The 57,028-nt window shown below is 62.6% G+C and carries 53 protein-coding genes, 3 tRNA genes and 2 pseudogenes (1 of these 58 cut by a window edge); 32 read left to right on the top strand and 26 right to left on the bottom strand.

Features of this window, described 5'->3' with window-relative positions; genetic code table 11:
* The 4 genes in view from JMY29_RS00290 to JMY29_RS00275 are tightly spaced (at most 43 nt apart) and all read right to left on the bottom strand, a layout consistent with a single transcriptional unit that may run on beyond the window.
* Nucleotides 1-245 carry the start of an acetyl/propionyl/methylcrotonyl-CoA carboxylase subunit alpha gene (locus tag JMY29_RS00290; RefSeq protein WP_189076483.1) on the bottom strand. The gene continues 1,516 nt to the left of window position 1, outside the view, so 245 of the gene's 1,761 nt are visible here — the first part of the coding sequence; the start codon lies at nucleotides 243-245; its stop codon lies off the left edge, out of view.
* A 7-nt stretch (nucleotides 246-252) separates the two neighbouring features.
* Nucleotides 253-1,896 (bottom strand): 5-oxoprolinase subunit B/C family protein, encoded by a 1,644-nt coding sequence (locus JMY29_RS00285; RefSeq protein ID WP_189076482.1) that lies wholly within the window; start codon nucleotides 1,894-1,896, stop codon nucleotides 253-255.
* Between the two features lie 6 nt (nucleotides 1,897-1,902).
* Nucleotides 1,903-3,252, bottom strand: coding sequence for an MFS transporter (locus JMY29_RS00280; RefSeq protein ID WP_110504825.1), 1,350 nt, complete (start codon nucleotides 3,250-3,252; stop codon nucleotides 1,903-1,905).
* A 43-nt stretch (nucleotides 3,253-3,295) separates the two neighbouring features.
* Complete coding sequence (locus JMY29_RS00275; protein ID WP_079582029.1) at nucleotides 3,296-4,063, bottom strand: LamB/YcsF family protein; 768 nt, start codon at nucleotides 4,061-4,063, stop codon at nucleotides 3,296-3,298.
* A gap of 109 nt (nucleotides 4,064-4,172) precedes the next feature.
* Here JMY29_RS00275 and JMY29_RS00270 point away from each other — a divergent pair, with 109 nt between their 5' ends.
* A complete protein-coding gene (locus tag JMY29_RS00270) occupies nucleotides 4,173-4,871 on the top strand; it encodes a GntR family transcriptional regulator (RefSeq protein ID WP_018778438.1) in 699 nt (232 codons plus the stop codon).
* On the opposite strand, the gene JMY29_RS00265 is transcribed toward JMY29_RS00270, so the two are convergent.
* Nucleotides 4,872-5,597, bottom strand: coding sequence for a LysR family transcriptional regulator substrate-binding protein (locus tag JMY29_RS00265; RefSeq protein WP_189076481.1), 726 nt, complete (start codon nucleotides 5,595-5,597; stop codon nucleotides 4,872-4,874).
* 33 nt (nucleotides 5,598-5,630) lie between these two features.
* Here JMY29_RS00265 and JMY29_RS00260 point away from each other — a divergent pair, with 33 nt between their 5' ends.
* Nucleotides 5,631-6,080, top strand: a complete 450-nt coding sequence (locus tag JMY29_RS00260; protein WP_018778440.1) for a DUF5997 family protein — start codon at nucleotides 5,631-5,633, stop codon at nucleotides 6,078-6,080.
* A 57-nt stretch (nucleotides 6,081-6,137) separates the two neighbouring features.
* Here the strand turns inward: JMY29_RS00260 and JMY29_RS00255 are convergent, their stop codons facing one another.
* Entirely contained in the window at nucleotides 6,138-6,518 is a 381-nt protein-coding gene (locus JMY29_RS00255) for a VOC family protein (protein WP_079582030.1), read from the bottom strand.
* Nucleotides 6,519-6,620: 102 nt separating this feature from the next.
* On the opposite strand from JMY29_RS00255, the gene JMY29_RS00250 reads away from it, so the two are divergent.
* Nucleotides 6,621-7,184 carry a hypothetical protein gene (locus tag JMY29_RS00250; RefSeq protein ID WP_189076480.1) on the top strand — a complete coding sequence of 188 codons (564 nt, stop codon included), beginning with the start codon at nucleotides 6,621-6,623 and terminating at the stop codon, nucleotides 7,182-7,184.
* 60 nt (nucleotides 7,185-7,244) lie between these two features.
* Here JMY29_RS00250 and JMY29_RS00245 read toward each other — a convergent pair whose 3' ends face one another.
* The 3 genes from JMY29_RS00245 to JMY29_RS00235 form a co-directional block, all read right to left on the bottom strand.
* Complete coding sequence (locus JMY29_RS00245; protein ID WP_018778443.1) at nucleotides 7,245-8,747, bottom strand: APC family permease; 1,503 nt, start codon at nucleotides 8,745-8,747, stop codon at nucleotides 7,245-7,247.
* Between the two features lie 23 nt (nucleotides 8,748-8,770).
* Nucleotides 8,771-9,637 carry a universal stress protein gene (locus JMY29_RS00240; RefSeq protein WP_189076479.1) on the bottom strand — a complete coding sequence of 289 codons (867 nt, stop codon included), beginning with the start codon at nucleotides 9,635-9,637 and terminating at the stop codon, nucleotides 8,771-8,773.
* Nucleotides 9,638-9,722: 85 nt separating this feature from the next.
* On the bottom strand, nucleotides 9,723-11,096 hold the full coding sequence (locus tag JMY29_RS00235; protein ID WP_018778445.1) for a flavin monoamine oxidase family protein: 1,374 nt from the start codon (nucleotides 11,094-11,096) through the stop codon (nucleotides 9,723-9,725).
* 107 nt (nucleotides 11,097-11,203) lie between these two features.
* Between JMY29_RS00235 and JMY29_RS00230 the strand changes: the two genes are divergently transcribed.
* The 13 genes and pseudogenes from JMY29_RS00230 (at nucleotide 11,204) to JMY29_RS00170 (ending at nucleotide 23,416) form a co-directional block, all read left to right on the top strand.
* Complete coding sequence (locus JMY29_RS00230) at nucleotides 11,204-11,908, top strand: TetR/AcrR family transcriptional regulator (RefSeq protein WP_189076478.1); 705 nt, start codon at nucleotides 11,204-11,206, stop codon at nucleotides 11,906-11,908.
* A 231-nt stretch (nucleotides 11,909-12,139) separates the two neighbouring features.
* Nucleotides 12,140-12,631 (top strand): MarR family winged helix-turn-helix transcriptional regulator, encoded by a 492-nt coding sequence (locus JMY29_RS00225; protein WP_189076477.1) that lies wholly within the window; start codon nucleotides 12,140-12,142, stop codon nucleotides 12,629-12,631.
* Between the two features lie 138 nt (nucleotides 12,632-12,769).
* Nucleotides 12,770-13,918 carry a TauD/TfdA family dioxygenase gene (locus JMY29_RS00220; protein ID WP_189076476.1) on the top strand — a complete coding sequence of 383 codons (1,149 nt, stop codon included), beginning with the start codon at nucleotides 12,770-12,772 and terminating at the stop codon, nucleotides 13,916-13,918.
* Complete coding sequence (locus JMY29_RS00215) at nucleotides 13,915-15,495, top strand: MFS transporter (RefSeq protein WP_189076475.1); 1,581 nt, start codon at nucleotides 13,915-13,917, stop codon at nucleotides 15,493-15,495. Before JMY29_RS00220 ends, JMY29_RS00215 begins: the two co-directional genes overlap by 4 nt.
* A complete protein-coding gene (locus JMY29_RS00210; protein ID WP_189076474.1) occupies nucleotides 15,492-16,442 on the top strand; it encodes a ThiF family adenylyltransferase in 951 nt (316 codons plus the stop codon). The genes JMY29_RS00215 and JMY29_RS00210 overlap by 4 nt, the downstream gene beginning before the upstream one ends.
* Before the next feature lie 46 nt (nucleotides 16,443-16,488).
* Nucleotides 16,489-16,923 carry a hypothetical protein gene (locus JMY29_RS00205; protein ID WP_189076473.1) on the top strand — a complete coding sequence of 145 codons (435 nt, stop codon included), beginning with the start codon at nucleotides 16,489-16,491 and terminating at the stop codon, nucleotides 16,921-16,923.
* Nucleotides 16,920-18,137 (top strand): acyl-CoA dehydrogenase family protein, encoded by a 1,218-nt coding sequence (locus tag JMY29_RS00200; protein ID WP_189076472.1) that lies wholly within the window; start codon nucleotides 16,920-16,922, stop codon nucleotides 18,135-18,137. The genes JMY29_RS00205 and JMY29_RS00200 overlap by 4 nt, the downstream gene beginning before the upstream one ends.
* 19 nt (nucleotides 18,138-18,156) lie before the next feature.
* Nucleotides 18,157-19,113, top strand: a complete 957-nt coding sequence (locus JMY29_RS00195) for a hypothetical protein (RefSeq protein WP_189076471.1) — start codon at nucleotides 18,157-18,159, stop codon at nucleotides 19,111-19,113.
* Nucleotides 19,097-20,482 (top strand): amidase, encoded by a 1,386-nt coding sequence (locus JMY29_RS00190; protein ID WP_189076470.1) that lies wholly within the window; start codon nucleotides 19,097-19,099, stop codon nucleotides 20,480-20,482. The genes JMY29_RS00195 and JMY29_RS00190 overlap by 17 nt, the downstream gene beginning before the upstream one ends.
* On the top strand, nucleotides 20,479-21,180 hold the full coding sequence (locus tag JMY29_RS00185) for an alpha/beta hydrolase (RefSeq protein ID WP_209783743.1): 702 nt from the start codon (nucleotides 20,479-20,481) through the stop codon (nucleotides 21,178-21,180). The genes JMY29_RS00190 and JMY29_RS00185 overlap by 4 nt, the downstream gene beginning before the upstream one ends.
* Before the next feature lie 26 nt (nucleotides 21,181-21,206).
* Nucleotides 21,207-21,517, top strand: a pseudogene (locus tag JMY29_RS20950) (MMPL family transporter); the annotation flags it as partial.
* 62 nt (nucleotides 21,518-21,579) lie between these two features.
* Complete coding sequence (locus tag JMY29_RS00175) at nucleotides 21,580-22,707, top strand: L-talarate/galactarate dehydratase (protein WP_189076468.1); 1,128 nt, start codon at nucleotides 21,580-21,582, stop codon at nucleotides 22,705-22,707.
* A 10-nt stretch (nucleotides 22,708-22,717) separates the two neighbouring features.
* Nucleotides 22,718-23,416, top strand: a complete 699-nt coding sequence (locus JMY29_RS00170; RefSeq protein ID WP_189076467.1) for a FadR/GntR family transcriptional regulator — start codon at nucleotides 22,718-22,720, stop codon at nucleotides 23,414-23,416.
* A 66-nt stretch (nucleotides 23,417-23,482) separates the two neighbouring features.
* On the opposite strand, the gene JMY29_RS00165 is transcribed toward JMY29_RS00170, so the two are convergent.
* Nucleotides 23,483-23,565, bottom strand: a tRNA-Leu gene (locus tag JMY29_RS00165).
* 372 nt (nucleotides 23,566-23,937) lie between these two features.
* Here JMY29_RS00165 and JMY29_RS00160 point away from each other — a divergent pair.
* The 7 genes from JMY29_RS00160 to pknB are packed head-to-tail and all read left to right on the top strand — an operon-like array spanning nucleotide 23,938 to nucleotide 33,530.
* Nucleotides 23,938-24,687 (top strand): FhaA domain-containing protein, encoded by a 750-nt coding sequence (locus tag JMY29_RS00160; RefSeq protein ID WP_018778451.1) that lies wholly within the window; start codon nucleotides 23,938-23,940, stop codon nucleotides 24,685-24,687.
* The gene (locus JMY29_RS00155; protein ID WP_018778452.1) at nucleotides 24,684-25,172 is read left to right on the top strand and encodes an FHA domain-containing protein FhaB/FipA; all 489 of its coding nucleotides are present in this window, start codon (nucleotides 24,684-24,686) and stop codon (nucleotides 25,170-25,172) included. Before JMY29_RS00160 ends, JMY29_RS00155 begins: the two co-directional genes overlap by 4 nt.
* Before the next feature lie 3 nt (nucleotides 25,173-25,175).
* Nucleotides 25,176-26,882: a PP2C family protein-serine/threonine phosphatase gene (locus tag JMY29_RS00150; protein WP_189076466.1), complete on the top strand. Its 1,707-nt coding sequence runs from the start codon at nucleotides 25,176-25,178 to the stop codon at nucleotides 26,880-26,882.
* Nucleotides 26,879-28,306, top strand: coding sequence for an FtsW/RodA/SpoVE family cell cycle protein (locus JMY29_RS00145; RefSeq protein WP_018778454.1), 1,428 nt, complete (start codon nucleotides 26,879-26,881; stop codon nucleotides 28,304-28,306). Before JMY29_RS00150 ends, JMY29_RS00145 begins: the two co-directional genes overlap by 4 nt.
* Nucleotides 28,303-29,760, top strand: a complete 1,458-nt coding sequence (locus tag JMY29_RS00140; protein WP_026267267.1) for a penicillin-binding transpeptidase domain-containing protein — start codon at nucleotides 28,303-28,305, stop codon at nucleotides 29,758-29,760. Before JMY29_RS00145 ends, JMY29_RS00140 begins: the two co-directional genes overlap by 4 nt.
* Nucleotides 29,757-31,613 (top strand): protein kinase domain-containing protein, encoded by a 1,857-nt coding sequence (locus JMY29_RS00135; protein ID WP_018778456.1) that lies wholly within the window; start codon nucleotides 29,757-29,759, stop codon nucleotides 31,611-31,613. The genes JMY29_RS00140 and JMY29_RS00135 overlap by 4 nt, the downstream gene beginning before the upstream one ends.
* A gap of 6 nt (nucleotides 31,614-31,619) precedes the next feature.
* Entirely contained in the window at nucleotides 31,620-33,530 is a 1,911-nt protein-coding gene (pknB, locus tag JMY29_RS00130; RefSeq protein ID WP_189076465.1) for a Stk1 family PASTA domain-containing Ser/Thr kinase, read from the top strand.
* Between the two features lie 51 nt (nucleotides 33,531-33,581).
* Here the strand turns inward: pknB and JMY29_RS00125 are convergent, their stop codons facing one another.
* On the bottom strand, nucleotides 33,582-34,223 hold the full coding sequence (locus tag JMY29_RS00125) for an aminodeoxychorismate/anthranilate synthase component II (RefSeq protein ID WP_039239007.1): 642 nt from the start codon (nucleotides 34,221-34,223) through the stop codon (nucleotides 33,582-33,584).
* Nucleotides 34,224-34,393: 170 nt separating this feature from the next.
* The gene (locus JMY29_RS00120) at nucleotides 34,394-35,206 is read right to left on the bottom strand and encodes a class E sortase (RefSeq protein WP_018778459.1); all 813 of its coding nucleotides are present in this window, start codon (nucleotides 35,204-35,206) and stop codon (nucleotides 34,394-34,396) included.
* Nucleotides 35,207-35,379: 173 nt separating this feature from the next.
* Between JMY29_RS00120 and JMY29_RS00115 the strand changes: the two genes are divergently transcribed.
* The 7 genes from JMY29_RS00115 (at nucleotide 35,380) to JMY29_RS00085 (ending at nucleotide 40,174) form a co-directional block, all read left to right on the top strand.
* A complete protein-coding gene (locus tag JMY29_RS00115; RefSeq protein WP_018778460.1) occupies nucleotides 35,380-35,634 on the top strand; it encodes a cell division protein CrgA in 255 nt (84 codons plus the stop codon).
* A gap of 45 nt (nucleotides 35,635-35,679) precedes the next feature.
* A complete protein-coding gene (locus tag JMY29_RS00110; RefSeq protein ID WP_039239004.1) occupies nucleotides 35,680-36,189 on the top strand; it encodes a methylated-DNA--[protein]-cysteine S-methyltransferase in 510 nt (169 codons plus the stop codon).
* Nucleotides 36,189-36,719 (top strand): RNA polymerase sigma factor, encoded by a 531-nt coding sequence (locus JMY29_RS00105; RefSeq protein WP_018778462.1) that lies wholly within the window; start codon nucleotides 36,189-36,191, stop codon nucleotides 36,717-36,719. Before JMY29_RS00110 ends, JMY29_RS00105 begins: the two co-directional genes overlap by 1 nt.
* Nucleotides 36,716-37,345 (top strand): methylated-DNA--[protein]-cysteine S-methyltransferase, encoded by a 630-nt coding sequence (locus JMY29_RS00100; RefSeq protein ID WP_018778463.1) that lies wholly within the window; start codon nucleotides 36,716-36,718, stop codon nucleotides 37,343-37,345. Before JMY29_RS00105 ends, JMY29_RS00100 begins: the two co-directional genes overlap by 4 nt.
* A complete protein-coding gene (locus JMY29_RS00095; protein ID WP_039238999.1) occupies nucleotides 37,342-38,058 on the top strand; it encodes an alpha-ketoglutarate-dependent dioxygenase AlkB family protein in 717 nt (238 codons plus the stop codon). The genes JMY29_RS00100 and JMY29_RS00095 overlap by 4 nt, the downstream gene beginning before the upstream one ends.
* Nucleotides 38,059-38,197: 139 nt before the next feature.
* Nucleotides 38,198-38,797 (top strand): DNA-3-methyladenine glycosylase I, encoded by a 600-nt coding sequence (locus tag JMY29_RS00090; protein ID WP_018778465.1) that lies wholly within the window; start codon nucleotides 38,198-38,200, stop codon nucleotides 38,795-38,797.
* 756 nt (nucleotides 38,798-39,553) lie between these two features.
* A complete protein-coding gene (locus JMY29_RS00085) occupies nucleotides 39,554-40,174 on the top strand; it encodes a GyrI-like domain-containing protein (RefSeq protein ID WP_189076464.1) in 621 nt (206 codons plus the stop codon).
* 51 nt (nucleotides 40,175-40,225) lie between these two features.
* Here the strand turns inward: JMY29_RS00085 and JMY29_RS00080 are convergent, their stop codons facing one another.
* Together JMY29_RS00080 and JMY29_RS00075 are read right to left on the bottom strand one after the other, a co-directional pair.
* Complete coding sequence (locus JMY29_RS00080) at nucleotides 40,226-41,080, bottom strand: rhomboid family intramembrane serine protease (protein WP_055976705.1); 855 nt, start codon at nucleotides 41,078-41,080, stop codon at nucleotides 40,226-40,228.
* A 20-nt stretch (nucleotides 41,081-41,100) separates the two neighbouring features.
* Nucleotides 41,101-41,643, bottom strand: coding sequence for a peptidylprolyl isomerase (locus JMY29_RS00075; protein WP_018778468.1), 543 nt, complete (start codon nucleotides 41,641-41,643; stop codon nucleotides 41,101-41,103).
* 153 nt (nucleotides 41,644-41,796) lie between these two features.
* Between JMY29_RS00075 and JMY29_RS00070 the strand changes: the two genes are divergently transcribed.
* Both JMY29_RS00070 and JMY29_RS00065 read left to right on the top strand, forming a co-directional pair.
* Entirely contained in the window at nucleotides 41,797-42,768 is a 972-nt protein-coding gene (locus JMY29_RS00070; protein WP_189076463.1) for a hypothetical protein, read from the top strand.
* Between the two features lie 129 nt (nucleotides 42,769-42,897).
* Nucleotides 42,898-43,773, top strand: a complete 876-nt coding sequence (locus JMY29_RS00065) for a glycosyltransferase (protein ID WP_018778470.1) — start codon at nucleotides 42,898-42,900, stop codon at nucleotides 43,771-43,773.
* Between the two features lie 34 nt (nucleotides 43,774-43,807).
* On the opposite strand, the gene JMY29_RS00060 is transcribed toward JMY29_RS00065, so the two are convergent.
* From JMY29_RS00060 to dnaA, 12 genes and pseudogenes are all read right to left on the bottom strand, one after another.
* A complete protein-coding gene (locus JMY29_RS00060; protein WP_018778471.1) occupies nucleotides 43,808-44,731 on the bottom strand; it encodes a DMT family transporter in 924 nt (307 codons plus the stop codon).
* Nucleotides 44,732-44,847: 116 nt separating this feature from the next.
* A tRNA-Ala gene (locus JMY29_RS00055) sits at nucleotides 44,848-44,923 on the bottom strand.
* A 71-nt stretch (nucleotides 44,924-44,994) separates the two neighbouring features.
* Nucleotides 44,995-45,093 (bottom strand): DLW-39 family protein, encoded by a 99-nt coding sequence (locus JMY29_RS00050; protein WP_229778667.1) that lies wholly within the window; start codon nucleotides 45,091-45,093, stop codon nucleotides 44,995-44,997.
* A gap of 68 nt (nucleotides 45,094-45,161) precedes the next feature.
* Nucleotides 45,162-45,235, bottom strand: a tRNA-Ile gene (locus JMY29_RS00045).
* A gap of 113 nt (nucleotides 45,236-45,348) precedes the next feature.
* A complete protein-coding gene (locus JMY29_RS00040; RefSeq protein WP_026267271.1) occupies nucleotides 45,349-46,074 on the bottom strand; it encodes a DUF3566 domain-containing protein in 726 nt (241 codons plus the stop codon).
* Nucleotides 46,071-48,743, bottom strand: coding sequence for a DNA gyrase subunit A (gene gyrA, locus JMY29_RS00035; RefSeq protein ID WP_079582045.1), 2,673 nt, complete (start codon nucleotides 48,741-48,743; stop codon nucleotides 46,071-46,073). The genes JMY29_RS00040 and gyrA overlap by 4 nt, the downstream gene beginning before the upstream one ends.
* A 63-nt stretch (nucleotides 48,744-48,806) precedes the next feature.
* Entirely contained in the window at nucleotides 48,807-50,885 is a 2,079-nt protein-coding gene (gyrB, locus tag JMY29_RS00030; protein ID WP_018778477.1) for a DNA topoisomerase (ATP-hydrolyzing) subunit B, read from the bottom strand.
* 338 nt (nucleotides 50,886-51,223) lie between these two features.
* Nucleotides 51,224-51,778, bottom strand: a complete 555-nt coding sequence (locus JMY29_RS00025; RefSeq protein ID WP_018778478.1) for a DUF721 domain-containing protein — start codon at nucleotides 51,776-51,778, stop codon at nucleotides 51,224-51,226.
* Nucleotides 51,765-52,958, bottom strand: a complete 1,194-nt coding sequence (gene recF, locus JMY29_RS00020; protein ID WP_018778479.1) for a DNA replication/repair protein RecF — start codon at nucleotides 52,956-52,958, stop codon at nucleotides 51,765-51,767. Before recF ends, JMY29_RS00025 begins: the two co-directional genes overlap by 14 nt.
* Before the next feature lie 23 nt (nucleotides 52,959-52,981).
* A pseudogene (gnd, locus tag JMY29_RS00015) lies at nucleotides 52,982-53,893 on the bottom strand (phosphogluconate dehydrogenase (NAD(+)-dependent, decarboxylating)); the annotation flags it as partial.
* A gap of 15 nt (nucleotides 53,894-53,908) precedes the next feature.
* Nucleotides 53,909-55,033, bottom strand: coding sequence for a DNA polymerase III subunit beta (gene dnaN, locus JMY29_RS00010; protein ID WP_018778481.1), 1,125 nt, complete (start codon nucleotides 55,031-55,033; stop codon nucleotides 53,909-53,911).
* A gap of 576 nt (nucleotides 55,034-55,609) precedes the next feature.
* Nucleotides 55,610-57,028 (bottom strand): chromosomal replication initiator protein DnaA, encoded by a 1,419-nt coding sequence (gene dnaA, locus JMY29_RS00005; RefSeq protein WP_018778482.1) that lies wholly within the window; start codon nucleotides 57,026-57,028, stop codon nucleotides 55,610-55,612.

Raw genomic sequence — 57,028 nt, 5'->3', positions numbered from 1 at the left:
CCGTATCCGGGGTGGACCGCGTCCGCGCGGGACTGCGCGGCGATGCCAAGCAGCTTCCCGATGTTCAGGTAGGTGTCAGCAGGGCTGTTTCCGCCCAGGCTATAGGCTTCATCGGCTGCGCCAACGTGCATGGCGTCGGCGTCGATATCCGCGTAGACGGCTACCGACGAGATGCCGGCATCGTCGCAGGCTCGGGCGACGCGGACTGCGATTTCGCCGCGGTTCGCGATCAGGACCTTACGCATCAAATACTCACTTCTCTGGGGTTGTGCTGAAGTCTGGGGAATCGTGGACGAACCGGAATCGGATACGGCCGCCGATGGGCACCTGCGCTGCGCGGTCCAGGTGCTCATCACGCACCACGCCGATCACGGGATAGCCACCGGTAATCGGATGGTCCGCCAGGAACAGGACCGGCAGTCCGGCAGGCGGGATCTGGAGCGCACCCGCCATGGTGCCCTCACTGGGAAGCTCGCCTTCGCGGGTCCGCTTCAACGGGGTGCCGTCCAGTCGCATGCCCACACGGTTGGACTGCGGCGTGACCAGCCAGTCCTGGCTCGTGAGGGAGTCGAGCGCAGCCTGGTCGAACCAATCGGCGCGAGGTCCGGGAACGACGTCCAACACCGTGACGCCCTCATCCGGGAACCCGGGTTGCAGCTCAGGGCTGCCCACCGCTGTTGATTCGGTGGCGTCACCGGCGGGAAGCTCCTGGCCGATGACCAGCGGGGCAGGCCCGATGCCGGACATCGTATCTGCCGAACGGCTCCCAAGAACCTCGGGCACATCAACACCGCCGCGGATTGCCACGTAGTTCCGGAATCCCGACTCGGGGGCGCCCAAGGTGAGGACTTCGCCGTCGAGCAGTGCGAAAGGTGCAGCCATGGGAACGGTCCGCTGGCCGCCGGGACTGACTTCGTCGCCGTCGTCGTCAAACCACGACGGCGACTGGACGGTCAGCGTTGTCGGCGCACCGGTGACGGCAAGGACTTGGTCTCCAACAGCTTCCACAGTCAGCCCGCCGTTGACGGACTCAATGGCCGCCGCAGAAGGGGCATTGCCCACCAGGCGGTTGGACCTGCGGAGGGAGGCCCGGTCCAGGGCACCGGCCGCGGAGACGCCGAGCGGGCCGAATCCGCGGCGGCCGAGGTCCTCTATGAGGCTCAGGGCACCTGGGTTGAGGATCCGCAGGCCCGGTCCCGTGTGGTGGTCTGAATCGGCGTCGGAATCATGGGCCGAGGCAGTGACAACCTCGCGGACGGCCCGGTATTGGACCCGGTCACCGGGCCTCACGAGTGCCGGTTGCGGACGGTTCAGGTCCCACATCCGTGCACCGGTCCGGCCGATCAGCTGCCAGCCGCCCGGGGAACGGCGGGGGTAGACGGCCGAGTACTGGCCACCGAGGGCGACGGAACCGGCCGGGACCGCTGTGCGCGGGGACGAACGTCGAGGCACGGTAAGGACCTCGTTTTCGCCCACCATGTACCCAAAACCCGGCGCGAAGCCCGCGAAGGCAACGGTCCAGACCTGACCTGTGTGGGCCGCAATGACGCCTTCGACGCTCAGGCCGGTCAACTCCGCGACGTCGGCGAGGTCGTCGCCGTCGTACACGGTGTCGATGACCACCAGCCCGGAGTCAGTAACCTCCGGAACGGTGAGGTCCAACTCGAGCAGCCGGGCGCCGATGGCGCGGGTAGCTGCGGCGGACTCACCCACCACCATCACTGTTTCAGCAGCGGCGAGAACGTCCACCTGTCCCGGGAGCGGGGACTTGTACAGCATGTCCTGGAGGGCAAGGACATCCTGCAGTCCGTCCAGTTCGGCCAGGACAGCACGGGTGCCAACCGGCCTGACGGAGAGTACCTTTTTTGCGGTGGTGGTGTGCATTGCGGTTTCCATGACTCGTTACACTGCCGGCTGGGACTGCGCCGCCTGCAACAAGCGCTCTTCCTCTTCAGGCTCCGGATCGCGACCCAGGAGCATGCCCACGATGGTGACAACGGATGCCACCAGAATGTAAACAGCAATCAGGTACCAGCCGTGATTCGCCGCACCGTAGAGCGCTGTGAAAATGATCGGTGCAACCGCTCCGCCGATCACGCCGGCCAGGGTGTATGCCAGCGAACTGCCCGCATAACGGAGCCTCGCCGGGAACTGTTCGGTGATGAAAGCCGCCTGCGGACCGTACATGAAGGCGTGCAATGCCAATCCGATGACCGTGCCGATGGTCAGCATGAGCACAGACCTGCCCTGGATCATCAGGAAGAACAGCGGGATGAACGCAGCGGTTGCGGCTGCAGCGATGCCGTAGACCCAACGACGGTTGAAGCGGTCAGTCAGTGAGCCGGCCAGAGGGATCAGGAAGAGCTGGAAAGCTGACCCGATCAGGATGGCGGACAGTACGTTGCCGGTGGTCATGCCCAGTTCCTTGGTGGCATAGACGGCCACGAAAACCGTGAATAGCGCGTAAAGGATGTCGGGGCAGACCCGGGAGAGGGCGGCTGCCACCAGGGCCTTGGGCTGTTGGGTGAAGACTTCCTTGATGGGGGCCTTCGGGCGGTCGCCTTGGGCCTGGATGGCTTTGAAGACCGGGGTTTCTTCGAGCTTGAGGCGGATGACCAGGCCAAACACCACGAGGAGTGCGGAGGCAAGGAAGGCTACGCGCCAACCCCAGGAGAGGAACGCTTCGTTGCTCAAGCTGGCGGCAAGAATGGCGAGGACGCCGTTGGCCATGAGGTTGCCTGCGGGCGGGCCGATCTGAGCTGCCGAGGACCAGAATCCGCGCTTGTTGGGATCGCCGAATTCACTGGACAGCAGTACCGCGCCTCCCCACTCACCACCTACGCCGATGCCCTGGGCGAGCCGCAGGAGGACAAGGATGGTGGGAGCCGCAACACCGATCACGGAGTAATCGGGCAGCGCACCGATGAGGACCGTGGCCACGCCAATCAGGACCAAAGTGAAGACCAGGACGTACTTGCGCCCGACCTTGTCGCCGAGGCGGCCGAAGATGATGCCACCGATCGGGCGTGCAAGATAACCAACTGCGAACGCTGAGAAGGAGAGGAGCAGCGCAACGAATTCGTCGTTGCCCGGGAAGAAGATCTTTGGGAACACGAGGGCCGAGGCCACCGAGTAGATGGCGAAGTCGTAGTACTCCAGCGAGGTGCCGGTCAGGCTTGCGACGTAGGCCTTGAGTGCGCCGGGCGGTGGCTTCCTTGTCACTGCCTTTGCTGCGTTGTTGGTGCTGGTCATGATGCCCTCCGGGGGGATGAGGTGTGTGGTGCGGAGCCCAGGTTCAAACGGATGGGAGGAACGAGCCGACGGCTACGCCGGCCTCGCCCAGTACGGACTTCACCGCGGTAGCCATAGCAACGGCTCCCGGTGAGTCACCATGCACGCAGATGCTCTCTGCGCGGATCTTGAGGATGGAACCGTCGATTGCCTTGACCGACTGTTCGGTGGCCATGCGCAGGACGTGTTCGGCCACTTCGGCCGGATCATGCAGGACGGCACCCGGCTGGGAACGGGAAACGAGGGTTCCGTCCGGGTTGTAGGCGCGGTCCGCGAAGGCTTCGGAAACGCCCCGCAGGCCGGCTTCCTCAGCGATACGCAGGACTTCGGAGCCGGGAAGGCCAAGAATCGGGAGGTTGGGGTCCACCGATTTCACAGCTTCCACTACTGCCCGCGCCTGGGCTGTGTGCTTCACGATTGCGTTGTACAGGCCACCATGGGGCTTGACGTATTCGACGCGCGCTCCCGTAGTGGCCGCCAGAGCCTGCAAGGCCCCGATCTGGTACACGACGTCGTCCGCCAACTCCTTGGGATCGATATCCATGAAGCGGCGGCCGAAACCCGCGAGGTCGCGGTAGCCGACATGGGCACCAATCACGACGCCGGCCTGGACCGCCTTCGCGCAGGTGCTGCGGATGACGCTGGGGTCGCCGGCGTGGAATCCGCATGCAACGTTGGCACTGGAAACGGACTGGAACATGGCAGCGTCGTCCCCGAGTGTCCAGCGCCCGAAGGACTCGCCGACGTCGCTGTTCAGGTCGATGGTTGCCATGGTGTGATCCCTGCCTCGTGATGTGCGTTACATCCAGCATGCACCAATCTGCTGGATTGTTCAACAATCCAGCGATCCGAATTTTCGGCAATCGTGTAATTTTGGAGTCATGGCCAGTGCAGATCAGGAATCAAGCGAACATGCTGGCTTCGACGGCGCGCGCGCCAGGATGCGCCTCAGGGTGCCGTCCGTGGCTGAGCGGGTCGCAGAGGAACTGCGCTATCAACTGGCCGAAGGCTTCCTTGTTCCGGGCGCCAAACTCACTGAAGCCACCATCGCAGAAGATCTGGGAGTCTCCAGGAACACCGTGCGCGAAGCGTTTGCCGAACTCGCCGGCGAGAGACTGCTCATCCGGCAGCCAAACAGGGGCGTATATGTGGCCACCCTTGAAGCCGGTGACATCCACGATGTCTACACCGTGCGCCGTGCCATCGAGGTCAGTTCCATTCGCGCAGGCGGCTCACCGGAGCGCGTCGCCGCCGTCAGGGCCGCCGTCGAAGAGGGAAAGCTGGCTGCGGCCGCCAATGACAATGAAGGTCTGGGCAGCGCCAACCAGCATTTCCACGGAGCGATCGTTGCCCTCGCGGAAAGCAACCGGCTGAACACGATCATGGCCCAGATCCTGGCCGAGATGCGGCTCTATTTCCACAAGGCCACCATGAACGCACATTTCTACAGTGACTGGCTCGCGGAAAACGAGCAGATCTGCGCTGCACTGGAGGCCGGCGAACTGGAACGTGCGGGCGACCTGCTCCTGGCCTATCTCAACCGTTCGGAACAGCAGCAGGCTGCCATCCACGGCGAGTAGTCAGCGCTTGCCCTTCTTGCGCGAACCCTTGCCCCGGCCCTTGTCAGGATTGGGAGCGTAGCGCTGTGCGACGGCAGGCTTTTTGGGGCCCCCGCCACGACGATCAGGCTTGGGTGCTTTCTTGGGCTTTTCCTGTTGGGCGGATGGTTGGCGCGAGCTCTGGGCCGTCCTGCCCCGCACGATTCCAATGAATTCCTCGATCACCGGCGAATCCGTTCCCACCGGCCACGCCAAGCCGATCTGCGTTCCGGGCGCACCCGTCAAACGCCGCATGACAGTGTCCTTGGCGTTCAAATGCCTGGCGACCGACATGGGCATGATCACCAGCCCGGCTCCGGAAGCAACCACCTGGAGGGCCATGTCCGGGCCACCCATTTCCCCTACGTCAAGGAAGTTTTCCTCGGCCAGGTCATCCAGCGCCACTTCCTCGAACACCGAGATTTCGTGGCCTTTGGGCGCCACGACCACCGGCTGCTCTTCATACAAAGGGATGACGTTCAGACCTTCGCGGTCCACGGGCAACCTGACAAAGCTGAGGTCCGCGGAACCGTCGCGCAGCACCGAAAGCTGCGCGTGGTCGTCGGACATGAACGCGTGCAGCGCGACATCCGGCATCCGTTCTTCCCACCTGCGGATCCACTTGCCGGGGGTAACGCCCGCTACGTAGGCGAAGCGAAGCCCGGGTTGGGACTCGGAGGTTTCGGCGGAATCTTCAGCATCTGGCACACACTCACAGTACCGGCCAGATACCCTTGAAGCATGACGTCCTCGAACTCCCAGTCCATGAAGCCGGCAACAGTCGCCAAGAAACTCGGCATCTACCTGCCCGCGACACCCCAGGAATTCCAGGATTCGTCCATCACCCGCGAGGAATTCGCCGAACTCCAGGCAAACCCGCCGGAGTGGCTCGCCGAACTCCGCCGCAACGGCCCGCACCCGCGTCCCGTCGTGGCACAGAAACTCAACGTCTCCATCAGCGGCCTGGCCCGCGGCGGCGTTGAAGATGCACTCACGACGGCGGAAATCACCGAGCTGCTGCAGGCTCCCCCGCAGTGGCTGGTCACCGAGCGCGCCACCCACGCCGCTGTCCGCTCCGAGGCACAGCGTGTGAAGGAAGAGGCTGCCAGGAAGGCCGCCACCAAGGAAGCCCGGGACAACGCCGCCGCAAAGCGCGACGCTCCCAAGACTTCCAAGCGCGACCACGCGTAAGTTTTCTGAAAGGTGCGGCCGGGGACCGGTGGTCTCCGGCCGCAACTCTTTTAAGCGCTAGTCCTGGTGGAGCTGGACGAAGTTGCCGCAACCGTCGTCGAAAACTGCGCTGATTCCTGACGGATCCTCGGCCGGCTCGCCCTTGAAAGTCACGCCTGCAGCCAGCAGGCGTTGGTACTCGGCCTGGACATCCGGAACGCCCAGGACAACAGCGGGCATCCCGGCTTCGTAGACGGCGTTCATGTAGTTCGCGCCGATCGGGTTGTCGCTGGGTTCCAGCAGCAGCCCGGTTGCATTGTTGTCCGCTCCGGGATTCTTGATAATGAAGAGGTTGTACTCGGGCATGGCCATCAGGGTCTCAAACCCCAGCGTCTCCGTGTAGAACGTGTGAGCTGCTGCCGGGTCCTTGACGTGGATGCTGCACATTTTCAGTCTCATGGTGCCAAGGCTACGCCGGGGGTAGGACAGATGACCCCTCGCGTCCACTCACGCGCTGGCGCATACTGAATCAATAGCAGCGAAGTCGCCTGGAGGTGTCCGATGCCCGCCATGATGCTCCTGTGGGGCGTTGCCCTGGTTCTTGCAACTGCGGCAACCACGTACGTCTTGCATAAGAAACTCACGCATGGACGTGGCTCGGAGCCGGACGGGCTTTTTTGGGACGTGTTCGCCGGGCTCGTGGTCATAATGCCCGCTGTTTTGGTGCCGTCAGTGCAGTGGCCGCCGGCCGGGGTCATCATGGTTTTCGTGTGCTTTGCAACCGCTGCGACCACCTTCGCCAGCGCCCGCAAAGTGGAACGGGCCCACGCAGCTGAGCCCCGCCGTCGTGCCGGGTTTGCTGACGATGCCGCCCTCCATGCCCACATCCTTGCCCAGTGGCGCCGCTACGAACTGGACCCCGCGCAGGCCATCGATTTTCCGGCCATGACGGACGTTCGGACTGCGGAAACGGCGGCACTCACCAGGGCCATGCGGGAAGCCGAGTACTGCCGGGTGACTGCCGGCACCGACTATCGCGCCGCCGTCGAGCGCCTGGCCGTGGCCCTTGCGGCAGCGGAGCGGGCAGCAGGTGTACCGACGTCCGCAATCCCTTCACCGAGGTGACACTTAGTGACAATCCCGGCGGGCAACATTGTCATTAGGAGCCAACTCGACGGGAGGAAACTAGAGGACCTTGCCCTTGAAGAACCCGGGCCGCAGCCGATACATCACCAGCATCACCACAACGCCCAGCAGGATCACACCCATCCCCAGCACAAACACCAGGCCTACCCCGCCAACGGACGAGCCCGAGCCATACGCGGGATCCATCGAGTCCATGGCCGTCTTCACGAACATCACCAGCAGGATCACCCCGCCCAGCAACGGTGCCAGGAACTTGAAGAAGAATGCCCGGACACCGCTGAAGGCTGAAGCGCGGAAGAACCAAACACAGGCCAGAGCTGTAATGCCGTAGTAGAAGCAGATCATCATGCCCAAGGCGGTGATGGTGTCCCACAGGGCATTCTCGGACACAGTCCGGGTGATCACGTAGAACGCGGCTGCCGCGATGGCCGCGGCGATGGTGGCAAAGCTCGGCGACTTGAACGTGGGACTGATCCGCCCAAAGCGGGGCGAAATGGCGCGGTAGTGGCCCATGGCCAGCATGGTGCGGGCCGGTGAGACGAAGGTCGACTGCAAGGACGCGGCGGAACTGCTCAGGATGGCCAAGGACATGAGGATCGCGAACGGACCCATCACCGGACCGGCCAGAACCGCGAAGATGCTGGACTGGTTCTCCGGGTTGCCGGCGCCCAGGCCGGTCTCGCCGACGCCCGCGAAGGACAAGGTAGCCAGTGCGACGGTCATGTAGATGATCACGATGACCAGCACGGTGATGGTTGCCGCACGGCCGGGCGTCTTTTCCGGATTCTTCGTCTCCTCATTCATGGTCAGAGTGACGTCCCAGCCCCAGTAAATGAAGATCGAGAGCGAGACACCTGCAGCGAATGACGAGAACGAATCGACGGCGAACGGGTTGAACCAGTCAGGCGAAATGGCAGTGGCATCGAAGGCCGTGCCGTTGGCTACATGCACGAACGCCGAGACCGCGAACCATCCCAGGACCAGCAACTGGAAGGCCACCAGCACGTACTGGACGCCTTTGGTGGTTTCCATGCCGCGGTACGAAATCCAACAAGCCAGCGCAATGAAAACCAGTGTGGTGGCAATGTTCAGCGGCAGGATTTTGCTGAGCTCGCCCAGCTCCGGGTTGCTGAAGATCTGCCCGAGCATCAGGTAGAAGAAGTCCACGGCAACGGCCGCCAGATTGGACAGCACAATGATGGTGGCCGCGATCAGTCCCCAGCCGCCCATCCATCCGATCCACGGACCAAACGCCCGCGTCGCCCACGTGAAGGAGGTGCCGGCGTCGGGCATGGCGTTGTTCAGTTCGCGGTAGCCGAGCGCCACCAGCAGCATGGGGATGAAGCCCACAAGGAAGATAGCCGGCAAGTGCACGCCCACCTCGGACACGGTGGGCCCCAGGGCCGCGGTCAGCGTGTACGCGGGAGCAATGCAGGAAACACCGATCACGACGGCGCCAATCAGGCCCACCGATCCGGCTTTCAGTCCCTTTTCACTCAGGGTTGATTCTTTCGACTGGACCGTCTTTGGTGCAGTAGACATGGGTATTGCCTCTCAGGCGATTGCTAGGAGCTTTGGCGCGTGTAATCGCGGGGAACCACGATCATGGGAACGGGAAGGGCGCGCAGGATCCGGTTGGCGGTGCTGCCAAGGAACGTGGCACGGTGCTGGGCGAGGCGGCTGGAGCCGATCAGCAGGATTTCGCCGTCTTCCCAGTCGAGACGGTCCACGGCTTCTTCTATGGTCCGGCCCTGCGCCACGACGATTTCGGGCTCAGGCAGCGGTGCGTCCGGGGTTGAATTTCCGACGGCGGCAAGCCGGTCGGCGGCGTGCATCCAGGCGGCGTCTGCCAGCGTCAGCGAGTTACCGCCGTCGAGCGCCAACAGGGAAACGAGCCGAAGCGGGAGTTGACGGTCGCGTGCGGACTCGACGGCGACGTCGAGCAGTTCGTCTGCGCCGGGGCGCGTACCGAAACCGCAGCTGAGCCGGGTGATGGCGTCAGTCCGCTGGTAGCCGTGGGGTGCCAGGGCCACCGGGACCGGCGACGAATGGAGCAGTGAGCCCGCCACGGAACCAATGGTGAACCGCTTGAACAAACCGCCGTTCGTGGCGCCGATGACCAGGGCCGCGGCGTCCATCTCGACAGCTGCGTCAATCAGCGCCTGGGCCTCGGAATCACCGCGGCGGATGTGTCCGTGCGCCGTGATGTCATCCGGGACCAAGGCGAGGCCCTCATCAAGCCAGCGCTGGGCTTGCTGGTTGAGGATGTCGTCGTAGCCGGCTTCGGGTGGGTACACGGCGTTGAACGGGGAGTCCTCCGGGATCACCAGGACCAGGTCCAGGCTGACATCCTGGTTCCGGGCCAAGGCGACGGCAAGGTGGACGGCGTCGTGCCCCCTTGCGTTGGCGGTGTAACCAACTACGTAGCGCATGGTGGTCCCTTTCAGTTCTTAAACAGTGCAGCCGGCAGGCCGGGAAATGGTGCTCCCCCGGCGTGCCGGTGTGGTTTCACAACGATCAGACAGTCACTGATGCCAGTTTGTTGGCTTCGACGATCCGCGCGGCGGTTGCCTGGCCCATGCGGACTGCGCCGTCAACGTGCTGGTAGCCTTCGGCGGCGAGGTCGGACGAGGACCAGTAGATCGGGCCGACGTTCGCGTGCTGGTCCTTGCCGTAGCGGTGCAGGCCTCCGAGGTCGTAGCTGGAAGCGTATGCGCCACGGGTCCACTCTTCGGAGCCCCAGTCGGACTCGTAGTAAACCTCGGGGGTGAGGGCCTTGTCGCCCAGGAATCCGGCGATGGACTCCAGGATGGCCTTCTTGCGGTCTTCGGCGCTGAGCTCGAACACGGCGTCGGCCTTCTCGTCGGACACAAAGCCAACCAGGGTTCCGCGGGTGTCGCCGTAGTTGGTGTTGTCGTAGACCTCCTGCACCAGCGCACCGGCGCTGAAGCCCGTGCCGGACAGTCCGTCTTCACGCCAGAACGGCGTGTCGTACACAGCGTGGACCTTGATGACCAGGCCCAACGACTGGTGCTGGTGCATCTGGTGCTGGCGGCGCGGGAGCGGCGGGTCGAAGGAAACGCGTGAGTACAGGTTCGGCGGAACGGCCATGATCACGTAACGGGCGTTGACGGTGGCCTGCTCGGAAACAACGGTCACGCCGTTGTCGTCCCACTTGATGGTGCGCACCGGGCTGTTAAGGACGACATCGGCACCCAGTTCTGCTGCCTGGAGCAGTGAAACCTGCTGCATGCCGCCGATGACGCGCTTGTCCAGGATGAAGTCTTCGTCCGTGAGGTGCGTGAACGAACCGGCAGAGGCGGCCATCAGGACTGCCTGCAATGCCGAGAAGGCGTGCGCGGGCTTGGTGAGCATGCCGCCGGCGATGAAGAGGCCGATGTTGTTGCAGGCTTCTTCGTCTGTGGAGTTCCGGCGGAGCCAGTGGTGGAAGGAGATGGTGTCCAGCTCGCGTGCCTTGGGGTGTGCCCAGGGCTCGGTGGGGCCGATCTCTGCTGCGAGTTCGTCCAGGATGGCGACGAGCTTGTCCATCTCGGCCTTGGTGGTTTCGTTGACCGGGAAGGTGTCACCGGTGTACTGCGTGCGCTTGCCGTCTGCGCCGATGTAGACGGATTCGCCATCGCGGTAGCGTGGGTACATTTTCAGGCCGAGCTCGTCCAGCAGGTCCATGAGGGCCGTCTGGTCCGGCGAAACCCACTGGCCGCCGATCTCCAGCATGGCGCCGTCGATGGTGTCGGTCCAGGTGCGGCCGCCCACGCGGTCGCGTGCTTCGAGCACTGCGACGCTGAGCCCGGCCTTCTTCAGTTCACGTGCCGCCGTCAGCCCTGACGGCCCGGCACCGACGATCACAACGTCGCGATCAAGATTCTGCATGATGTCCTCTCCGTGGCCGTCCGTTGGTGGCTGACCAATAAATGAATGGCATTCATTTATCTCCATAGTAGCGGCTGAGTGCGCGGCTGTGAAGAGCCGATGGAATAATGCTGGGGACACAGGCAGCAGAAAGGCTCCCGATGCCCGAACCCACCCCAGCCCCATCCGCCACTTCCCGGCGCCGCGCCGGCCGACCAACGGCGGCGGTTCTGGACCAGGACGGCATCACGACGGCGGCGCTCAAGCTGATCAGCAGCAAGGGTTACGACGGACTCACCATGGCAGCGTTGGCCCGCACACTGGGAGTAGCCCCCTCTGCCTTGTACAACCACGTGTCCTCCAAGGACGACGTGCTCGTCCTGCTCGAGGACCACTTGGCCGCGATGGTTGATGTGTCGGCGTTCGGGATTGAGCCCTGGGAAGAGGCCGTTCGCAAGTGGGCATGGTCCTACAGGGATGTGTTCTCCGAGCACACGCCGCTTATTCCGATCATCGCCGTCCTGCCTGTCGCCAATGCTCCCAAGACCCTGGCCATGTACGAGGCCGTGACGGCCGGCTTCCGCGACGCAGGCTTCCCGGAGGAGAAAATCATCTCCGCGATTGTGGCTATCGAGGCCTTTGTCTTCGGGGCCGCTTACGACGTCACCGCACCTGAGGACATCTTCGACGCCGGTACCCTCGCCGACCAGGTCCCCAACTTCACTGCCGCCGTGGACCGGCTGGCCTTGGAACAGCATGAGCGGCCCACTGACATTGCCTTCAGCTTGGGCTTGGAGGCTTTGATTACGGGCTTTGGGGCTCTGCGGGGGTAAGGCAGCGTGGCACCACAGCATCGAACCCTCCCGATGCCAATCCGAGCACGCGCAGGGGCGAGACTGGCCCCGGGCAAAATCCTATAAGGTGGCCTAGTGTTGCTTGACCGTGCGGGGATAGCAATGTGAACTTGAGGACAGTGATCTTGTCGAACTTGCCCCCGAGGTCCACGGCACCGCCTGCGCGACGAGGTCCGCCTGCCCGGAACCCACTTGAGGCTGCTGTCGCCCATGGATGAGATATACGCCAAGGAGGCCCCGACGATGCCGCGTCGCAACATGAGTGCTTCGGTGCGTCAGCAGGAGATAAACGCCCGACTGACCACCCTGATCAACCAGTCCGATGCCGTACTCGTCGCCCGGGTCACCGACGTGCTTGTCGGTTTCAACCTCACACCGACGCAGTATGCGGCTCTCCTCATGCTTGAATGCAATCCCGGATCCTCAAGTGCTCAGCTGGCCCGCCTGGTCAATGTGACGCCACAGTCGATGGGGGTGATCATGACCAAGCTCGAAGGACGTGCGCTGGTCACACGGGAGCCGGCCGAGATTCATTCGCGAGCGCTGGCCACCACATTGACCCTCAAAGGCCATCGGGTCATGGAAGCGGCCGACGAGGCGGTTCGAAAGGTTGAGCTGGAGTTGCGCGACGCTTTTACCGAATCCGAGGTTGAGCAGCTTCGCGAGTTGCTGCGGCGAGCTCGCCAAGCCCTCGCATCTTAGGCATCAACGAGTTCTCAGCCTCGCTTTAGGGCGTTTTCCCCAAGACGGCAGTCTTCTCTCGAATCATCCTTGCGCTCTCCGTCGAAGTTCTATATAAGTTAACTTATATGAATAAACTGACTTATATAGGAGGAATCAATGGGGGAGAACCCTGCAACGCACCCCACGCCTCGCGTTGAGGACGGCCATGGAGGCTCTTGGGCCATCCAGCCGCTGGAGGGGCTTGCCATTGCTTTGAGCAACAGCGAGCGCGATCACCTGGCGGAAGTAGCACGGGAAATCGCCCACCGTCACTCGAGTCGGCCGTCTGGCTATCACCTCGACGACTCGGCACTCATGGTTGATTGCAGTATTGCCATGTACCGCGAGGCGCCAGTCAGGCTCGTCAGGACTCTTCTCGAATTCCGTCATCATGGCAACGCGGAGGGTGCGCTCCTGCTGCGCAACGTGCCCATTGACGCAGAACTGCCCATCACGCCACGCACCGGCAATTACGACGGGAGCTGGCGGGTCGTGGAGATCGCCAGCATCATCCAGCTGATGGTGATGAACGTGCTCGGCGACGTCATCTCATATGCCGACGAGAAGCAAGGCCGGATTATCCAGGACGTCGTTCCCGTCCAAGGCTCTGAGCACCGGCAGGAGAACTCCGGCACCTGCCTCCTTGAGTTACACACCGAGGACGGCTTCCATCCGGCCCGCCCCCGTTTCATCAGTTTGCTCGGACTGCGCGCCGACCATGAACGACAGGCATGGACGCTCGCAAGCGGTATCCGCAGCGCTCTGGCCGGGCTGGACGGCGGAAGCCGGACAACTCTTGCACGGCCAATCTTCCGCATTCGAATTGCCAGTTCATTCGTTGGCGATGACAACGTCTTTTCCGCCCCGATGGCGGTGCTCCAAGGATCGCCCTCAGATCCGGAGCTCTGCGTCGACTTCCACGCCATGTCCTCTCTGTATCCGGAGGGAGAGCGCGCGCTTGCCAACCTGAGGCAGGCACTCCTGTCCAACCTGCATGGCCACGTCCTTGAGGGAGGAGACATGGTGGTCGTTGACAATGACAAAGCCGTGCATGGGCGCACCAACTTCAGTGCCCGTGCTGACGACGCGGACAGATGGTTACGGCGTTGCTTTGCGGTGCCGGACCTGCGGCGCTCGATCGCCTCGCGGGTCCCGCAGTCGCGGGTACACGTGCCGATTCACTCTGCAGACCATCCTTTTGCCCGAAGTCAGGTGTCTGAGTGGCTCGATCCCGCAGCCATCACCAAAGGAACCGTTGCTAGATGACTACGAAATCCACCACAATTCCGGCCTCGGGCATCACGAGTGGACGACAAGTCCGGCCCGGCTTGTTGCTCCTGGTAACCGGTGTCTGCTTCCTGATGGTGATGATGGACAACACCATCCTCAATGTCGCTCTTCGCGACATCCAGAACGACCTCTCCGCGACGACGTCCCAACTGCAATGGGCAGTGGACTCCTACATCCTTGTCTACGCCGCTCTCATGTTCACCGCAGGCGTGCTAGCCGACCGTTACGGACGGCGGCGCGTGCTGGCCTTGGGCCTCCTAGTGTTCGCAGTTGCATCGGCATTTTCGGCCTGGGCGGTCACCCCCGAACAGCTGATCCTCTGGCGTGCGGTGATGGGAGTCGGCGGGGCCGTTGTACCTCCGGCCACACTGGCCATCATTAAGGACGGCATCCCGGAAAAGGACCAGGGCAAGGCGATGGGTGTCTGGGCCGCGCTCGGCGGTATCTCGGTCGCGTTAGGCCCGATCATCGGTGGTACCCTCCTCGAAGGCTTCTGGTGGGGGTCGGTATTCCTGATAAACCTTCCCGTGGCCGCCGTCTGCCTCGTTCTGCTGTTCGTTGCGTTGCCGGAATCCCGTAGCAGCGTCAAACCGGCCCTCGATGTCCCGGGCCTGATACTGTCCGCTGCCGCCATCTCTGCGCTTGTGTACGGCGTCATCGAGGCGGGCGCGACTTCTGACTGGCTAGCGCCCCGTACTGGTGGGCTAATCCTCCTGGGGCTGGTGCTTTCAGCGGTGCTGGTCGCTGTCGAACGGCGCAAAACGTCCCCAGCCTTGGACATAACGTTGTTCCGGAGCCCGGCATTCGCCGGCGGGACGCTCTCGATCTCGTTAGCCTTTTTCGCGCTCACAGGAGGGACTTTCCTGCTGGTCTTTTTCGCCCAGCTGGTACTCGGCCATTCCCCTCTGGAGCTTGGCCTGATCCTGCTGCCGGTCGCGTTCGGTTCCATCATCTCGGCGATCAACAGCGCGGCAATGGTGCGCATTGCCGGCTTCAAGGCATCCATCACCGGCGGCCTGCTGCTCCTGACTACAGCGCTGGGCAGCTTCGTCGTCATCGACGCGGACTCTTCGTTGATCCTCTTGGAGGCAGGATTGCTGGTCGCCGGACTTGGCATGGGCTTGGTCATGGGGGCCACCACCACACTGGCCATGTCAGCGGTCGAGGTCGCGAAAGCCGGCGTCGGAGGTGCGGTCAACAACACCCTGCGTCAGGTCGGAGCGGCCCTGGGCGTCGCCGTGATGGGTTCGGTCCTGTCCATGACCTATCAGAACCGGCTTGGCGGCTCGTTGGACTGGCTCCCCGCGGATCTGCGCGAGCGCGCCCAAGACTCTCTGGGGTCCACCTCATACGTCTTGAACCAAGTGGCAACATCCGAGCCCAAACAGCTCCCAGCTATCGAGGCTGCCCTCGCGAATGCCCAAGCTGCCTTTGTGGACTCCATGCACCTCACGTTCTGGATCTGCATCGGAATCCTCCTCATCGGCGCACTCGCTGCTGCAATCTGGATTCCCACCAGGATCCAGGGCACCGCCGAGGAAGCTCCAGCATGAGGGCCACTGTCACCGGACGAGCCGATCCTCATACCGAGTTGCCTGAAATCGATAACCCGGCCGCTGCGCGCGCACTTGACCCGGATGAGTTCTACAAGGTATTGACCTCCCGGAATACCGGCATCGTTAGCGAGGCCGACCAGCAGTCAGTGGTCCAAGCCCGGATTCTCATTGCTGGTTGCGGCTCCATTGGCGGGGCCGCCGTCGAACCCCTAATCCGGTTCGGCTTCCAAAGACTGGTCCTAGCCGACCCCGGCATGTATGAACTCAACAATCTCAACCGCCAGAACGCCACCGTCGGGGACCTCGGGCGCAACAAGGCGGCCGTCGCGGCCGAGCGCGCTCGGGCGATCAATCCACACGCTGACATACAAATCATCGAGGAAGGTGTGCAGGAGGGCACCGTTGACGAGTTGCTCCATGACGTCGCCCTGATTATCGACGGCGTCGACATCACCACACGTGGTGGGTTGGCCGCCAAAGGGTTGCTGCACGAGCGTGCCCGGGCGGCGCGACTCCCGCTCTTCACCGGATGGGACATGTCAGGGGCACAGTATGTGAGGGTCTACGATTACCGGCGTGGCCTCCGGATCTTCGACGGCCAGGTCACTCGTGAGCAGATGGAAACACTTCCGATGTGGAACCTGCTGGCCCGGCTGGTGCCCGCGCGCCGAGTGCCACGGGACCTGATCCGGCTTGTCCACGCCAGTGGCGGGCAGGAAGGCTTTGCATTCCCGCAGCTGGTGCATGCCGCCGATCAGTTCGGTGCCCTCGCCACAGGCCTTGCCTTCCGAATCGTGACCGGACAGCCGGTTGCCCACCACATCGCCGTCAACATCCACGCCGTAGCTTCGCCCTGGCGGCAACGTCTCGTCGAATCCGTGATGCAACCAGTGGCCGCCGGCCGACTGCTCGCCTCACTCATCTCTCACGCACGGCCCCGCTGACTTCCGCATCATTTTCATTTTTCATCAACCGACAAGGAGTCCCACCATGCCTATTTACGCTGACTCCGAGACCGCCTACGCCGTTTTCGGCGAACTCTTCCGCATCCTGAGCGAAGACAACACCTTCACTGACGGGCTTCGCGAGAACAACTTGAGCGTCCGTCTCCTGCACACCAGCCCTGACGCTGTCATCCATGTATCCCCCGAAGGAGTTCTGCGCGGCGACGAGGCCCCGGACACCGCCGCCATCAGCATCAAAATGAGCTGCGACACCGCTCACAAGCTCTGGAACGGATCACTCCTGATGCCAGCCGCACTGGCCATGGGCAAAGTACGGATCAAGGGCAAGGTCGCCAAAGTACTTGAGCTCGTCCCGATCCTGCAGCCTGCTTTCGACTGTTACCCCCAGATCGCTGCCGCGCATGGCATCGCGGACGTTGCGAGACAGCCCCTGGTTCCCGAAGATAAGGACGAATCATGACTGCAGCTCTTGAGACCGAGTTGAACTTCGACCTGCTTCCCGCCTCCGTGATCGCGTTCCGCGACCTCGCCCGCGAGTTTGCTCAGGACATTGTCGCCCCCAAAGCGATCGAGCTTGACCAACAAGACGCTGACGCTTTTGACTGGGACGTCATCGCGGCGGGCCATGACATCGGCCTGACCCGGGCATTGTTACCGATTGAAATCGGCGGCCTCGGCGTGGGCGTCCTCGGCGTAGCCGTGGCCATGGAAGAACTGGCGGCGGCCTGTCCGGGCATAGCCCTCGCCTTCGGCGCAACCATGCTCGGACAAACGCCGGTTCTGCTCTCCGGCGATTTAAAGCTCCAAGACCAGTTCCTCACGCAGTTCACGGGTGAGAAAGCGGTCCTCGCCTGCAACGCTGTTGCCGAGGAAGACGCAGGCACGGACTTGGTGATCCCACAGCACTTCGCCGACGCCCGCATGCGGACCACACTGAGACGCGAGGGCGACCAATATGTCCTGAACGGACACAAGCGCTTCATCACGAACGGTGCTGTCGCGTCCTTCGCCACGGTCTATGCCAACCTGGAGGACTACCCAGGAGCCACCGGACTGACCTGCATCGTCGTACCGTTGGATGCCGATGGGGTCCGGCGTGGAGTGGTCTTGGACAAAATGGGCTATCGGGCATGTCTGGGCAGCGAAATTTGGTTCGACGACGTGCGCCTGCCAGCAGGCAACCTCATCGGCGGAGAGGCCCAGGGTTCGGCGATCAATATCGCACAGGGCAACATGGCCCGCACCACGGTTGCGGCAGTTTCCACCGGCATCGCCCGGCACGCGTTCGAGCTGGCCCGAGACTGGTGCGGTGAGCGGCTCCAGGGAGGCAAGCTGCTCAAGGACCACCAGATGACCGCGCGCCGGTTGGCGGATATGAAGATCGACGTCGAGGCAGCCCGGCTGATGTACCTCAGGTCCGCTGTAAAGGTCGATTCGCAACTGCCCGCGCCGGAAGTGGAGCCGGCCATGGCTAAGCTGTTTGCTGACCGGGTGGCTATCGACACTGCCAATACCGCCGTCGCGCTCATGGGGTCACGCGGCTACATGAAAGAGTACGGCCTCGAAAAAGTGCTGCGAGATGCGTTCGGTACCCGCATCTTTGAGGGCACACCGGAGGCACTCGCCCTCGGGATCACGGACTGCCTCTACCGGGACGACGATGATGACTTCTGAACCAGCCACAAATGAGGCGATGGCCACATCCACCCAAGAGTCCGAGGCCGGGCTTGATGCGGCGTATGTCCAGCACCTGCTCGGCTTCCAGCGGAAAGTCCGACTGAGGTCACTTGCCAGCGAACTCGGCAACGACGCAATCTGCCGCGTCGAAGGGGTAGGGGACGGGCTCACAACCGTGGTCTTCAGGACCGATCAGGTAGATCGGGAGACACTTCTGGCACTCCTTGGCTTCCGGTTGGCGGAGTTCCTTAACCTGGGCATGATGAGCGCGTCTCTCGCCCGGGGGCTCAACCTGCTGCACGAGCCGGTCGAAGGCACCCAGAACACTATCCATGCAGTATGTCTCGACGAGACGGGCCGGATCCAGGGCTACTTGGCCCTCGTCGGGGCAGAGCTGCCTCAGCCTGGCCTGCTCGACGCCCCGGGGCGGGAGATGTTCCCGGTCGAGACGGCGCATCACGTTGATTTGCTCGGCAGGTTCGCGCATACCGGGCTAACCACGCATGACACATGGGAGATCAAACGGTTCGTGCGGGCTGGTGGTGAGCCACTCGACAGTAATCGTGACCGGATTCCATGGCACCTCATCCTGGCCATGGGTAGGACGAGTTTGGCGCTCGACGAAGTGCGGCTCGTGATCGGAGACAGCCGCAAGGACGGCGCACTCCAGCACTTGGGCCTCATCGGCTTCGACCCTGTCACCTTGCCCCACACCCAACCGTCGTTGCCACATCACCACCTCATGTGGCCCTCGTACGAGCGTGAAGTGACCGCCAGGCCATTCGCCTCGCTTGTGCCCGACAAACTCGGCAAGGTCCTGGATCTCATCGAAGGATTGCTTCGAGGCCAGCACGGCGAGGGCTGGCAGAAGCATCTTGTGCTCAGGCTTCTGGCGATGCAAGCGGAGCGGTCGGTCGTGAGGGGCAACGACGACCCGGCACTCGAGGAGGCAAATAATGTCATCCCTGCATGAGCTCAGCGCAAGGGCACAGGCGGCGCTCATCAAATCAGGCAACCTGACGTCCATCGCGCTGACCGAGCACTACCTCGCCCGGATAAGCCGCCTGGACGGGCGGCTGGGTGCCTACGTCCGTGTAACCGATGAGCTCGCGCTCCGACAGGCCGCGGCAGCCGACCACCTAATCCGGAGCCAGGGCACCGACGCCGTTGGCCCACTCCATGGAGTCCCTGTGGCAATAAAGGACAACATCGACGTCGAAGACGTCCCCACCGGCTGGGGCATCGCCGAGCGGACCGAGGGAGCCGTAGGCGATGACCATCTGGTCGGCTTGCTTCGTGCTGCCCACCAGCCGATACTTGGCAAGACCCACTTGCCGGAATTCGCGCTTTCCTGCCACGCAGAAAACCATATCGGCGGGGACACAAGGAACCCTTGGTCAGAGAAGCACACTCCCGGGGGTTCGAGTGGAGGCTCGGCCGCCGCCGTATCCGCCGGCCTTGCGCCGCTGGCGCTCGGAACCGACGCCGGCGGTTCGGTGCGGATTCCGGCCTCCTGCTGCGGGCTGGTCGGCGTTCGGCCCAGCAACGGGACAGTGAGCGGAAACCCTGGCGATCCTGCGGTCACAGGCCTATCAGTCCCGGGTGTACTGGCGCGTGACGCCGGGGACGCTGCGGCGCTACTGGCCGTGATCGCAGGGCAGGCACCAGGGGATCTCTCCGCAGCGAGGACCTGGCAAGGCCAGGTGGGCCAACTCCGGATCGGGCTCTCGGTACGGCCCATGGTACCCGGATTGGAGCCTGCACCCGTATGCGTCCGGGCTGCTCAGGATCTCGCCTCCGACCTCGCCCGGATGGGGCATGAAGTGGTGCCAGTGGAGCTGGGCGAGGACAACGTCGTCGCCCAGGCCTTCCGTGATACTTGGTCGGTCGTCGCTGCGTCCTACGAGGTTGACGACGAATCGTCCTTGGGAGCCTTCACGAGGATGATGCGCGAACAGGGTCGTGCAGTGACCGGCGTGCAACTCCACGAATCGCTGGCCTTGTTCCGGGGTGTGGCACTCATGCTCGAAGAGTTTGTCTTCGGGGGTGTCGACTTCCTGGTCACGCCGACGCTTGCCACCCCGCCCCCGCTCCGTGGGGCATTCACAACGTCCGCCAACGAGGAAGAGAGCTTCGCAGCCATGAGCCGCTTTATGCCCTATACCCCGATGTACAACATTGCAGGCATGCCGGCCGTGTCTGTTCCCGTCAGCAAAGCAGACGGCTTGCCGATCGGGGCGATGATCGGCGGGCGGCATGGCAGCGAAGGCCGGTTGCTCCTTGAAGTGGACCGTATCCTCGGCGATCGTGGCGCCTTGGGGCTTGCACCGGGATGGGCATGAGCGCCCGCGCGGCCGTACTAGTGCATGGCTTCTCCGGCACGCCTGCCAGCATGGCTCCACTCGCCGCCGCCCTGCGTGAGCGGGGGTGGCATGTCGAGACGCCCGTTCTGGCTGGCCATGGTACCCGCTGGCAGGATCTTCGCGACACGTCATGGCGTGACTGGTATGCGTCGGTTGATCACGCCGTCGAATCCGCAAAGCAGGCGACGACGGCCGGCCAGGTCGCCTTGGTCGGACTGTCCGTTGGAGGAGCGCTCTCGCTGCGCGCGGGCGCCGTGCGCAGCGACATCAGTCGGATTGTTCTTGTAAATCCGTCGCTCGGAGTACAGAACCCGTTCCTGCCGCTAGTGCCGATGCTGAAGGGGATTCTGCGCAGCATTCCCAACGGTCAAAGTCAGGTGAAGGACCCGTCCGTGGAATACACCAGCTACCCGAGGCTGCCGCTGAACGCCATCCAACAGCTATCACAGCTGTGGCGTGACGTCGGTGGATATCTACCTTCCGTCACTGCGCCCCTACTGGTTTTCCGGTCGCTCGCCGATGGCGAACAGGGGAGAACGTCCGCACTCAAGGCACTCGAAGGAGTGTCCTCAGCATCCACAAAGGAAATCCTGCTGCACCGTAGCGGCCATGTGGCCACCCTGGACTACGATTCGGCGCTGATCGCCGCCGAGACTGCTACTTTCCTGAAGAGCTGACCTGGGTTTGCTCGGCTCAACCTCTCATCATCATGGTTAGCGTCTTCGCAGGCTTCATCTTTCTCTCACGTGACCATGGTGCGACCACTAGGCTTCGCCATGGCCTTCGGAGTTCTTGTGGACGCTTTCATCGTTCGAATGACCGTTACCCCACGCCATCATGTACCTGCTCGGGGAGAAGGCCTGGTGGCTGCTTGCTGGCATCGCAAAGATCCTGCCGGACGTCGACCTGGAAGGTACCCGCGTCCGCAAACCGACTGACGATTCCCGGACCAGCGAACTGGTGCATAAGGATCCCGGGACTCTTCGGGGAGCGGGCGAGGATAGCTTCTTGTAATACAAGTACTCAGCTTGTATCTTAAGTAGTAGGCAAGGATGCCCCGCCCCTTAGGAGACCCAGTGAGTACCGTAGACCTCATCCGCCACGTCAAACTGTCCACGGCGCGACTGCCGCTCAGCGTTCCCATCAGCGACGCCAAGGTCTTCACCGGCAGGCAGAAGCCGATGACGGAAGTAGTGTTCCTCTTCGCCGAGATCACCACGGAGCAGGGACACCGCGGCCTCGGTTTCAGCTACTCCAAGCGCGCCGGCGGGCCGGCCCAGTACGCCCACGCCAAGGAGGTCGCGGAGGGCATCATTGGCGAGGACCCCAACGACATCGGCAAGATCTACACCAAGCTCCTCTGGGCCGGCGCCTCGGTGGGAAGGTCAGGCGTGGCGACGCAGGCTCTCGCCGCGATAGACATTGCCCTCTACGACCTCAAAGCCAAGCGCGCCGGACTCCCGCTGGCCAAGCTGCTGGGGTCCTACCGTGATTCCGTCCAGACCTACAACACCTCCGGCGGCTTCCTCAACGCCACCCTGGCAGAGGTCAAGGAACGCGCCACGCAGTCAATCGACGACGGCATCGGCGGCATCAAGATCAAGGTGGGCCTGCCCGACTCCAAAGAAGACCTCCGCCGCGTGGCGGGAGTCCGCGAACACATTGGCTGGGACGTTCCGCTCATGGTCGACGCGAACCAACAGTGGGACCGGGCAACGGCGCTGCGGATGGGCCGCCAACTGGAGGAATTCAACCTCATCTGGATCGAAGAACCACTCGATGCCTATGACTTCGAGGGCCACGCCCACCTCGCACAGCTCCTGGACACGCCTATCGCCACCGGTGAGATGCTTGCCTCTGTCGCCGAGCACAAGGGCCTCATCAACGCCAACGGCTGCGACATCATCCAGCCGGACGCGCCGCGCGTCGGAGGCATTACCCAGTTCCTGCGCCTGGCGGCACTGGCCGATGAAAGAGGTCTTGGCCTGGCACCGCACTTTGCCATGGAGATCCACCTCCACCTGGCCGCCGCCTACCCGCGCGAGCCGTGGGTGGAACACTTCGATTGGCTGGACCCGCTGTTCGAGGAGCGGCTGGAGACGAAGAACGGTCGCATGATCGTCCCGGACCGTCCCGGACTCGGCGTCACGTTGAGCGAACAGGCCCGTGCGTGGACCACCGAAACCGTGGAGTTCGGCGCGTAATCTGGAACGCATGAGCCGAAACCTGACTGCGGATCTCGCCGCCGACCTCCGCAACCGCATTGTCGACGGCGTCATCCAACCGGGCGAGAAGCTCCCCAGCGAGAACACCCTCATCAGCGAATTCGGGGTGAGCCGAACCGTGGTCCGCTCCGCATTGACGCGGCTGCAGGCCGAAGGCCTTGTGGAAACCGAACGTGGGCGGGGCAGCTTTGCCCTGACTCCGCCCGCCGAAGGTCCGACCCAGGCACCGGGAACCCGGCCTGTGTCCAGCATGGAAGAACGGCTGCAGATGCTCGACTTCCGGATCGGCGTCGAAGCAGAGGCAGCTGCCCTTGCTGCCCGGAACCACAGCGAACGACAACTCAAGGCCGTCCACGGTGCCTTGGAACAATTCACTGCGAACGTTTCGCATCCGGCGCACGCCATGAAAGCTGATTTCGAGTTCCATCGTGCTGTGGCTGCGGCTTCAGGCAACCCCTTTTATACAGACTGCATCGCCGCCCTCGGCCAGACCATGATCACTATGCCCCGCCCACGCCTCGTCGGCGGGGATGACCGGGAAACCCGCGAACGCTTCGATCAAGTGGTCCACGAGCATTCCTCTATCTACGCAGCAATCGCGGACGGCGATCCCGTTGCTGCCGCGGCAGCCATGCGCCTTCACCTCAGCAACTCACGACGCCGGCTGGCAGGTTCCGGCCGCAGCTAGCCTCGCGCGGGGCTGACCACAAAACAAAAGAGCCCCGGTCCTAAGACCGGGGCTCTTTCGATTGCGTGCGCGAGGGGGGATTTGAACCCCCACACCCTTTCGGATACTGGCACCTGAAGCCAGCGCGTCTGCCGTTCCGCCACTCGCGCGCAACTTCTTTTTCCGGACTTCGCTGGTCTCCCAGCTTCGTTTCCTTCAAAAGCAGCGAGATCAAGCATAACGGACATCCGGAGCAAAACACCAATCGGGCTGGGAGGCACCCTCCGGAAAGGCGGTGGACGGCCTGGAAACCGCAGAACTTCAAGGGATTTTCAACCCCTGCGAGCCCCGCCAGCAAGGGCCGCCGTCGAACTTTTCCGTGGCGCAAGGCGTTGTGGATTAAGGTCATTCCCAGTCAGTCCCAGTAGTATCGGGAAGAGGAAGGGCCGTGGGGCGCGCACTTTGGTGTGTGCACAGTCGGACCAATTGCAGGACTATCGGACAGGCACAGCAGGTGCCGCGGCAAGGAAAGGAGAAGGAACATGGGTTTGCTGGACAAAGTCGAGCGCGGCATTGAAAAGGCCGTCCGCAACGTCTTCTCCACGGGGTCGCGGGCACGGGTTGAGCCAGTGGAGATCGCGAGCAAGCTGAGGCGGGAACTGGACAATCAGTCCATCACCATCGCCGCCGGACGCACGCTTGCTCCCAACGTTTTTGATGTCCTGCTCAGCGATGAGGACTTCGCCCGGGCCCAGGAATGGGGAACGCCCCTCGCTGAGGAACTGTGCGACGTCGTTATCCAACACGTTCGCAGCCAGGGCTATACGCTCCAAGGCGCGGTCAGGATCTCGTTCCGTCGCAATGACGAGGAACGGGCCGGCCACTTCGAGATCGCTTCCCGGACCGAAAAGTCCTCCGGCGACGCAGCTCCTGCTCCGCAGCCTCCGCGGGCCAACGTTCCCGCAGCCCCCGCACGGCAGCCAATTCGCCTCCAGCCTGTCCTGGACATCAGCGGTCAGCGATACTCCCTCAATGCGGCCAGCGTGGTGCTCGGCCGCTCTTCCGAGGCCGACATCCTGGTGGACGACACCGGGGTTTCACGGAAGCATCTTGAGGTACGCACCGAGAACGGGAGCACGTGGGCAGTTGACCTCGGCTCCACGAATGGCAGTTACGTCAACGGACATAAGGTAAACGGCAGCGTGGAGCTCACAGACGGCTCAACCATCACGATGGGACGTACCAAGATTATTTTCCGCCTCCTCCCCCAGACCCCGGGTGGCCACGCGTGAACGATGTCAGCGAACTGACCATAACAGCGCTTCGTTTCGGCTTCCTCCTGTTGCTGTGGGTCCTGATCTTCAGCATTGTGTCCACCATGCGTCGCGACTTCCAGATCGGACGCAAGGCAGTGACCGGTGTTCCTACGGCACGTGAAGTCCGCAAGCATCCTGAACTGGCTGCCACACCGCCGCCGGCCATCCAGCATGCCCGCAACCTGGTGGTCACCGAGGGTCCCCTCAAGGGCACCACGGTTCCCCTGGCGGCCAGCCCCATCCTGCTCGGACGCGCGCAGGAAGCCACCCTGGTCCTGGAGGATGACTACGCCTCCGGCCGGCATGCGCGTCTGTTCCCGCAGGGCAGCCGATGGTTCATTGAGGACCTCGGCTCTACGAACGGCACCTACCTGGCCGATCAGCAGCTCACTCGTGCGTTGCCGGTGGAGCTCGGTGTCCCCGTGAGAATCGGCAAGACGGTCATTGAATTGAGGCCATAGTCCATGGCCTCTTCTGAGACCCCCGAGGACAAGGAAAAGCCCGCGGAGCGCCCGCTGATCATGCGCTACGCGGCCCGTTCCGACGTCGGCCGGATCCGCTCCAAGAATGACGACTCCGCTTATGTGGGCCGCCATCTCGCTGTGGTCGCCGACGGCATGGGCGGGCACGCGGGCGGCGATGTCGCCTCCGCTTCGACGGTCCTGGACATGATCCACCTGGATCATGACGACTACCCTGAAGGCGCCGACACCGTCCTGGCGGACGAGATCCAAACCGCCAATTCACTGCTCTCAGAGCTCGTCCACCAGAATCCCAAGCTGTCAGGCATGGGTACGACGGTCACGGCGTTGCTCCTTGAGGACCGCAAGCTCCACTTCGCGCATATCGGCGATTCCCGCGCTTACCGCCTGCGCAACAAGAAGTTCGAGCAGATCAGCGTGGACCACACGTTCGTCCAGCGCCTGATCGATGAGGGACGCCTCCGTCCGGAGGAAGCCGAGACCCATCCCCATAAAAACGTCCTGATGCGCGTGCTTGGCGACGTTGACGCGAGCCCTGAGCTGGACTTGGACGTCCTGGACGTCGAACCCGGCGAACGCTGGCTGCTGTGCTCTGATGGCCTGAACTACGTAGCAGGGCACGTCGTGGAGCGCATGGTCCGCGAGACCAAGGACCTTCGCGAATGCGCCGAGATCCTCGTAGACCTCACGCTCGAAGCGGGCGCCCCGGACAACGTCACGGTTGTCATGTTGGAAATCGTCGAGGAGACGGTCGACGACGTCAACACGGCCGCCGTCGACGTCGTACCGGCCGCTGCGCTTGCCGCCGTCGATGAGCCTGAAGCGGTGACGGCCACCAAGTCCCCCGATGAGGTGCCGTCCGGAGATGCGGCTAAGGGCGCCTCGAAGTCGGAAGCTGACCGGAAGCCGGACGCAGGATCGGCTTCCGACGACGGCACCAGGACGAAGGAGTCGGACGAGGCGGACGAAACGTCCGGGACTTCGGATTCCTCCACCGAACCGCCGGCGACCACCGATCCCCACCTCGGTGAGCATCTGTCAGCCGAAGTCCTGCGCGAGGAACTGGCCAGCCGCCCCCATGAGCTCGTTGGCGCCGCGGCAACGGCTGCTGAAACAGGCTCCATTCCTACCGTTGCCGGCCGCACGGTGGCCCGTCGCGCTGCCACAGTCCTGACGCACAAAGCAGAGCAGGACCGCGCGGAGGCCGAAGAGCCGCCACGACGCCGCATCCGCTGGTTGATGCCCGCCGTCGCCGCATTCCTGGTTCTGGGCGTCGTGGTCGGCCTGTGGCTTGGCTACGCCTGGACCCAGACACGCTATTACGTGGGTGAATACGATCAGCGTGTTGCCATCTTCAACGGCATCTCGCAAAGGCTCGGCCCAATTCAGCTTTCCCGGCTGGAAGCCGTAACCGATGTCAGGGTGGATTCCTTGCCTGAATATGGCCAGCAGAGCGTTCGCCAGACCGTTCCTGCCGGGGACCTCGACGACGCCCAGCTCATCGTGGAAAACCTGAAACAGTACGGCAGCGCCTCGGCCAATTGCCCCAGCCCGACGCCAACCGGCACGGCGACTCCCACGCCGTCGCCGTCGCCGTCGGCTACGGCCACAGTGCCGGTACCCAGCACGGCAGCCGTTGCCAGCCCCACGCCATCTCCCGTTCCGACTCCCTGTGAGGGGGCAAAATGATCCAGACTGAAACCGCCCCCAAGCCCCGCCGGAACGTCGAGCTTCTGCTCATCGTGCTGGCACTTGCCGTTGGAATCGGCGCCAGCGCACTGGTCAGCCTCAACTCGGATCTGGGACTGGACAGCGACTTCTGGTTCCAATCGAGCCTGCTCGCCGTAGCCGCCTTTGCATTCCACGTGGTGCTCCGTCTCCGCGCTAAATATGCCGATCCGGTAATACTTCCCATCGTGGTGGCCCTGAATGGATTGGGCCTGGCCCTGATCCACCGCATGGACGGCCCTGGCGACGACACCGGCAACAACCAGCTCCGGTGGACGCTGATTGCCATGGCCGTTTCCATCGCCGTGATCTGGTTCCTCAAGGACCACCGCATCCTGCGCCGCTTCACCTACATCTCGTTGGCGGCCAGTGCATTGCTGCTGATTCTTCCTCTGGTGCCCGGCATCTCCGCCGGTGAGGTGCTCGGTGCCAGCGTCTGGATCCGCATCGGCCCCATGACTTTCCAGCCTGGTGAAATCGCCAAGATCACCCTGGCCATATTCTTCGCGGGTTATCTGTCGTCCAACCGGGACCTCATCCTCCTGGCCGGCCGGAAGATCGGTCCCATGCAGTTCCCCCGCTTCAAGGACCTGGGTCCGATGATCACCGCCTGGCTGGTGAGCATCGGTGTCCTGGTCTTCCAGCGCGACCTCGGATCGTCCGTCCTCTTCTTCGGCCTCTTTATCGTGATGATCTACGTGGCCACCAGCCGTATCTCCTGGGTCGTTATTGGCCTGGCCCTGATCCTCGGCGGCGGTTTCATCGCATCGAAGATCTTCTCCCACGTCGCGTTCAGGATCGACAGCTGGATCAACGCCTTCACCCCGGAGGTCTTCGGCAGGTCTCCCGGCGGGAGTGGACAGATCGTCCAAGGCCTGTTCGGCATGGCCGACGGCGGCCTGGTGGGAACAGGACTGGGACAGGGCCGCCCGGACCTGGTTCCGTTCGCAAACAGCGACATGATCGTGGCGCTCATCGGCGAAGAACTGGGCCTGATCGGCCTTTTCGCCGTGGTGATGCTCTATTTGCTGCTCTTCACCCGCGGTTTCCGCGCAGCCCTGGGAACGCGCGACGCCTTCGGAAAGCTCCTGGCGTGCGGCTTGTCCTTCGCGATCGCACTGCAGTGCTTCGTGGTCATCGGCGGCGTCACCCGGCTCATCCCGTTGACCGGCCTGACCACCCCGTTCCTGGCCGCCGGGGGTTCATCCCTGCTGGCCAACTGGATCATCGTCGGGCTGCTGCTCATGATCTCCAATACGGCCCGCGGACCGGTTGACACCACACCCATGGTCAACAAACCCCCGACCACCAGCTCCCACGGGACAGTCAAGACTCCAACAGGCCAGACACCAAGCGCACCAACTGAGGCGGTGAAGCATCAATGAACCAAGCGATTCGCAGCTCGTGGATGGCCGCCGTCGCCATGTTCGCGTTGATTTTCGGCGCCATCAGCTACGTCCAGGTCATTGGCGCGGACGACCTCAACGCCAATCCCTGGAACCAGCGCGCCATCCTCGCCACGTTCTGCAACGAACGCGGTGCCATCATCGTTGGCGGGAAACCGGTGGCAGAGTCCGTCCCCGGAACCGAGTCCTGCGCCTTCCAGCGTTCGTACCCCCAGCCGGAGCTTTATGCGGGCGTCACCGGCTTCTTCTCGAGGGGCTTCGGATCCACCGGGCTGGAGCAGTCAATGGGGGAAACCCTGGCGGGTAACTCGGACCAGTTGTTCCTGGACCGCATCAGCCAGATGTTCCTGGGCAAGGAACCCAAGGGCGCTTCTGTGGAGCTGACCCTTGATCCTGCCATCCAGAAGCTGGCCTACGACCTCATTCCGGACGGCCAGCGGGGTTCCATCGTGGTCACCAACCCGAAGACGGGAGCCATCCTGGCGATGGTCTCCAAGCCGTCCTACGACCCCAACCTGATTGCCACCCACGACACTGCCGCTGCAGAGGCGAACATGGCCCAGCTGAACCAGATCCCGGGTATCAACCTGAACCAGAACGTCAGCGGTCCCACCGGAAACCTGCTCTCTCCCGGCTCGGTTTTCAAGCTCATTGACACGGCCGCGGCGTTGAACTCGGGCAAGTACAACAAGGACAGTGAGCTGCCGAACCCGAGCAGCCTCCCGCTTCCCGGTTCCAATGCCAGCCTTCCCAACTATGCCGGGGGCAACTGCAACGTCCGGGAGACGGCGTCGTTCGCCTTTGCCCTGGAGCAGTCCTGCAACACGCCGTTTGCGAGCATTGCCCTGGACCTCGGCCAGGACGCCATTCGTGAGCAGGCCGAGAAATTCGGTTTCGGTGAAACCTTCGGAGATCAGCTCAAGCTTCAGCAGGCCAAGAGCGTCTTCCCCAGGGACCTGGACCAGGCACAGCTCGCCCAGTCGTCCGTGGGCCAGCGCGACGTCAAAGCTACTCCGCTGCAGATCAACATGATGACGGCAGCCATCGCAAACGGCGGCGTGCAGATGAAGCCGAACCTGGTGCAGACAGTACGTGCTCCTGACCTGCGCGTCATCAGCGAAACAAAGCCTGAAGCACTCCGCACCAGCACCACGCAGCCGATCGCCGGCCAGATCACCGAATGGATGACCAGCGCAGTGGACAACGGCATTGCCAAGGGCGCAGCCGTTCCCGGCATCAAGGTGGCCGGCAAGACCGGCACGGCGGAACTCGGTGATTCAGGTTTGAACAACTCATGGTTTACCGGGTTCGCCCCGGCAAACGACCCGCAAGTAGCCGTCACCATTGTCATGGAACGTGTGGACGTGCTCAGCGGTGCCCAGCTAACCAGTCCGAACGCAAAGAAGATTTTTGAGGCGGTGTTGAATAAGTGAGGCCTACTTCGGGAATCACACTCGGCGGCAGGTTCCAGCTGACCAGTCGCATTGCGATTGGCGGCATGGGCGAGGTCTGGAAGGCCAAGGACCAGATCCTTGGCCGGATCGTGGCCATCAAGGTGCTCAAGGAGGAATACACGGGTGACCCCGGCTTCCTGCAGCGCTTCCGTGCCGAAGCGCGCCACACCGCCCTCCTCAACCACGTGGGCATCGCCAACGTGTTCGATTACGGCGAGGAAGCCGGCTCGGCATACCTGGTGATGGAGCTCGTGCCGGGCCACCCCCTGAGCGGCATCCTGGAGCGCGAACAGGTGCTGTCCCCGGACATGACGCTCTCCATCATTGCCCAGACAGCCCGGGCCCTTGCCGTGGCCCACGCGCAAGGCCTGGTTCACCGCGATATCAAGCCCGGCAACCTGCTCATCACACCGGACAACCGGGTAAAGGTCACCGACTTCGGCATCGCCCGCCTGGCGGACCAGGTTCCGCTGACGCAGACCGGCCAGGTCATGGGCACCGCCCAGTACCTGGCACCTGAGCAGGCAACCGGCCAGACAGCCACCGGGTCCTCGGATATCTACTCCCTGGGTGTCATCGGCTACGAATGCCTCACAGGTCACCGTCCGTTCTCCGGGGAATCGCAGATCGCCATCGCCTTGGCGCAGGTCAATGACGCACCGCCGCCCCTGCCGGAGACGCTGCCTACGCCCGTGCGTGCCCTCTTGATGTCCATGCTTGCCAAGGACCCCAAGAACCGGCCGGCCAACGCCATCAAGCTTGCCGAAGCAGCTGAAGCCATCCGTAACGGCGACATCGCCACGGCTCATGCCGCTGTGCCGGGAATGCTGTTGTTCGAAGACTCAACCGGCCCCATCACTGCGCCGGTCGACACCGCAACGGCACCCACCGGCGTCGTCGCCTCACCTTACGGCAAGGAGCAATCCTCGACGGCGACCTCCGCACTTCCGGTGCTGGGCGCCGGCGCCGCCGGAGCTGCTGTGGGAGCCGCTGCGGCATCCGCGGACAACCCACTGACACGAGCCAACGCCCTCGAGGCGGAACGGCAACTGAACGACGACGAAGAAGTCATCTACAGCGATGACGAACGTTACGACGATCAGGAACCGGAACGCAAGAAGCGCAGCCCCTGGACGTGGCCCCTTGTTGCGTTGATCCTCCTGGTCTTGTTCGCGCTGGTCGGTTTCCTGATTTCCCAGTCGGGATTCTTCTCGCCCACCCCTTCGCCGAGCCAGTCCACTTCCGCGAGCCCGAGCCGTTCTGCCAGCCCGTCGTCCTCATCGACGTCGTCCTCGCCGACGCCTACGCCTACGGAAACCTCTGAAGCACCGTCGCCCACCCAGTCGACGCCGCAGAAGATCAACATCATCCCGGAGGAATTCCAAGGACAGCCGTTCGAGACGGTCAGTGCCAAGCTGCGTTCCCTCGGCCTCGGCGTCAACGGCCAGGAGGTCTTCGATCCGGCAACACCCGGGACGGTTCTCAGCCTCAACCCCACAGGTCCTGTTGACCCGGGGACCACCATCACGGTGACCTACTCAAAGGGACCCGAAATGGTTGCGGTCCCGAACATCGGTCAGGGAGTCTCCGAAACCCAGGTCCAGGGCGCCCTGCAGGGGGCAGGGCTTAAGTACGTGAGGGGCGAGGACGTCAACGGAAGCATCAGCCAGGGCCCGAACACGTTCGTGCGTTCCTCGCCTGCCGCCGGCACCGAGGTACCCGCAGGGTCCACGGTGACCTACTACCTGTCCAAGGAGCTCATCCCTACGGATCCGGTCACTCCCAGCGGCAACCCCAAGCCGTCCAGCTCTGCGTCCCCCACAGGCCGCTAAGCCACCATGTCTACGCCACGTCCCGGCCCCGCGCATCGAGAGGAGAGCACACCTGTGTCTTCACAGCGCATCCTCAATGGACGCTACGAACTCGGTGAGTTGATCGGTCGTGGCGGCATGGCTGACGTCTACAAGGGAACAGATACCCTCCTGGGCCGAACCATCGCCGTAAAGGTCCTGCGTGCCGACCTTGCCCGCGATCCCCAGTTCCAGGCCCGTTTCAAGCGTGAAGCCCAAGCCGTCGCGGCGCTTAACCACCCCTCCATCGTGGCTATTTTCGATACCGGAGAATATTCCGTTCCAGGTGGGCCCGGAGAGGATGTCCGCGTTCCGTACATCGTCATGGAGTTCGTCTCGGGCCGCACCCTGAGGGACATGATCAAGGCGAAGGAACTGGGCGTAGAGGACTCCGTCGGCTACACGCTGGGTGTCCTCTCAGCCCTGGAGTACAGCCACCGGGCAGGGATTGTGCACCGGGATATCAAGCCGGCCAATGTCATGGTGTGTGCGGATACCGGCGACGTCAAAGTCATGGACTTCGGAATCGCCCGGGCCATGGCAGATTCCGCGGCCACCATGACCCAAACACAGGCAGTCGTTGGCACCGCGCAGTACCTTTCCCCGGAACAAGCCCGGGGCGAAACCGTGGACGCCCGCAGCGACCTCTACTCGGCTGGATGCCTCCTGTACGAACTGCTGACCAGCAGGCCGCCGTTCGTTGGTGACAGCCCGGTGTCCGTCGCCTACCAGCACGTCCGGGAAACCCCGGAACTGCCCAGCACCCACAACCCGGATATCACAGATGCGCTGGATTCCGTTTTGGTCAAGGCACTGCAGAAAAACCGTACTGACCGCTTCCAGGACGCAGCGGCCTTCCGTCGGGCCCTCCGGGCAGCCAGCAATGGCATTCCCGTGCCTGCACTCCCGGCAAGCGAAGCCCCCACAGATCCCAACGACCTCGTGGAACAGGAAGATCCCGCCACGCAGCTCTTGAGCACTACCGCCGTGGGGCTTTTGGACGTGGACCAGTTCAAGGACGAGACCTTGGACCACGAGCACGAGGAACCCCTTCCTTTGGGCCTCCCAGCGGAACGTGAGCGGCCCGCCCAGCAGAAGTCCCGGCGTCGAGCGTGGATCTCCACCCTGGTGATCTTCACTATCCTGGTACTGGCCGGCGGCGGGTTCTGGCTCTACAACCTCATGAACGCCAAGCCGGCCGAACCTGCACAGATCGAGGTTCCGGTGGTGGCCAACATGTCGGAATCCCAAGCGATCCAGAAGCTCTACTCGCTCAAGCTGGTACCGAAATCCGTACGCGAGCCAAGCGATACTGTGGCCAAGGACATGGCCATTGGCACCTCGCCCGCAGCGGGCGCCAAGGTGCCCCAGGACGGCGAAGTGATCCTCAAGGTCTCCAGCGGTCCGAGTTCGGTGACCATACCGGCGGATATCGTGGGCCGCACGGAAGCAAACGCGACCGACGCCCTGCGGGAACTTGGTATCACGGGCACCATCACCAGTGTCCGGACGCACAGCCCGACGGTACCCATGGGCCAGGTGATCAGCACAGCCCCGGCGCCGGGCGGACCCATAGCTACGTCCTCAAAGGTGGAGCTGCAGATCTCATCGGGCAAGGTCCTGATGCCCCAACTCATTGGCCTGCCTGTGGCGGAGGCCGAAGCGGCGCTGAAGGCCAACGGCTTGACCATGCAGGTAGTGGAACAGGAAAACTCGCAGGTGGATCCGGGCAAGGTCACGGCACAAAGCGAGGTATTCAACAGCGAGGTAGATCAGGGCAAGTTGGTCACCGTTACTGTTGCGAAGGCTCCCGCGCCTGTCCCGACCCCGACCCCCACTCCAACACCCACAACGGACACGCCTACGCCGAAGCCTACGCCGACGACAACCAAGAAATAGCCTGCTGCCTGGGCGGATCCACCGTCCCGCCGGGAAAGTCTTTACCGGCAGTTATTGCTTAATGAGCGGGCTCAGCTTGGAGGCACGTTCGGCGGCACCGGCCATGCCCAGGGATTCGAGCCAGTTCCCCAACATCTGGTACCCACCCTCGGTGAGCACTGATTCCGGGTGGAACTGGACACCGCACAGGGGAGCGGTCCTGTGTTGAAGACCCATCACTACACCGTTCGTCGTCTCCGCTGTGACCTCCAGGACGTCCGGTATGGAGTCACGAACCGCCGCCAGTGAGTGGTACCGCGTTGCCGTGACGGGCGAGGGCAGGCCGACGAAGACGCTTTTGCCTTCATGCCGCACGGGTGATGTCTTGCCGTGCATGAGTTCCGGCGCGTGGGTCACCACTCCGCCGTAGGCCTCAGCGAGGGCCTGGTGTCCCAAGCAGACACCGAACATGGGTTTGGAGGCCTCACCGCACCACTTGATCAGCTCAATGCACACGCCGGCTTCTGCAGGGGTCCCGGGCCCGGGGGAAACCAATACGCCGTCCCGCGTTGCGGCCAGTTCGATGGCCTCGGCAAGGGTGACGTCGTCGTTACGGACGACCGTTGTTTCCGCACCCAGTTCCTGAAGGTAGCCCACCAGTGTGTAGACGAAGCTGTCGTAGTTATCTATTACCAAAATCTTTGTTGTGCTCATGGCTGCTGCACTAAACCAATCGTTGAGTCAGTCAATGTGGTGAATTGGGAAAACCAGGGGAAGAGGAACTCGACCATCAAGACAAGGGCCACACCCACCAGTACCAGTGAGGTCAGGATCCGTACCCATAGCGGACCGGGCAAGTTCCGGAAAATCCATGCGTACATCTGCTACCCCTTTCCGTGGGCGCGGGCTACTTGGGCGGCTATTTCCGACGGCGGCCCTGCCGAGGCAGGTTGCCAACCATCCAGCACTGAGTACGCGATGATGCGTTCCTGTGCACCAAAGCGGGGATTGCAGCTGGTCATGGTGAGGAAACTTTCCGTGGGGGTTGCCCCCGGTTGGGTAGGCACGGGCATCAGCACGTCGGTACGGTCCGGCAGGACAATCTGATTGTTGCGGAACACGTAGGTGTAGTAGCCATCCGCGGTTTGGACGTAGATCTTGTCACCGGGAACCAACGTGTGGATGTTGTCCAGGACCGCACCGTGCGTTTGCCTGTGGCCGGCCACCGCAAAATTGCCGGGAGCTCCAGGCATGCTGGTGGTTCCGTAGTGGCCCAATCCCAAGGTGTCCAGGACGTCCGAGCCCGTGCCTTCAATGATGGGGCGGGTGTAGTCCTGGCCGAAGCGGGGGATGTACATGATCCCGATGGTTCCGCCGTTGCCGGGAGCCTTGCCCACCACGGGAGGGCCATAGTCCACCGGACCCACCGGCGCCGCCGGAGCTACCGGGCCGGTGAATTCCTGGGCGAAGCTCTTCACCGCTTCCGTTTGCTTGGCATCGGCTTCCACGTTTGTCCACCACAATTCCCAGCCAACGAACAGCAGCAGGACTATCCCGGCTGTGATGAGGAGTTCGCCGAAGATCTGGCTGATTTTACGGATAACATCCGAGGCCCGTCGACGCTTTCGGGGCCGCCGTTCCTGCCCCGGGCTGGCGGACGGCACGGCTGATGCCGCCGTCGTCTGCTGGTGCGCCACAGGGTCTCCTCATATAGGGCGCGGGCGTCGCGGGCGTATCCCGAGTTGCGGCTAGACTTGACAGCTAGAACCAACCCGGAACGCCGTGTGGCCGTTAACCGCTGGAAATTTCCTTCCTGCAGGATATCAAGGCCGGCAGGGACGGGTATCAACCGAACAGTCCAGGAGGATCCGTGCCCGAGTCCAAGCCCCGCAAGCGGCCTGCCCGCCAGGCCCCACAGACTTCGGCCACGCAGCAGTACAAGCCCAACCCGGTTTGGTACAAGGCCGTCATGTTTGGATTGATGATCCTCGGCCTCCTGTGGATCATCACCTTCTACATCACTGAAGGGCAGTTCCCGGTCCGCGACTGGGCATCCTGGAACATCGTGGCCGGCTTCGGCATTGCAATTGTCGGGTTCCTCATGACCACGCGCTGGCGCTCCTAGGAATTCCGGACCTCACATTCCAGTGCTTGCTGGCGTCTACAGGATATGAGCAACCGGCACACCACGTTGGACTCCCCGTTGGGTCAGTTGACGCTGACAGCCCGCGGGGAGTTTTTGACGGGCATATTTTACGAAGGCCACTGGCATATGCCTCCGCCCGACTATTTCGGAGAGCCCACCACCATCGAGGACCCGGTGTTCTCCCGCACCCGGAGCGAGCTCTCCGAATACCTGGCCGGTCAACGCACCGAATTCAACGTGCCGTTCGAGGCACGCGGAAATCCCTTCCAGGAGAAGGTCTGGGCACGCCTCGAGACCATTCCTTTCGGGGAAACGGTCAGCTATGGGGAATTGGCCCAGGAACTGGGTGATCCCCACCTGGCGCAGGCAGTTGGTTCGGCTGTCGGCCGTAATCCCATCAGCATCATCATCCCCTGCCACCGGGTAGTGGGCCGGAAGGGGCAACTGACCGGCTATGCCGGCGGGCTTCGCAACAAGCGCTTCCTCCTGGAACTGGAAGAACCGGATTCCGTAAGAGAGGGCAAGCTCTTCTGATGGAAGACGGACAGGCGGCCAGCAAGAAACCGTTCGAAGCAGTTGTTCGGGAACGCGGGGCGACAGTGCTTCGTGTTTGCCGTGCAATTCTCGGCGTCCACGATGCCGACGACGCCTGGTCGGACACGTTCCTGGCGGCTCTCCAGGCCTATCCCGATCTTCCCGTGGGGGCCAACGTGGAAGCCTGGCTGGTGACCATCGCCCACCGGAAGTGCATTGACCATCTGCGGGCCGGTGCGCGCCGGGCATTACCTGTGGAACAACCGCCGGAACAACCAACCCGCCTGGGCCTTCCGGGCGAACGGGACACCGAGCTTCTCGACGCCGTCGCCAAGTTGCCCTCGAAGCAGCGCCAGGCCGTGGCGTACCACTACCTCGCCGGGCTGCCTTACAAAGAGATCGGCGCCCTTCTGGGCAGTTCCCCGGAGGCCGCACGCCGGGCCGGAGCAGATGGCGTGAAGGCGCTCCGGGCAGCCGTCCACACCCCCGTTCCGCTGGTCCATTCATCGTCGAAAGGTGAAGTGCAATGACCCTCGACCCCAGCCCCGGGCACACCGAGGTGTTGTCACTCCTGGAACCACTGGACGTTGCCCTTGGGCCCGCCCTCGCGGACCTCCATGCCCGTCTGGCCCTCGACGCACAACTGACCCACACCCTGGACATCGCCTACCGAACCGTCGATTCACCGGTGGGGAAGCTCCTCTTGGCAGCCACGGACCGCGGAATCATCCGGGTAGCCTTCGAATTGGAAAACCATGACTCCGTCCTGCAGTTGCTGGCGGACACGGTCAGCCCCCGCATTCTGGAAGCGCCCACGCGCCTCGACGACGCTGCCCGGGAACTCGAAGAGTATTTCGCCGGTACACGCCGCGACTTCGACCTCATCCTCGATTTCCGGTTATCCCGCGGTTTCCGGCTCAACGTCCTCCGTCACCTGCCCCGGATTCCGTACGGCAACACGGCGAGTTATGCACAGGTGGCCCAGGCGGCCGGCAGCCCCAACGCCGTCCGTGCCGTGGGCACCGCCTGCGCCACCAACCCGCTTCCCGTGATCGTTCCCTGCCATCGGGTGGTCAAATCCGACGGCAGCTTCGGTGGCTACCTTGGAGGTCCTGAAGCCAAACGCGCATTGCTCACGCTGGAGGCCGCGGCGTGAGCGACGACGCCCTGTTCCCGCTGGAGCTGGTTCAACCGGAAAACCACGACGCCGGTCCACGCCTGGTGCGGCCGGGTGCGGTTCACGTCCCCGGTTGGCTGACCCTGGAACAGCAACGATGGATCGTCGGGCGTTTTGGTGAATGGACCCAGGGGCCCGTTCCCTTGCGGGCTGCAACTCTGCCGGGAGGGCATCAGATGTCCGTCCGCACGGTTTGCCTGGGATGGCATTGGCAGCCGTACCGCTATTCACGGACGGCGACCGACGTGAACGGCCAACCCGTCCTCGATTTTCCTGAGTGGATGGTCCGCCTGGGGAAGCAGGCCGTTGCTGTCGCGTATTCCCCGGACCTTGGAGTCGATGAATCCTTGATTGGCCTGTCCCGGGACTACGCACCGGATGCCGCCCTGGTGAACTATTACGGCGATGGAGCCGCCATGGGCATGCACCAGGACAAGGACGAGCATTCCAACGCTCCGGTGGTGTCCCTCAGCATCGGAGACACGTGTATCTTCCGTTTCGGCAACACCGAGTCACGGACCAAGCCCTACACCGATCTGGAACTCCGTTCGGGCGATCTGTTCGTTTTCGGCGGGCCCTCCCGGTTCGCTTATCACGGCATCCCCAAGGTCCTTCCGGATACGGCTCCTGAGGGCTGCGGCCTCGATCGTGGACGGATCAATATCACCATGCGTGTCACGGGTCTGTCGTAAGACCGGACCCGTGGAAACCGGCTCCGTGCTACCCGGCTGTCGACGTGACAGCTGTTAATGTCACAGGTGCCGGGAAGAATATCCCCGGCAGTTAAATGCATGCCGGCCGCTGGGCCGGCATGGTTGCGGAGGAGTGCGCATGACCCCGGATAACGGCACCATCATCGGACCGGACGGCTTGGCTCGTCCCTCATGGGCTGCCTCGGACCCGCTCATGCAGGCCTACTACGATCACGAGTGGGGCATGCCCGTGCGCGATGAACAGGGCATGTACGAACGCATCAGCCTCGAGGCGTTCCAGGCCGGCCTCTCCTGGGCCACCATCCTCCGGAAGCGCGAGGCCTTCAGAGAGGCGTTCCTGGACTTCCACCCGGAAAGCGTGGCCGCCTTCACGGAATCCGACGTGGAGCGCCTGATGCTCGACGCCGGGATAGTCCGGAACCGCCTGAAGATCCACGCCGCGATCACGAACGCCAAAGCCACCATTGCCTTGCGTGAGGAGGGCGGGCTGGTGGAATTCGTGTGGTCCTTCCAGCCGGACAGCACACCCGCTCCCCGCACATTGGCGGAAATCCCCACAACTTCGCCGGAGTCAATCGCCCTCTCCAAGGCCCTGAGGAAGAAGGGTTTCGCTTTCGTGGGACCCACCACCATGTACGCCCTGATGGAAGCAGTGGGCATCATCGATACCCATTTGGTGGACAGCCACCGGCGCGGCACGTCTGGAGTGTGGACCTAGGGGAAGCGTCCACCTTCGCTGTGGGCGGCTGAGCCGCTGTCCACAGAAGTGCGTAACTTTATCCACAAGGGTGGATAACTTCTGTGGACATCCACGTACTTAGGTCCAAAATCGGTGCCACACCGCGTGTGGAGGGGCCAAACGGCCCATGTTGCGACTTATGCCCACTGTGCATCGAGCTGTGGATAGTGGTCCAAGCTTCACCAAAAATTCAACGTCGCAGGATTGCCTGGTTCGTCTTGGCGGAATAATCCGGCCACTACCTTGAGGCACCGGAGGCACCGGTCGACTCTCGCCTCGCATCTTCCGAGTCCGTGCCGGTTACCCACTTAACAACAACCCCCTACCCACAAGTTATCCACAGATGGGGAAAACATGTGGGTTTCAGCAAAGGGATCGCTGTCGTGCCGGGCCTCAGTGGCCCTAAGCCGGACTGAACTACACGTGTGTAAGTTATTAACATTGTTGATAAGCCTGTTGATAGCCGCTTCCACGCACCGGAATTAACAGGCTTATCCACAGACATCCCAAATTAGCCTTGTTTGTCCACAAATTCCGGGCTGGTGGGGACATAGTTATCCACAGGTGTGGAGAAATCCATGCCTTTCGGGGGATATCTAGCGCTTCAGGGGCTGCAACGAGGGCTTAACACGATAACTACACGTGTGTAAGTTACTCACAGTGTGGATAACGCTTGTGGATAACACGGGTGCCGCAGGGTGGGACGCCCTGGCCTGTGGGCTTAGCGTGGGTTCCATGAAGACCGACCTCAAGAAACTGATACCTGCCTACAGTGCGACCAAGGGACGGTTTTCCCTGCTTACCGTCCCGCCCATGCAGTACCTGATGATCGATGGCAAGGGTGACCCCAACACTGCCCAGGCGTACAAGGACGCGTTGTCGACCCTTTATCCGGTCGCCTACAAACTGAAGTTCTTCAGCAAGGGTGAGCTCGCGCGTGATTATGGTGTCATGCCGCTGGAAGCCCTGTGGTGGGCCGAAGACATGGATTCCTTCACCAGCGCCCGGGATAAATCACTCTGGTCATGGACGTTGATGAACATGGTTCCCGAGTGGCTTACACAGGAACACATGGAGGCAGCGTGCAGGTCGGTCGCCGACAAGGGAGCGGCTCCTGCCGTAGATGCACTCCGTCTGGAATCGTTGGAAGAGGGTTTGAGCGTGCAGACACTTCACGTTGGCCCCTACGACGACGAAGGCCCCGTACTGGATGAGATGCACAACAGGTTCATACCGGAGCATTCACTGGCCATGGCGGGGAGGCACCATGAGATCTACCTCGGTGATCCCCGGCGTACTGCCCCGGACAGGCTCAGGACAATCCTTAGGCAGCCAGTCGTGCGCCCTACGGACTGAAGGTCGGAAAAGCAGCGAGCGTGGGGGCCAGTCCAAGCATCGGGCAGCCTGCTAGCCGGCCGTAATGCGGAACCAGGTCACCACGGCCAGCAAGCCGGCCACGAGGACCAAGCCGCCGGCTTGGAGCAGGGCCTGGTTCTTGCCCCGGGGCGCGTAGGCGATGGCTGCTGCGGCCAGGCCACCGGTAATCAGCCCGCCCAGGTGGGCCTGCCAGGCAATGTTGGGGACAAAGAATCCGATAGCGCCGTTGATGGCGATCAGGATCCACAGTTGCCGGGTGTCGCCACCGCGGTGCCGTTGAACCACCAGCATGGCCCCGAAGAGGCCGAAGATGGCACCGGAGGCACCGACGACGCCGGACAGAGGGTAGTCAGGGGTCAGCAGGAGATAGCCAATCGAGCCACCGACAGCAGACAAGAGATAGACAGCCAGGAAGCGGATCCGCCCGAGCAGTGGCTCGAGGGCTTGTCCGAAGATCCACAGCGTATACATGTTCAGGACTATGTGGAGCAGGAATCCCTGGGAATGCAGGAACGCTGCGGTCAACATCCGCCAGGGTTCCGTGGCCGCAAAAGCATTCGCGAACGCAAAGTCTTGGAAAATCAGGTCGCCGGGGACAATCCACTGAAGGATGTACACCAGCACGCAAAGCCCGATGATCGTGAACGTCACCAAAGGACGGCCGACGGCCAGGGCGCCGCCATACGGGGACCGGTACGCCGGCGTCGTACGTTTTTGTTCGTTGACGCAGTCAACGCATTGGAACCCGACGGCGGCCGTCCGCTGGCACTCGGGGCACGCGGGGCGCCCGCAGCGCTGGCACCGCACATAGGAGGGCCTGTCCGGGTGCCGCGGGCACACCGGAATATCAGCGGACGGCTCTGCCGACGGGATTCCGTAACTCATGGATTCAGCTCAGTGAATGACTAGAGCTGTTCGATGTCGATGCTGTTGATGACGACGTCCTCAACGGGGCGGTCGCCCATGCCGGTGCGGACAGCCTCAATGGCGTCGACAACCTTGCGGGATTCCTCATCCGTGACTTCACCGAAGATGCTGTGCTTGCCGAACAGCCAGTCGGTGTTGACCGTGGTGATGAAGAACTGTGACCCGTTGGTGCCCTTGCCCATCTGGATGCCGGCGTTTGCCATGGCCAGCTTGTACGGAGCGTTGAAGGTCAGTTCCGGGTGGATCTCGTCATCGAACTGGTAGCCGGGGCCACCGACGCCGCGGCCCAGGGGATCGCCGCCCTGGATCATGAAATCCTTGATGATCCGGTGGAAGATCGTGCCGTTGTACAGGGGAGTTCCGGTCTTGTCCTCGCCCGTTTCGGGGTGGTTCCAGGACTTCTCGCCCGTAGCCAGGCCAATGAAGTTGGCTACCGTCTTGGGCGCGTGGTTGCCGAAGAGGTCAACCTTGATGTCGCCGAGGGTAGTGTGGATCGTTGCTTTTGCAGTTGCAATGGTCATAGGGCCATTCTTCCATGCAGGGTCAACGCCGTTGCCGTTGTAAAGCCGGTTCCGCGCTCGGTGAAATCCGGGTCGAATCCGGCAGATGAATAGCCGGTGTTCCCCAAGCGACGTAGGCTAGCAACAAACGAGCACGTGTATCGGGAGGTAGTTGTGAAGAAAACAGACCGTATTGCCCGCGAACTCGAACAATCCGTTGCGGTTGGTGTGGATAACGCACGCGACTGGGCTGCGCCCCGTGTGGAAGCAGCCGTCAATTGGGCTGTTCCGCGCATCCAGCACGGCATTGACACCGCTTCCCCCAGGATCCAAGAGGGGCTGAAGTCCGCCGCGCACAACCTTGCCGACGGCGTGGCAGTTGTAACGCCGCGGATCCAGGATGGGCTGGCGCACCTCGCGCCGAAGATCCACGACGTCGTAGAGGACGCAACACCCCGGATCCAGGAGACGCTCAACAAGGCCACTCCGGCTCTGGGTATTGCGCGGGACAAAGTCGTGGACGAGTACCTGCCCAAGCTCTCTGAACAGTTGGGCCAGGCCTCTGTAGCCGTTCACCACGTTTTGGAGAACGCCCCCGCACAGGTTGACGCGGTTGCGCAGAAGCTTGTTGATTCAGGCGTGGTGCACAGCGTCCAGGAGCAGGCACACGCTACCGGCAAGCAGATCAAGGCCGTGGCTGACGAGGCCACCAAGGCCGTCTCCACGAAGTTGGGCAAGGAACCGAAGCCCAAGAAACGTGGATGGCTGATCTTCACCGTCATTGCCGCAGCTGCGGCCGCCGGTGTTGCCGCCTGGAAGGCTTCCAAGCCGGTTGAGGATCCGTGGAAGACGCCTTCTCCGGTCACCCCCACGCCGGCTCCGGTTCCGGCCGCCCCGGCACCGGCTCCCGCGGACACCGCAGCATCGGCAACGGCTGCGGAAGCTGCCAAGCCGGGTGCAACGGACATCACCCCGGAAGATGCAGCAGCCGAGGCCGAGCAGGCCACCAAGGACGCCTTCAAGAACGTCGAGGACTCCACCGCCAGGGTGGCAACCGACGCCAAGACGGCCGTGAAGAACATCGCGGCCAGCTTGAACAAGGACACCGAAGGTACCGGGGCTGACGCCAAGGGTACAAACAGCTAAGTGCTTTTCAGATAGGCACCGCTTCAATACTGGAGGGACTTCGGCAGCAGCCGGGGTCCCTCCAGTGTTTGCCGGCTTGTAACCAAAGCCTCCGGCTGGGGCGAGGATGCGGGTGTTAGATTTGGAGAGATGTCAGCCGATAGCCCCTTGACGGGTGCCCTCCAGGATGCCCCGGAACCCCCCGGGGTCTCCATCGTCATCCCGGCGTATAACGAAGAAAGCGTCATCCGCCAGTGCCTCATCGCTGCCATCTACCAGTCTGTCCCTGCTGACGAGATCATCGTGGTGGACAACATGTCCACGGACCGGACAGCACGGATTGTGCGGCAGATGCAGCAGGAATACCCCGAGAGCCCCATCATTCTCCTGCGGCAGGACGCAACGCAGGGTCTCATCCCCACACGCAACCACGGCCTGAACAGCGCTACGGGGGACGTCGTGGGCCGCATCGATGCCGACTCTGTCCTGGAACCGGATTGGGTTGAGCAGGTCCAGAAGGCGTTCACTGACAAGTCCGTGGCCGCTGCCACGGGGCCGGTGGTGTACTACGACATGCCCATGCGCCGGTTCGGACTCAAGGCCGATGACAAGATGCGCCAACTCATGCTGCGCCTGGCCAAGCACCAGTACCACTTCCTGTTCGGCTCCAACATGGCCCTTCGCCGGACTGCCTGGGAAACCATCCGCGACGAGGCATGCCTCGATGAGAAGGATGAGATGCACGAGGACATCGACCTCTCGCTGCACCTTTTTGAGCACGACCTCAAAGTCCAGTACGTGCCCCAGATGGTCTCGGGCATGTCCGCGCGCAGGCTGGAAGACTCACCGAGGGACTACCGCTACTACGTCCAACGCTTTGACCGGACCTATAAGGCACATAACGTCAAAAAGATGGCCCTGAAAGCCCCCATGGTGGTGTTCTTCTCCGTGTATTTCCCCGCCAAATTGCTGCGGGCCATCCACACAGCCAATTCGGCTCAGGGCGTCCGCCGCGGCGGTCTGTAACGCCTGTAAGCCGTCGACGTACGACGCCGGCACTTCAGTCAGTGCCTAGCTCGGCTTCCCGCCGGTCAGCTTCCGGGCGGTCCGTTCCCGGGCGCTTGCGCCTCTGTCCGGCCACCACAACGGCCAGGCCGGCGAGTATAAGTCCCAATCCGGCGTAGATACCGGGCGGCAATGTTTCGTTGAGGAAGATGGCTGCCAGAATGGCGGCCCCTGGGATCTCCAGCAGGATGATCATGGATACCAGCAGGGGACTCATCGTTGCCAGCAAGTGATTGAAGGCCGTATGGCCCACCAACTGCGCACAAACGGTGATGGCGATGATGCCCAGCCAGCCGCCGGCGTCGAATCCTGACAACGGCTGCCCACTGACCAGCGCCATCAATGCCACGAGGGCCGCGCACATGCCGTAACAGAGCGTGGTGTAGGTTCCCGTTGCCATGGACTGCCGGGCTTTGCCGCCCGCCAGGGTGTAGAGACCTGCCAGGGCCCCGCCCGCGACGGCCAGGAGATCTCCGAGCAGTGCTTCGGGGGAAGAACCCATATCGAATCCCGTGATCGCCACAACGCCCACGAATGCGATGCCAAGGCCGGCCAGGACAGGCCAGCGGTGGCGGGTACCACGGAACATCTGGAAGACCGCGATCCAGGCTGACTGCAGGCAGACCAGAGCAGTAGCGGCCGCAACGGACGTCAACTGGAGTGCGGTGATGAAGCACGCGAAGTGGAATGCCAATGCGACGGCGGCCACCGTCGACCAGCCGAACTCACGCCGGGTGATCCTGCCGAACGCTCTCGGCTCCCGGATAGCTACAGGCGCCGCCATCACCACAGCCCCGATGGCGTTCCGCCAGAAGGCGATGGCCAGTGCAGTCACCGAGGTGGCACCCAAGGTCCCGGCAATCAGTGGTCCGGAGGAGGCAACACCCAGGACTCCCAGGGCGGCGATGAGAAGGTTCACAGACCAACCCTAGTGCGCCGGAGTTCCCTGTCCATTCGAGCTGCCGGCCAGATCATATTCCGGATCCTGGTGTTAAATGCGAAAGTCCCGGTCATTCCTGACCGGGACTTTCCTTATGGTGGAGGCACGGGGACTCGAACCCCGAACCCCCTGCTTGCAAAGCAGGTGCGCTACCAATTGCGCCATGCCCCCATAAGAAGCAACCCGTCAATCATACCCCATCTCCGGACTGGCTTTTACCAGTTCAGAACCGGGATCCTCGGCTAATCAACCGTATCGGTTGATTTGCTCCAGACATCTTTCCGGGCTTCGGATTCCTGGTTCTTTTTATAAACCAGGACACCTGCGATTGCCGCTGCCACAACTATCAGCAACTTCTTCACAAGTACCTCATTCCGGCTCAGTTTTACCTGAACCTGTTTTGGTTCCGTGGGCGTACCAGGACTTGAACCTGGGACCTCTTCGTTATCAGCGAAGCGCTCTAACCGCCTGAGCTATACGCCCCGATGCCTCATCGGGCCGAGATATGACTGTACAGCACTTCCCGGCCCGATCTCAAATCGAGGCAATTTCGCGGAAGATTTCCGCCGAAAATGGCGAAATTCCGCGGATTTCTTCTAGTCGTCCGTCAGGGTGACGCCGACGCCGCCAACCAATGTTGCAGAAATGTTATACAGCACAGCCGACAGCATGGACAGCGCCGTCAGCAGAACAACATTCACCACGGCGATGATGGTGGCGAACGAGGCAACCTGGCCCAGCGAGGCAATCTTCTTCAGCTCGAAACCGCCGCCTTCAGAACCTGCGAGAGTGCCCAGGAGGCTGTCCACCTGGTTGAAGATTCCCGTAAGGTCCAGCACAGTCCACAGAACGATTGCGGCCACGACAGTGACAATGCCCAGCGCTACGGACAGCAGGAACGCCATCTTGAGCACCGACCACGGGTCCACCTTGCTGACCAGGAGGCGTGCACGGCGCACCTTCGCCTTGGGAGCGGGCTTTACCAAGCCGGGGGCACCCTGGGCCGGACGCTGGCCCGGGGCCCCTGCAGGCCGCTGGCCGGGCTGGGCCGGACGCTGCCCGGGGGCACCCGCAGGACGTTGTCCCGCCGGGGCAGGTCGTTGTCCGGCTTGAGCGGGACGCTGTCCGGGGGCACCGGCAGGTCGCGGAGCGGAGTTGGCACCCGTCGCCGGTCGTGCGCCTGTGGCTCCTGAACCGGTGGCTCCTGCTCCGGGTCGTTGCTGGGGCCGTGCAGGCGTTCCTGCCTGTGCATTGCCCGAGGGCTGCCGGAGTCCGCCGGGGACACCTGTGCTCGGCTTGGGATATGAGTCGGAATTACTCACTCGTTACCTCCGGTATTGTCTTCGTTCAGCTCCGCGCCCGATTCACTTTCCGGGTCTGCGTCGTTTTCCGTTGCGGGCGTTGCGGTCACCGCAGCGGCGCCGTCCTCTGCAGCCAACGTTACGTCATCGTCGGCTCCGTCTTCGGATTCCTCGCCTTCCAAACCGCGTTCGCTGTTGCGGGCAACTTCAATAATGCGGTCATTCTTGTCCGGTTTGGCAAAGATGACGCCCATGGTGTCGCGGCCCTTGGCGGGAACGCCGGTCACGGCTGAGCGGACCACCTTGCCGCCCTCCATGACCACCAGGACTTCGTCTTCTTCCTGGACGATCAAAGCGCCTACAAGGTCGCCACGGTCCTCGGCCAGCTTGGCTACCTTGATACCCAAACCGCCGCGGCCCTGGAGCCGGTACTCATCCACGGCAGTCCGCTTGGCATAACCGCCTTCGGTCACGATGAACACGAACGAGCCATCTTGAACCACGTCCGCGGCCAGCAGTTCGTCGTCCTCACGGAACTTCATACCCGTAACACCTGAAGTGGCACGGCCCATGGGCCGCAGGGCGTCATCCGTGGCTGTGAAGCGGATGGACTGGCCCTTGCGTGAGACAAGCAGGAGATCGTCTGTTTCACTGACCAGCTGGGCTGAAACCAGTTCGTCACCATCGCGCAGGTTAATGGCGATGACGCCGGCGGTGCGGTTGGTGTCGTAGTCTTCCAGCCGCGTCTTCTTGACCAAGCCGTTCTTGGTGGCCAGAACCAGGTACGGAGCCTGCTGGTAATCCCTCAGGTCCAGGACCTGGGCGATGTGCTCGTCCGGCTGGAAGGCTAGAAGGTTGGCAACGTGCTGACCCTTGGCGTCGCGACCGGCTTCGGCAAGTTCGTAGGCCTTCGCGCGGTAAACGCGGCCCAAGTTGGTGAAGAACAACAGCCAGTGGTGGGTGGTGGTGACGAAGAAGTGCTCAACCACGTCGTCGCCACGCAGCTGGGCTCCCTTGATGCCCTTGCCGCCGCGTTGCTGCGAACGGTAGTTGTCACTGCGGGTGCGCTTGACGTAGCCGCCGCGGGTGATGGTGACAACCATTTCCTCTTCAGGAATCAGGTCTTCCATGGACATGTCGCCGTCGAAGCCCATCAGGATGTGCGTCCGCCGGTCGTCACCATGCTTGGCAACGATTTCAGCGAGTTCCTCGCTGATGATCTGGCGCTGGCGTTCCTCGGAAGCCAGGATCGAGTTGTATTCCTCGATCATCGCTTCGAGCTCGGAGTGCCGGTCCTGGATCTTCTGGCGCTCCAGGGCGGCCAGGCGGCGCAACTGCATGTCGAGGATGGCCCGGGCCTGGAGCTCGTCGATCTCCAACAGCTCCATCAGGCCTTCGCGGGCTGCTTCCGTGGTGTTGGACGCACGGATCAACGCGATGACTTCATCCAGCATGTCCAGTGCCTTGAGGAGTGCGCGCAGGATGTGCGCTTCTTCCTCGGCCTTGCGCAGCCGGTAACGGGTGCGGCGCGCAATGACGTCCATCTGGTGGGCAACCCAGTGCCGGATGAAGGCATCCAGGCTCAAGGTGCGCGGCACGCCGTCGACAATTGCCAGCATGTTCGCCGAGAAGTTGTCCTGCAGCTGCGTGTGCTTGTAGAGGTTGTTCAGGACCACCTTGGCCACGGCGTCGCGCTTGAGGACGATCACCAGGCGCTGGCCGGTGCGGCCGGAGGTCTCATCGCGGAGGTCGGCGATGCCCTGGATCTTGCCGTCCTTGACCAGCTCGGCGATCTTGATCGCCAGGTTGTCCGGGTTGGCCTGGTACGGAAGCTCGGTGACTACCAGGCAGGTACGGCCCTGGAGCTCTTCAACGTTGACTACCGCGCGCATCGTGATGGAGCCGCGGCCAGTGCGGTAAGCGTCCTCGATACCCTTGTGGCCCAGGATGGTGGCGCCTGTGGGGAAGTCGGGTCCCTTGATACGCAGCAACAGGGCTTCAAGCAACTCTTCGCGCGTGGCGGTGGGGTTTTCCAGTGCCCACTGGACGCCCTCGGCAACTTCACGGAGGTTGTGCGGCGGGATATTGGTTGCCATGCCGACGGCGATGCCTGAGGAGCCATTGACCAGCAGGTTCGGGAAACGGGCCGGCAGGATGGTCGGTTCCTGGTTCTTGCCGTCGTAGTTGTCCTGGAAATCGACGGTTTCCTCGTCGATGTCCCTGACCATCTCCATGGCCAGCTGCGCCATTTTGGTTTCCGTGTAACGCGGTGCAGCAGCGCCGTCGTTGCCGGGCGAGCCGAAGTTACCCTGGCCCAGTGCCAGCGGGTAGCGCATGGTCCAGTCCTGGATCAGGCGCACCAGGGCATCGTAGATCGCCATGTCACCGTGAGGGTGGTAGGTACCCATGACGTCACCCACGACGCGGGCGCACTTGTTGAAGGAGCGGTCGGGGCGGTAGCCGCCGTCGAACATTGCGTACAAAACGCGGCGGTGAACTGGCTTGAGTCCGTCGCGGACGTCCGGGAGGGCGCGGCCGACGATCACGGCCATGGCGTAGTCCAGGTAGGACCGCTGCATCTCTGTCTGCAGGTCCACCTGCTCCACGCGGTCGGTCAGCACATCACCCTCAAGAACAACTTCCTCGGCGTCGTTCGATTCAGCCGGGACTTCGGGAGTTTCGTCACTCATAATCTAAGGTTTCCGTTTCAGGTATATGTCGGTTCTGGAATATTCAGGTGCCCTGCTGGGCCCTTAGATATCGAGGAACCTGACGTCCTTGGCGTTCTGCTGGATGAAGTTACGGCGTGATTCAACGTCCTCGCCCATCAACACGGAGAAGGTCTGGTCGGCTGCCAATGCGTCGTCCATGGTTACCTGCAGCAACGTGCGGCGACCCGGATCCATGGTGGTATCCCACAGCTCGGTGTAGTCCATTTCACCGAGGCCCTTGTAGCGCTGGATGCCGTTGTCCTTGGGGAGGCGCTTGTTCATGGCGGCACCCTTGCGGATGGTCTCGTCGCGTTCACGATCGCTGTAGACGTAGTCGTGCGCGGCATTGGACCACTTGATCCGGTACAGCGGCGGCTGGGCCAGGTACACATAACCGTTCTCGATGAGCGGGCGCATGTAACGGAACAGCAACGTCATCAACAGGGTGGTGATGTGCTGACCATCAACGTCGGCATCGGCCATCAACACGATCTTGTGGTAGCGGAGCTTGGAGATGTCGAAGTCTTCGCCGATTCCCGTGCCGAATGCGGTGATCATGGACTGGACTTCAGCGTTACCCAAAGCCTTGTCGAGGCGTGCGCGCTCCACATTCAGGATCTTGCCACGCAGCGGCAGGATCGCCTGGGTTTCGGGGTTGCGCCCACGCTTGGCCGAGCCGCCGGCCGAGTCACCCTCAACGAGGTAGACCTCGCAGCGCGAAGGATCCTTCGACGAGCAGTCAGAGAGCTTACCGGGCATACCGAAGGACTCAAGCGGGCTCTTTCGGCGGGCATTGTCGCGCGCCTTCCGGGCGGCCATGCGGGCCTGGGCGGCTGAAATGGCCTTGCGGATAACGTCGCGGGCCGGGCCCGGGTTCCGTTCCAGCCAGTCACCCAGCTGGTCAGTAACCACGCGCTGGACAAAGCCCTTGACCTCGGAGTTGCCCAGCTTGGTCTTGGTCTGGCCTTCGAACTGCGGTTCAGCAAGCTTTACCGAAATCACCGCAGTCAGGCCTTCGCGGATGTCATCACCGGTAAGGTTGTCTTCCTTTTCCTTGATGATGCTCTTCTCGCGCGCATAGCGGTTGATCAGCGATGTCATAGCGGCACGGAAGCCTTCTTCGTGCGTTCCGCCCTCGTGGGTGTTGATCGTGTTCGCGTACGTGTGGACACTTTCCGAATAAGCGGTGGTCCACTGCATGGCAACCTCGACGGCGATGTGCCGCTCAGTGTCCTCGGTTTCGAAAGCGATGACGTCCTCGTGGACGATCTCGACCTTCTTGTTCGAGTTGAGGTGCTTGACGTAGTCCAGCAAGCCGTCCGGGTACTCGTAGACAACCGTGCGGTGCTCGGCTGCAACTTCGCCTTCGGTGGCTACTGCGTCCAGGTCAAGGTCGTCATCGCCATCGCGGTTGACCGGACGCTCGTCAGTCAACGTGATCCGCAGGCCCTTGTTGAGGAAGGCCATCTGCTGGAAACGTGCGCGAAGAGTCTCGAAGTCGAACTCAGTGGATTCGAAGATCGTTCCGTCGGGGTAGAACGTCTGGGACGTTCCGGTACGCTCGGTTTCTTCTCCCTTGACGAGTTCGCCCTGGGGCTTGCCGCCGTCGGCGAAGGTCATCCGCCAAACGTGGCCCTGGCGGCGCACTTCCGTGTCCACACGACGGGAAAGGGCGTTCACAACCGAAATGCCGACACCGTGCAGACCACCCGAAACCGCGTACCCTCCACCGCCGAACTTGCCGCCGGCGTGCAGGATGGTCATGACTACTTCAACCGTGGGCTTACCCTCGGTGGGGTGGATATCCACGGGAATGCCGCGGCCATCATCGACCACCTGCACTCCGCCGTCAGCGCGGAGCGTTACTTCGATATGGCTGCAGTAACCGGCCAGGGCCTCGTCAACAGAGTTGTCCACCACTTCATAGACCAAGTGGTGCAGGCCGCGGGGACCGGTTGAACCGATGTACATACCGGGGCGTTTGCGCACGGCTTCGAGGCCTTCCAGCACGGTGATGTCGCTGGCACCGTACTCCCTGGGGGCCTCCGCAGGCGTATCAGGCGTGGGAACAGTCTCCTCTTGGGGCTCTACTGCCAAGGTCTCTGCATTGTCGTTAGCCACAGGCGCTTTCGACTCCTCTGTACTCGATGTCGGCCGTTCCCGCAGCTGCCCGCGGCGAACCGCGGCCGCCAACGGGCACGTGACTGATTGCGCCGATTACTCCGACGACGGGGGTTCCCAACTGCCACAGGAGTGGATTCGGGATCCGACGACGTTTCACCGGCGCTCAGTGATCTACGCCAATTCTATCGTGGAAACCCGTGAATCCTTGCAAATACGGGGGCAGCCCAGAGCTGAATATGCCGATGGGAGGCCGCTGGCCCTATCTGCAATGGCCCTGCGGAGGTCCCGATGGGTGCCTATACGACCCGGGGGCGTTGAAACGCCCTGCACGCCGTTCAGCCGTAAGTATCCCGGGGGCCGCGGCCGTTGACACTGCGCCCGCCTTTTCGCCAACTTGGAGCTGATGGCCCCAGTACCTGGATGCTGGTGACAACCCCTTCACCCAGCTCATTCCGGAACATCTCCAAGAGGCTGGTACTGAGCAACCGCAATTGCGTGGCCCATGCCGTTGAGTCACAGCGGACATGCAGCGTGGTGTCGGTGAAACTCTCCGGGGTGCAGTGGGCGGAGATGTCCGACCCAACCAACGTTTCCCATTCGGCCATGACGGAACCGACGGCAACAGGAGAAGTCCAACCGCGTTCTGCCACAAGCCTTCCCACAACATTGCCCAAGCCCAAGGGGTCGCGGCCGCTGCCATGAAACTGCGCAAAACCCCGGGTATCCCGCAGACCCTTGCGTTTGGGAGCAGATCCGGGCCTGGGGGCACGCAGCCTTACTTCACCTCGGGCCGCGGCTGCTTCACGCATGCGGTTCAGCGCCGCCTGGGCAGCATCAATTTCGTCCGGATCCCGGCCCGGTTGCAGTCCTTCGGGACTATCCTTCGCCATCGATGCCTCCCGGAACAACGGTTACGCGCCGTCCGGCCAGCTCCTCAGGGATATCGGCATCGACGGCAGCAGTCACCAGAACCTGTTCGGCGCCGGCCACTATTGCAGCCAGTTTACGCCGCCTCTGCACGTCCAATTCGGCAAAAACATCGTCCAGAATCAGTATCGGCGCAGTTCCACCAGTCCGGGCATCGTCCAACATGACGTAGTAGGAAGCGAGGCGCAAGGACAGGCACATGGACCACGTTTCGCCGTGGGAGGCATAGCCCTTGGCTGGAGCCTGTCCCAGAACGAGTTCCAACTCGTCGCGGTGCGGGCCAACAAGCGAGATGCCCCGCTCAAGTTCCTTTTTCCGCGAGGCTGCGAAGGCCTGGACATAGCGTTCGGTGAGTTCGTCGACGGACAGCAGCCTGAGGTCCTCAACCGACGGCGAAGGTTCCGTTCCGTAGTCGGCCGGACCGCCGTCGTCGTCCAGGATGTCCTGGATGGTGGAGCGGTAAACCGCCCCGGCGTCCTTGGAACCATCCGTGAGTTGGGCGTAGGCGCTGTTCAGGTGCGGACGCAACCGCTCCACCAACTCCAGCCGGGCGTGCAGCAGTTCGGCCCCGGCCTTGGCCATGTGTTGGTCCCACACATCCAGGGTTGCTTCATGACCCGCAGTGAATTTGCCTGCACGGGCCGATTTCAACAGGGCGTTCCGCTGTTTCAGGACGCGGTCGTAGTCACTGCGGGTGGCAGCATGGCGGGGTACCAGGCTGACCAGCAGTTCATCGAGGAAGCGCCGGCGGTTGGAGGGGTCCCCCTTCACCAGTGCCAGGTCCTCGGGCGCGAACAGCACCGTGTGGCAAATGCCCAGGATGTCCCGTGCGCGCACCGGGTTTCCCCGGTTGATGCGTCCCCGGTTGGCGCGCCCGGCATTGATTTCAAGCTCGATGACCGTCGCTTGCTCACCACGGACCAAACGGGCCCGGATCAATGCGCGTTCTGAACCAAAACGAAGCAATGGCGCGTCTGTGCTGACACGGTGCGAGCTCAGGGTAGCCAAATAGCCGATGGCTTCCATGAGGTTTGTCTTGCCGATGCCGTTGGAACCCACCAGCACGGTGACACCGGGACCCAGTTTCAGGTCTACCTGTGCGTAGCTGCGGAAATCAGTCAGCGAAAGATGTTCGAGGTACACGCCGTTTGCAGGACTCCTGCGGCCTAGTTGGCCGGACGGGTGGCGTGTCCGCCGAACTGGTGACGCAGGGCGGAAACCATTTTCATGGCCGGTGAGTTGTCTTCGCGCGAAGCAAAGCGTGCAAAGAGCGCAGCCGTGATGGCCGGTGCTGGAACAGCATTGGCGATGGCTTCTTCCACGGTCCAGCGGCCCTCGCCGGAATCTTCGACGTAGTCGTCAATGGAGGCCAGCCCCGGATCTTCGTCGAGTGCCTTCACCATGAGGTCCAGGAGCCAGGACCGGACAACCGTTCCCTTTTGCCATGCGCGGAACGTTCCCGGAAGGTCCTTGACGATGTCCTTTGCGGCGAGGAGTTCATATCCCTCGGCGTAGGCCTGCATCAAGCCGTACTCGATACCGTTGTGCACCATCTTGGCGTAGTGGCCGGCGCCAACGCCGCCAACGTGGACGAAGCTGTCGGCCCGATCGCCTTCAGGACGAAGAGCGTCGAAGACCGGCATGGCAAGTTCGATGTCTTCGTCAGCTCCACCAGCCATGAGGCCGTAACCGTTCTGGAGACCCCAGACGCCGCCGGAAACACCGCAGTCAGCGAAGCGGATGCCCTTCTCGGCCAGCGCGGCAGCGTGCTTCTGGTCTTCGGTGAAACGTGAATTTCCGCCGTCGATCACCATATCGCCGGGGCTCAGTTTCCCGCCGAGTTCCGTCACGACCGCGTCAGTGATCTCCCCTGAGGGAACCATGACCCACACGAGCCGCGGAGTAGGAAGGGCGGCAATGAGCTCGTCGACCGAAGCGGCATCGGTGACCTCGGGATTCCGGTCGAAGCCTGTGACCTCGATGCCGCCTTTCCGCATGCGTTCCCGCATGTTGAAACCCATTTTTCCAAGGCCGATCAATCCGATGTGCACAGTGCGAACTCTTTTCTGCGAAAGCGGGGCGGGTTTTGCCGATTAGTTGGGAAGGCGGACCGGCATCACGAGGTAGCGGTAGTCGTCCTGGTCTTCGCCGTCGGCCTCAGCCTGGGCCGTGATCATGGCCGGCTTGGGAGCGGTGGTGAAGGAGAAGCGAACGTACTTGGTCTCGATGACGCTCAAACCTTCAACGAGGTAGTGCGGGTTGAAGGCCACGGTGATGTCATCGCCGGACAACTGTGCTTCGAGCTCTTCGGAAGCCTGCGCGTCTTCGCCGGTGCCGGCGTCGAGGTTCAGCAGGCCCTGCGTGAAGGCGAGGCGGACGGGAGTGTTGCGCTCTGCAACGAGGGAAACGCGACGTACAGCCTCCACCAATTCCTGGGTCTGGACTGTTGCGTGGATCGGGGTAGAGTCCGGGAAAAGTGAGCGGATCTTCGGGTAATCGCCGTCTACCAGGAGCGACGTCGTGGTACGGCCGCCGCTCTCGAAACCAATAAGCCGGCTGTCGTCGTCCGCGAGGGCCAGGTTGATGTCACCGCTGCCGCCCAAGGTTTTGGCGACTTCGTTCAGGGTCTTGGACTTCACGAGTGCGCTGGTTGAGATGCCGGGAGTTACTGGCTTCCACGGCACTTCCCGCATGGCCAACCGGTAGCGGTCCGTAGCCAGGAGCGTGATGAGGTCATCCTCGATCTCCATGCGGACGCCGGTCAGGATCGGCAAGGTGTCGTCCTTGCTCGCAGCGATGATGACCTGGGACACGGCTTGGGCGAAAGCGTCGCCGGGCAAGGTGCCGCTGATGGCCGGAAGCGCAGGAAGGGCCGGGTACTCAGACTCAGGCATTGTGGCCAGGTGGAAGCTGCTTCGACGGCAGGTAAGAGTGACTTTGCTTCCGTCTGTTTCAACCTCGACCGGAGCCGAGGGGAGGCTGCGGCAGATGTCTGCCAGGAGGCGTCCGGAAACCAGGATGGTGCCCTCGACGGCTATATCAGCGGGGATTTCCAGGCGCGCCGATGTTTCGTAGTCGAAGCTCGAGAGGCTTACGGTTCCCGCCTCAGCTTTGAGGAGGAGGCCGGAAAGCACAGGAACGGGCGGCCGCGGAGACAACGACCGCGCGGTCCACGTAACGGCTTCTGCCAGGACGTCGCGGTCGACTCTGAACTTCACGGAGGGGTGCCGCCTTTCATTGCTGCTGCCATGTAGTAGCCGCGGATTCCTGCTTGGAAACCGCTAAATCTTCGCAGTCCGGCATCGGAACCTGCATGGTCCGCACTCAGCGAACTACAAACAAGACCCAAGGATGGGAGCGCTGCTGACAGCTTAGCCGGAAGATCCGCGATTAACCCATCCCCGATTGCTCCGACCCGTCCTATGTGGACAGCCGCAGGCTGGCCTTGGCCCGGAACTTGGCATGTCCTTCGGAGGGTCGGGTGGGTGGCAGAACGAGATTGTTATTTGAGGGATTTCAATTTTTTGGGATTCGTAGTGTTAATAACTGCTGTGGAAACTGTGGATAACCCCATCCCGCGGCGCAGATCCGGGGTTAAGCCCTGTTCATGGACTGTGCGTTAACTGGGTTTTAAACAGGTTGTGGATGGGGACAACTCCAAAGCCGGTTTTTAACGATCCACAGACGGCTTAAGGGTTTTAAGCCCATTAACCGTGCTTGTCCCCTTAAGTATCCACAGGCTTATCCACATGTGCCTGTTAATAAGGTATGTAGTGGCGGACGCGATGTGGATTTCAGGAGTCGCGTTGCTGCTGTTTGATGCGGTTGGTGAGCTCTGTGACCTGGTTGTAGATCACACGACGCTCGGCCATGAGCTCGCGGATCTTGCGGTCGGCGTGGATGACCGTGGTGTGGTCACGTCCGCCGAGCTCCTGCCCGATCTTGGGAAGCGACATATCCGTCAGTTCGCGGCAGAGGTACATCGCGATCTGGCGTGCGGTCACCAGGGTGCGGGTACGGGACTTGCTGCAGAGCTCTTCCATGCTGAGCTTGAAGTAGTCAGCAGTCTGGTCAAGGATCTGCTTCGCCGTGATCTCCTGGGCGCCGTCGTCGGTAATCAGGTCCTTGAGCACCATCTCTGCGAGGGCGACATCCACCGGTTGGCGGTTCAGGCTGGCGAAAGCCGTGACGCGGATCAGTGCGCCTTCAAGTTCGCGGATGTTGCTGGAGATCTTGGACGCTATGTACTCCAAGGCGTCATCGGGAGCCGAGAGGCCTTCGCTCAATCCCTTTTTGCGGAGGATGGCGATACGCGTTTCGAGTTCCGGCGGCTGGATGTCCGTCAGAAGGCCCCACTCGAAGCGGGAAGTCATGCGGTCCTCGAAGCCGGCCAGCATCTTGGGTGGCTGGTCCGAGGTGATGACAACCTGCTTGTTGGCGTTGTGCAGCGCGTTGAACGTGTGGAAGAACTCTTCCTGCGTCCGGTCCTTGCCTGCCAGGAACTGGATGTCATCGATCAGGAGGACATCCACGTTGCGGTACGTGGTCTTGAAGCTGGTGCCCTCGTCATCACGGATGGAGTTGATGAAGTCGTTCGTGAATTCTTCCGAGTTCACGTAGCGGACCCGGATGCCGCTGTAGAGCCTGCGTGCGTAGTGCCCGATCGCGTGCAGCAGGTGCGTCTTGCCAAGGCCCGAGTCGCCGTAGATGAAGAGCGGGTTGTACGCCTTTGCCGGCGCTTCTGCGACAGCGACGGCGGCCGCATGGGCAAACCGGTTCGAGGAACCGATCACGAAAGTGTCGAAGATGTACTTAGGATTCAGGCGGCCGAACTCATGTGAGGTGCTCGGCGGGGTTGGCTGCGGCTTCGGCTCAGCGAAGTCAGGAACGGCGGAAAGCTCGACGGCGGGTTCCGGCTCGGCATGGACGGGTACCAGATCGGTGTCGACATCGATGGCACAGCGGATGTCGTCGGAGAAGACATTTCGCAAGGCGTCATCCAGAGCATCCTTGACCTGCGTCTGGAGGACTTCGCGGGTTAGCTCATTGGGCACGGCCACCAGCAAGGTTGAACCGATAAGGCCTTGGGCCTGGGCGAGAATGACGAAACCACGCTGACGGGGTGTGACCCGGTCGTCCTGTTCCAGGAGGGTTAGCACCCTGCGCCAGGAACTTCCGACAGTGTTGGCGTGGTTGGCTTCGTCTACTGTCAT

It is taken from the genome of Paenarthrobacter nicotinovorans, assembly GCF_021919345.1.
GTDB classification, from domain to species: Bacteria; Actinomycetota; Actinomycetes; order Actinomycetales; family Micrococcaceae; genus Arthrobacter; species Arthrobacter nicotinovorans.
This window is presented reverse-complemented; position numbering and strand designations above follow the sequence as displayed.

Bases quoted from the DNA above. Each gene is read 5' to 3' on its own strand.
- JMY29_RS00285 (WP_189076482.1), bottom strand. From the start codon at position 1,896: ATGGAAACCGCAATGCACACCACCACCGCAAAAAAGGTACTCTCCGTC.
- JMY29_RS00280 (WP_110504825.1), bottom strand. From the start codon at position 3,252: ATGACCAGCACCAACAACGCAGCAAAGGCAGTGACAAGGAAGCCACCG.
- JMY29_RS00275 (WP_079582029.1), bottom strand. From the start codon at position 4,063: ATGGCAACCATCGACCTGAACAGCGACGTCGGCGAGTCCTTCGGGCGC.
- JMY29_RS00270 (WP_018778438.1), top strand. From the start codon at position 4,173: ATGGCCAGTGCAGATCAGGAATCAAGCGAACATGCTGGCTTCGACGGC.
- JMY29_RS00260 (WP_018778440.1), top strand. From the start codon at position 5,631: ATGACGTCCTCGAACTCCCAGTCCATGAAGCCGGCAACAGTCGCCAAG.
- JMY29_RS00255 (WP_079582030.1), bottom strand. From the start codon at position 6,518: ATGAGACTGAAAATGTGCAGCATCCACGTCAAGGACCCGGCAGCAGCT.
- JMY29_RS00250 (WP_189076480.1), top strand. From the start codon at position 6,621: ATGCCCGCCATGATGCTCCTGTGGGGCGTTGCCCTGGTTCTTGCAACT.
- JMY29_RS00245 (WP_018778443.1), bottom strand. From the start codon at position 8,747: ATGTCTACTGCACCAAAGACGGTCCAGTCGAAAGAATCAACCCTGAGT.
- JMY29_RS00240 (WP_189076479.1), bottom strand. From the start codon at position 9,637: ATGCGCTACGTAGTTGGTTACACCGCCAACGCAAGGGGGCACGACGCC.
- JMY29_RS00235 (WP_018778445.1), bottom strand. From the start codon at position 11,096: ATGCAGAATCTTGATCGCGACGTTGTGATCGTCGGTGCCGGGCCGTCA.
- JMY29_RS00230 (WP_189076478.1), top strand. From the start codon at position 11,204: ATGCTGGGGACACAGGCAGCAGAAAGGCTCCCGATGCCCGAACCCACC.
- JMY29_RS00225 (WP_189076477.1), top strand. From the start codon at position 12,140: ATGGATGAGATATACGCCAAGGAGGCCCCGACGATGCCGCGTCGCAAC.
- JMY29_RS00220 (WP_189076476.1), top strand. From the start codon at position 12,770: ATGGGGGAGAACCCTGCAACGCACCCCACGCCTCGCGTTGAGGACGGC.
- JMY29_RS00215 (WP_189076475.1), top strand. From the start codon at position 13,915: ATGACTACGAAATCCACCACAATTCCGGCCTCGGGCATCACGAGTGGA.
- JMY29_RS00210 (WP_189076474.1), top strand. From the start codon at position 15,492: ATGAGGGCCACTGTCACCGGACGAGCCGATCCTCATACCGAGTTGCCT.
- JMY29_RS00205 (WP_189076473.1), top strand. From the start codon at position 16,489: ATGCCTATTTACGCTGACTCCGAGACCGCCTACGCCGTTTTCGGCGAA.
- JMY29_RS00200 (WP_189076472.1), top strand. From the start codon at position 16,920: ATGACTGCAGCTCTTGAGACCGAGTTGAACTTCGACCTGCTTCCCGCC.
- JMY29_RS00195 (WP_189076471.1), top strand. From the start codon at position 18,157: ATGGCCACATCCACCCAAGAGTCCGAGGCCGGGCTTGATGCGGCGTAT.
- JMY29_RS00190 (WP_189076470.1), top strand. From the start codon at position 19,097: ATGTCATCCCTGCATGAGCTCAGCGCAAGGGCACAGGCGGCGCTCATC.
- JMY29_RS00185 (WP_209783743.1), top strand. From the start codon at position 20,479: ATGAGCGCCCGCGCGGCCGTACTAGTGCATGGCTTCTCCGGCACGCCT.
- JMY29_RS00170 (WP_189076467.1), top strand. From the start codon at position 22,718: ATGAGCCGAAACCTGACTGCGGATCTCGCCGCCGACCTCCGCAACCGC.
- JMY29_RS00160 (WP_018778451.1), top strand. From the start codon at position 23,938: ATGGGTTTGCTGGACAAAGTCGAGCGCGGCATTGAAAAGGCCGTCCGC.
- JMY29_RS00150 (WP_189076466.1), top strand. From the start codon at position 25,176: ATGGCCTCTTCTGAGACCCCCGAGGACAAGGAAAAGCCCGCGGAGCGC.
- JMY29_RS00145 (WP_018778454.1), top strand. From the start codon at position 26,879: ATGATCCAGACTGAAACCGCCCCCAAGCCCCGCCGGAACGTCGAGCTT.
- JMY29_RS00140 (WP_026267267.1), top strand. From the start codon at position 28,303: ATGAACCAAGCGATTCGCAGCTCGTGGATGGCCGCCGTCGCCATGTTC.
- pknB (WP_189076465.1), top strand. From the start codon at position 31,620: ATGTCTACGCCACGTCCCGGCCCCGCGCATCGAGAGGAGAGCACACCT.
- JMY29_RS00125 (WP_039239007.1), bottom strand. From the start codon at position 34,223: ATGAGCACAACAAAGATTTTGGTAATAGATAACTACGACAGCTTCGTC.
- JMY29_RS00110 (WP_039239004.1), top strand. From the start codon at position 35,680: ATGAGCAACCGGCACACCACGTTGGACTCCCCGTTGGGTCAGTTGACG.
- JMY29_RS00105 (WP_018778462.1), top strand. From the start codon at position 36,189: ATGGAAGACGGACAGGCGGCCAGCAAGAAACCGTTCGAAGCAGTTGTT.
- JMY29_RS00100 (WP_018778463.1), top strand. From the start codon at position 36,716: ATGACCCTCGACCCCAGCCCCGGGCACACCGAGGTGTTGTCACTCCTG.
- JMY29_RS00090 (WP_018778465.1), top strand. From the start codon at position 38,198: ATGACCCCGGATAACGGCACCATCATCGGACCGGACGGCTTGGCTCGT.
- JMY29_RS00085 (WP_189076464.1), top strand. From the start codon at position 39,554: ATGAAGACCGACCTCAAGAAACTGATACCTGCCTACAGTGCGACCAAG.
- JMY29_RS00080 (WP_055976705.1), bottom strand. From the start codon at position 41,080: ATGAGTTACGGAATCCCGTCGGCAGAGCCGTCCGCTGATATTCCGGTG.
- JMY29_RS00075 (WP_018778468.1), bottom strand. From the start codon at position 41,643: ATGACCATTGCAACTGCAAAAGCAACGATCCACACTACCCTCGGCGAC.
- JMY29_RS00065 (WP_018778470.1), top strand. From the start codon at position 42,898: ATGTCAGCCGATAGCCCCTTGACGGGTGCCCTCCAGGATGCCCCGGAA.
- gyrA (WP_079582045.1), bottom strand. From the start codon at position 48,743: ATGAGTGACGAAACTCCCGAAGTCCCGGCTGAATCGAACGACGCCGAG.
- JMY29_RS00025 (WP_018778478.1), bottom strand. From the start codon at position 51,778: ATGGCGAAGGATAGTCCCGAAGGACTGCAACCGGGCCGGGATCCGGAC.
- dnaA (WP_018778482.1), bottom strand. From the start codon at position 57,028: ATGACAGTAGACGAAGCCAACCACGCCAACACTGTCGGAAGTTCCTGG.